The following is a 46,878-nucleotide window of genomic DNA, read 5'->3' on the forward strand; positions in this document are numbered from 1 at the left end:
TCGTGAGATTTGGTGGTCGGGAAACCAACCTTATCTTACCATGAAGAGAGGCTTTTTTGACCCCACGCTAGAAGCTCTATGGAACCCCCGGCATAGCCAGGGGTTTTCAAAGAACATAAGAAAGGACGCATCATTATTTTGAATGCGTCCCTTATCATTTATCTATTTATTTTAATTTAAGTACAACAATATTTACTGAATGTGCAGGCAAAGTAACGATTAAATCATCGGAGGTGATTGATAGTAGTGTTTCATTTGGCACAATCTTTTCATCACCTTTTTTATTAACATTAGGTTGATTAACATCCGCTGCTTCACCAGTTAAGCAAATCAATTTCCCTTCCTTTTCAATTGATAAATCTTTTACAGTCACTTGAGTTGTTTTTTCAAATGGATCTGCATTGACGAGTTTAACATACATATTCTGATCATCTTTTGTAACTGAATGGAAAACCTCACGATTATATGCTTCTAGTTTATAATCGAAAACATGACTTGTCGTTGACCCATCAGTAAATGAACAGCTTAATCGCTCTCCAGTATGGCCGCCATAATTCACGTTTATCGTGTAAGGAACATCAATTGTCATTTGCTCATCTATACTTGAGCGTAGATTACCTACTGCCGTACTCGTTGAGTAGTCACCGAGACGGTAGCCCTCTATTCCTTCTTTATAGACTTTAACACCACTTGCCTTTCCATCATAACCAATCGCATACTCAATCGCTGTTTTATGCTCTTGGGTGACATCTGTTACACCTACACCTACATAGATTCCTTCTAGGCCAGATACTTTTGTCGCATTCACTTCGACATTATAATTCGTCCACTGATCATTCTTAATATATAAGCCATTTAAACCTGAAGTTTGAGCAGGTAAAATTAAACCCTTCTCAGAATCTAACTGGTAACCAACCGAACCAGGAAGTACTTGCCAATCTTCTTTTAATGCCTGAGTAAAATCTTGTTCAAAGATCACCTTTTTCGATATATTATCAATCACTCGAACAGACTTAACATGGATTTCTGCATTTGCCGTTGCAATTTCGATCCCACCTCGGGGTTTTAGCTCTGTTAGTTGGCCGTGGTTATATGCCGAAAATGACGTACTTAATACTTTATTACCAAGATACTTAGCAAATAGTTTCTGAGTGTAATAATTTGGTGTGAACCAAACACTCTCGTCATCAAACCATATTAAATCCGGTGTCCATCGATAGGTTCCATCGGTTAGAACTTTATTAAATAACGGTGCATAAGCTACTAATCTAACAACATCAGCATTATTTTCATAGCCTGTCATGATTGCGGCTTCAGCAACTGCACCTGCTAAAGTATTTTTATCAGTTGAAGCAAATTCACCAACGAAAACCTTTGATGATTCTCTTTCATTCAATGTTCCATCATGATGATAGGCACGGTGATAATAATTATAGCGGTCAACATTATTTAATAAATATTCATTTGAACGGTAATAGTGTTCATCAGCAATCGTATCCATATAGTGAGCTTGCTCTTCATACCAGGTAACTGTTTCCTCAGTAACTGTCTTGCCGTCAGTAAATGAAACAGTCGCTGAACCTTCCATATGTCCACTTAAAAATCTCCAGCCCTCTTGATAAGCATCGTCGTCTGCTTGAGCACCGACAGTAGAGATAATGTGCAACTCATGATCAGGGTAATTTCCTTCCATATATTGATCGATCTTTGTTTTGAAATATTCAAAGTTAGCAAAGAATTCTTCGCCCCAGTTTTCATTACCTATTCCTAAGTAATGTAGGTCAAATGGTGCCTCATGCCCCATTTCTTTCCTCAAATGAGCCCACTCATTGTTTTCAAAGTCACTGCTAATCGCAAAATCAATTAAATCAGTAAAGCTCTTGACATAATAATCTCTTAGATCTCCGCCAGCAGGGTGGACATAATCTGAACGCGCTTGACAAAGGACACCACATGCCATAACTGGTAATGGGGTCGCATTTAGATCTTCAGCTAACTGGAAGTACTCCATATAGCCCAAGCCCATTGTCATCATATAGCCCCAAACATTAAAGTTTTCTTTCCGTAATTCAACCGCTCCAACAGAATCCTTCCATTCGTAAACATTTTCCCAAATGTAAGATCCTTCCGAAATACAGCCACCTGGGAAGCGTAAGAATTTTGGACTTAAGTCGAGTAGAGCCTGAACAAGATCTCTTCTTAACCGATAATTTGGGTTGCCCTTATAGTTTGCATGGGCCGTTTGAGATGTTGGTTCCTCAGAGGCACCCCAAACGTTTCTTGGGATTAATGAAACCATATCAATTGAAATATCACCAATAAAGCTTAAAGCAACTTGTCCCATCGTTGTTTGGTTTGCAATCAGGGAAAGGACTTGGTCGACACCATATTTTTTCCATTGGTCGCCACCTTCAATTTCAACGATGAGTTCCTGACTCACGTTTTTTCCATTCCCATCTTGAAGAACAACTTTTATCACACCTGATTCTTTTGCTTTCGCCCAAATTGTAAAATCATATTTCTCATTTGCAATTAAAGACATAGCCGCTTGATGATTTGAATCCGTAAATCCTTTATTTACAATTGTTGCCCCGCTTGATACCGTTAGATAATGTTTATTAACTTCTGGATCTTCTATGTTGAAAAATTCATTTAAATTTCCAGAGTCTCTTACTTGCACTTTCTCTAAATCCCCAAACCAAGCATGGAGAGGTTGATGGTTACGCCCTGTCGAGCAGCCACATACTCCCGAAGCATGATCAAATGTATCAAATACAAAGGATTCGAATGAGCGATTTTGGATCAACTCTGCATAAATACCACCATCCGCTGCATTATTAATATCCTCATAAAATAAACCATACATTATATCACTGACATCCACGACTTCATCTTGGCCATGAATGGTCAAATAATGTGATGGAACATCTTCAGGGAGGACCGTTACGGTAAAGGATTTTTCCGTATGGTTGTTACCCTTTTCTAGTCTAGCTGTTAATGTTACACCTTTAGGTTCAGATACTTCCCCTAATTTCCCCTGATTTGATAACGTAGTCAAATCACTAGAAGTCCAGTTTAATGAAACTTTATCTCCCATAAGTGAATCTGGCAAAACTATATCTTTAGTCACAACAGTCGTTGGAAAGGATAGATATTTATCTCTTGCCAATTGAACAATTTCTTGATCGGTTAATGATTCACACATGACTTCAATTACTTGATCTTGTGTTAATCCGGCTTGGTAAACTCTAAAGTCTGTTAATGAGCCGTCAAAATCAGGATCAACATCGTATTGTGACTTTCCAATATAGTTTTCTCGATAATAATCTTGATTTGAAAAAGTATTAAACCATTGTTGAAGTTTCTTATATGTACCACTGGAAGTCTGGCTAATTAATCCATCAGCTACTAGCTCACCATTAACATAAATAAGTGGCCCTGCATTACTTAGCGCTCCACCTTCCGTTCCAGTAATAGACATCGCAAGATGCATCCACTCTCCAGAAGGATATGTTTTTCCAGCGTCTGCAACGAGATCTTCATCTAAAAAGCAAACACCTCTTAATTGGCGGGTTAGAAATAAATAAGGATTCCCAACGCCACTACCAAAATCAAAAATTCTTTCCCAAACATTATGTCCTTTTCTTAAATAAACCCAGGTACTAATCGTTATTCCGGTATGGTCATTCACTTGATCGAGTAAATGATTCGGTAACTTTAAATATGATGTTCCACTTTCTCCACCTGCTAATGTAACAGCATGTCTACCATCAACTACTTCTATAATTGGTTTTTTAATTCCAGCCACAATCGCATCATTGCCACGACCAGAATCATCCTTACCAATATGATTGGCATCATCGAATCGATAATGCACAAGCAAATTATCTTTTAATGCATTTGTTTGATTAAAAGTCATTAATAGTCTCCTTGTCTTTAATGTTTTATTGAATTGGTTAAATAATGCAACTTGTATATATTTACTTTTATTATAAAATAAACATATACTTATAACTATTATAATGTTAGTTATGATTAATGCAACTAATAAAATGATATTTACTAATTAATTTGAAATTCCGTAAAAACAAAGACTTTTTTTGGTTACTGTCTTATACGAACATGTTCTAATTAACCCTAGATTGAATGACCTATACAAATCCTACTAAATCACTTAAGATAAGTTTATCGCGGATTAACTTGCTTTAAGACCTCGTTAAAAAAATACATGATAATTTTAGATGAAGAGTGGAAGTTCACCTTATAAAGATGGTCAAAGGAGGAGAGTAGAATTAGAAATAGATCTTATGGCTTCCAGTTAAAGGGGGATCATCAACAAAAGTCAATCGGCCTGTATGCAATTGGTCATGAAAAGCAAACAAATACAGACTACTTATGGGATGGAAATAACCGTTCTGATGATCATTGTTTCGTTTTTCAATATACACTGAGTGGATCAGGCGCAATCAAAATAGAGGATCACTTGTACCGATTAACTAAAAACCAAGCTTTTTGGATTGAAATCCCTAGCAACCATTGTTATTACTTACCGGATGATTCAACAGAATGGGAGTTTATTTATATTACCTTATTTGGTGAGACAATGGCCCAATTCTATCATCAATTAACAGCAAGCCACGGCCACATTCTGACTTATCCTGAGTATTCTCCCGTGATTCAATTTATTTTTAAATGGATTAATAAAGTTGAACAAGAGCAAGTTAAAAATAGCTATCGCGCATCCGCTCTCGGTTATCAATTTTTAATGATCTTAGGTGAGAGTTTGGAAGAAAATATAGCACAAACTAAAACGGTTCCGAAGCCAATTGAGGATGTTATAGTCTTTATGAAAAGAAATTATGCCCAAGATTTAAGTTTAAACGATTGTGTTGAACAGTCCAGGTTGTCGAAATATCATTTTACTAGACAATTTAAAAAATACGTTGGCATGACACCCATACAATACTTAACGACACTGCGTATTCAGAAAGCGATTGAATTACTGTTAAATGATAGTTCCCCCATTGAAACAATTGCTGAAAAGGTTGGTTATCAAAATGGCAATTATTTTGCTAAAGTTTTTAAAAAACAAACAGGAAAGTCACCAACAGCTTATCGCCAAATGCAATTATCAATGCCTGTCGATCATTGGTTTATAGATTAAATCAGCAATATATTACCCTTTTAATTTTTTTTTGCGATTGAATCATGCGCTCATCTCGATAGAATAGAAAATAAGAAGAGGTAAAGGAGATGAGTTTTATGGCTAAGATTACTTTCTTAGGTGCAGGAAGTACAGTCTTTGCAAAAAATGTCTTAGGTGACTGTATGACTGTTGGCGCCTTGCAAGACTTTGAATTTGCTCTTTTTGATATTGATGAAGAACGGTTAACCGATTCAGAATTGATGTTAAATCATTTGAAGGAAAATCTAAATTCTACAGTTGAAATTAAGAGTTACCGTGACAGGAAAGAGGCATTGCGTGATGCTAAATATGTAATCAATGCGATTCAGGTTGGTGGATATGACCCCTGTACGATTACTGACTTTGATATTCCAAAAAAATATGGTCTGCGCCAAACCATTGCTGATACAGTAGGAATTGGTGGAATCTTTCGGAATTTAAGAACAATTCCAGTCATGCAAGAATTCGCACAAGATATCAAAGAAGTTTGTCCAGATGCTTGGTTTTTAAATTATACAAACCCAATGGCAGTACTGACAGGCGTTATGCTGAATGAGGGAGTTAAGACGGTCGGGCTCTGCCATAGTGTCCAAGTCTGTGCTGATCAATTATTAGAGATGCTGGATCTTCCTAAAGATAATATTCAGTGGGAAATTGCCGGGATTAATCATATGGCCTGGTTACTTGAAATTAGTCGTAATGGTGAAGATTTATATCCGGAAATAAAAAGACGAGCAAGGGAAAAGCAGAAAGAACAACATCACGATAAGGTTCGATTTGAATTGATGGATAAATTCGGCTATTATGTAACTGAATCATCAGAGCATAATGCCGAATATCACCCCTACTTTATTAAGAAAAATTACCCTGAATTAATTGAACAATACAATATTCCACTTGACGAATATCCAAGACGTTGTGTTGAACAAATCGAAGGTTGGAAGAAAATGCGTGATGACATTGTCAATAATCAAGATATAAGGCATAGTCGCTCAAATGAATATGGCTCATACATTATTGAAGCAATGGAAACTAATCAACCGATTAAAATTGGTGGCAATGTTTTAAACACAGGAGGCCTAATCTCGAATCTACCAGAGAAGGCAATTGTTGAAGTACCTTGCTTAGTCGATGCTAGTGGGATTTCACCAACCTATATAGGCGATCTACCGGAGCAATTAGCGGCCTTGAATCGAACAAATATTAATACACAACTGTTAACGATTGAAGCAGCAAAGACAAAAAAGAGAGAGAAAATTTATCAGGCAGCCTTACTCGATCCTCATACAGCAGCTGAATTATCGATCAACGATATTATTTCATTGTGTGATGACTTAATTACAGCACATGGTGACTGGTTACCTGAATACCACTAATATATACTCCCCCTAAGATTAACAAAAACATCGGATCTTAGGGGGATTTGTAAATGATGATCTTTCTAATTGACCACCAAACAGTAAAACTTAATTATAATGACATATCAAGTACCATACGGCCGTTAATTTCTCCTTCTTCCATCTCTGTAAAAATAGTATCAATTTCATCAAGTTTTCTAGTCTGTACAACTGGAACAACTTTACCTTCTGCCCCAAACTGAAAAGCCTCTTCAAGGTCTTTTCTTGTTCCAACTAGTGATCCAATCACTTGAATACCATCTAAAACTGTTTTAATTATTTCTAATTCCATTGTTTCTGGTGGTAATCCAACATTGACAACTTTTGCTGTTGGACGGACCGATTCAACTGCTTGACGAAAGGCAACTTTTGAAACAGCGGTAACAACAGCTGCATGTGCACCACCAACTTCATGTTGAATCCATTCAGTTGGATCTTGGTCTTTTGAATTAAAGATTAAATCAGCACCTGACTCTTTCGCTAAAATTAATTTATCATCATTTATATCAACAGCAATAACCTTTGCATTAAATACCTTTTTGGCATATTGAATCGCTAAATTCCCAAGACCACCAACACCATAAATAACAATCCATTCTCCAGGGTGAATATCCGCTTCTTTTATTGCTTTATATGTCGTAACACCCGCACAAGTAATACTTGTTGCCTGTCTTAAATCTAAATCTGCTGGTACTTTAACCGCATAGTCAGCAGTAACAATACATTGTTCTGCCATGGCTCCATTAACTGAAAAACCTGCATTCTTCGCTTGACGGCAATATGTTTCCTTGCCGGTTAAACAATAATCACAATGACCACACCCTTCAAAGAACCAAGCGATACTCACTCGGTCACCGACAGTTAGACTGGTAACATCATCAGCAATTTCCCTTACAATACCAACGCCTTCATGACCTAGAATACGACCGGGTACCGAGCCGAAGTCTCCTTTAGCAACATGTAAATCGGTATGACAAACCCCACAGTAAAGAACATCAACTAAGGCTTCTCCTTGTCGTAGAGCTCTTAATTCGACCTCTTTAACTTCAACTAACTTATCTTTTGAATCCGATACTACAACCGCTCTCATCAAATATCCCTCCAAAAAAAGTTAATATGATTGGTCATTCACAAAGATAATCATAGTCTTTTTATTCTCATATTGCTTTTATATGCCCCGTTTTAAACTTTTATTCAAAAAACACCCAATAAGAAATTAATCTTATTGGGTGTTTTAATCAAATCACTCATTAACGGATAGTCTTTAATGCACTACTCCATTTAAGCAGTTGATCTAGCATTTCATTGGTATTGTCGGCATGATAATCCGCTGGTTTAAAAACAGAAAGATTTTCAAAATCACTCATCAATGAAAATGTTACAGCTGTTCTGACGTCAGCCACTTGTAATTCACCTAAAATTAAACGTAAATTTTCATGAGCACGTGTTCCACCTAAACTTCCATAACCAACAAATCCTGCTGCCTTATTATTCAATTCGGGGTTTAGATAGTCTAGAGCATTTTTTAAAGCCCCACCAATAGCATGATTATATTCAGGTGTAACAAAAATATAACCATCAAATGAGGCCATTTTTTCTTTCCAAGCATTGATCGTTGCCTCAACAAGTGCTTGATCATCACCAGTAACCTTAGCTCCTAACATTGGTAATGGGTAATCGATTAAATCGACAATTTCATAATTAGCATCCCCACGATTTTTAGCAAATTCATTGATCCACTTAGCAACTGCTTCACCATTTCTACCTTCTCTAACACTACCTAGAATAATACCTATGTTTAACATGAATTCTACCTCCTAATAAAATCACCTTGGTTTCAAGATAATTTTATTATATCTCGAATTCAAACTATTGTCTAGGTATTTGCCTAATAAATATTCATTGATTTGCCAGGATAGTCAAAGAACTGAAAGTCGGTCGCTGTTTTGAGGGGTGTTCTATGAATTGATAAAGTGAAACTTCAATCAGTGAGGGGGCTACAGGACCTAGATCAGGCAGGCCTTCTCACAGGACGTGGTGGGTTTAGTCTGCCTTCCCCCCATTCCCTCTGATTGGGACTGGGACAACAAAAAAAGTCCCTAACCTTGCAAGCGGGACTTTGTTAGTAACTATCTGTCTGTGTCTAATATTACAATAATGGATGATCGTCTGGTAAATACCCTTCTACTTGATAGACTTCTTCCGCTTCAATAAACTGCTCATTAGTTATGATTGAATGTTGTTTATATTGCTGAAGTAGCTTGCCTTGATCAGCGGGAATCTGTCTCTCATAGTGTGTCCAGATATCTTTAATTATTTTTTCAGTTTGATCAAGAATTCGCAATCGATCTTCAGCATCTAAAACACTGACCTTAATCGAAGGTTTCAATAGCGGAATAAAATCAACATCAACACGGTCCATCTTATTATAAATTGTTAGCATCGGGATATGATCAGCTTCTAATTCTTTTAACAAATTTACGACTGTTTCCTGTTGTTGTTCGTAATCAGGGTGGGATGCGTCAACAACATGATAAATCAAATCAGCCTCTGTGACTTCTTCTAGCGTTGAGCGAAAGGCTGCAATAAGTTCTGTCGGTAAATCCTGCATAAAGCCGACTGTATCAGTAATAATCGACATCAACCCTGATGGAAGTCTGAGCTTTCTCGACATCGGATCAAGTGTAGCAAACAGTTGGTCTTCTTCAAAACTGTCACTATGTGTCAATCGATTAAACAAGGTTGACTTCCCAGCATTTGTATAACCGACAATCGCTATTTTAAAGGTATGATTTAATCGTCTTCTCTTTCGGTATTGATCACGCTGTTTAACTACGGTGGTTAGTTTTCTTTTTATTTCATTAATTCGCCGGTTAATATGGCGCCGATCTGATTCTAATTTCGTTTCACCTGGACCACGCGTTCCAATTCCCCCACCTAATCGTGACAAAGCAAGCCCTTGACCATGTAAGCGAGGTAGGAGATATTGGTATTGAGCTAACTCTACTTGTAGTTTCCCCTCATTAGATGTTGCTCGGTTGGCGAAAATATCTAAGATTAATTGACCTCGATCAATAACGGATCGACCAGTTTGATTTTGTAAATTACGCATTTGAGATGCTGACAGTTCATCGTTTGCGATGATTAATTGAATTTCTTCATCCTCAATCCGTTGATTGATTTCAGCTATTTTCCCAGCTCCTAAATATGTGGCAGGATGGGGTTGATCACGTTTTTGTGTGATGACTTCAATTACTTGGCCTTTGGCTGTTTCGGTTAAAGATTTAATTTCATCCAATGAATAATGAAAACGGATATCATCATCATTCTTTTTTTGAACAGCGATAATTAGTACATTTTCTTTCATGTCGTTTCCTCATTTCTAAAAAATTGCTTTATATGAGCAAGATCTATTATTCGTTGTCATTCGGAATATCATCAGCAGTCAATAAAATATATGCTTTTGTATCATATATCTTTTGTTTTACTAATCGAATCGATTGATTACGAATAGATTTCTCTATAATATTACGTACATAGCGAGCATTGCTGAATTGGCTTCTTTCCTTCCCTTGTCTTTCCTTTATTAATAATTGATATAATTTGTTTTCAGCCTGCTTAGTTAAATGATAATCTCGGTTCTTAACCATTTTCTTAGCAATTTCAAGTAATTGAGCGGGTTGATAATCAGGAAAGTCAATAATAAATGGAAAGCGAGATCGAAGACCTGGATTTGTTTGTAGAAAGTCATTCATTTGTTCAGGGTAACCAGCAAGAATAAGAATAAATGTTTGGCGATGATTCTCCATATGAGTGACAAGCATATCAATCGCTTCCCTACCAAAATCTTTATCTCCTCCACGAGCTAAAGCATAAGCCTCATCAATAAATAGAATGCCACCTTGTGCACGTTTAATCAAAGCTCTTGTTTTATGTGCTGTTTGCCCAATATATTCACCGACTAAATCAGCCCGATCTGCCTCGATGACGTGTTGATGTGTTAGAATCCCTAATTGAGCAAACCATTTAGCCAAAGCCCGAGCAACCGTTGTCTTTCCCGTGCCTGGATTCCCTTTAAAGAGCATGTGAAAAGATTGAGGATCTGTTTTTAATCCGACATCTTCTCGCCGTTTATTCATCTCAATCAAAGCATATATTTCAATCATTTTATCACGAATAATGTCCATTCCAATAAAATGTTTAAGTGCATGATGAACAGACTCAAATGGATCTTGCTCTTCAACAACTTCTACAGGCTTCATTTGATGATCATTTAAAATGATATTTATCTGATTCGCTCTTGATGCCATTTATTCGCTCACACTCCTTCTTTATATAAGTATACGCAAGATGGAGCGATTTTTTACTGATCTCTTAGCAATTTGAAATTTTTCTTTCTACCATTGTAACATAATTGAAGATCCTCCTTATACCACGTGAGGAAACCAATGATCGAAAGTTTATCAGACCTGGCTATTTCTTGGATCATAAATAAAACAGGTGTAGAAAGATATGTTGTTCTACACCTGTTCTATATTAAGCTGTCTAAGCAAGTTTTTTTAGTCTATTCTTGTTCAATAGTGACATTTTTGGCTGGAGAAAACGTAGAGATAGCATGTTTGAAGATAAGTTGTTGCTTTCCATCTGTCTCTACTAATACCGTAAAATTATCGAATCCCTTAATTAGACCACGTAATTGAAATCCATTCGTCAAAATAACAGTTACTTGAATATAATCTTTTCTTAGGGCATTTAAATACTGATCTTGAATATTAATTGATTGAGCCATAATCTTTTCCTCCTCTTTTCTATCTCTAGTTAGTTTAATTCTAGATATCTTTTAAAATTCCTGCTAAATCCATATAAATCTTTTCAAAAACTTGCGCTTTATTATCAGGACTAATCTGATACCATTTGACATCCATTTTGTTTTTAAACCAAGTGTATTGACGTTTGGCGTATCGTCTAGAATTGCGCTTTAATAATTCAATTGCCCTTGTTAAATCATATTCCCCTTCAAAATAAGGAATAAATTCTTTATAGCCAATCGCTTTCATCGACTGCGCATTCGCTAATCCTTGATCATAAAAGAATTGTACTTCGTTCAGAAGACCTTCCTCTAGCATTAGATCAACACGCTGATTAATTCTATCATATAATAAGGACCGCTCCATTTCCAAACCAATTCGTACTGAACGATAAGGTGATTCTTTTTGTTGCGAGGCTAGGTGTTCAGTCATTGTTTGTCCTGTTCGGTCATATATTTCTATCGCTCGAATCACACGCCTTACGTTATTTGGATGAATGCTCTTTGCTTGGGTCGGATCAACTTGTAATAGACGTTGATAAACATGATCGATTCCATGTTTCTCTATTTCCGCTTCAATTTTATCTTGATAGATTGGATCACGCTTTTGTTCAGAAAATTGATAGCCAGTTAATACAGCATCAATATAAAGACCCGTTCCACCTACTATTATCGGCAATTTATTTCGTTTGTTGATCTCTTCAATATGTTTTTGTACAGATGTTTGGAATTCAGAAACAGAAAAAGGCTCATCTGCTTCTTTAATATCAATCATATGATGTGGAATCGCTTTTTTCTCTTCCTCAGTCACTTTAGCTGTACCAATATCCATTCCTTTATAAATTTGCATCGAATCACCGCTAATGATCTCACCATTAAAGCGTTTAGCCAACTCCATTCCTAAACTTGTTTTTCCAACTGCTGTTGGTCCAACAATAGCGACTACTTTATCCTTCATTTATTTAGCTCCTATCTACATCACCCGTTTAAACATTTTTTCCATTTCATAACTTGAAAAGTGAATAATAATAGGTCTCCCGTGTGGACAAGTAAAAGGATCTTGCGTTGTCCGTAATTCTTCTAACAAACTGAACATATCATCCTTATTTAAATGATGGTTTGCTTTAATTGAACGTTTACAAGCCATTAAAATAGCCGCTTTTTCCCGTAATTTGCTCAGATTAATTTTTCCATCTTTAATCACTTGCTCAACCATATCACGAATAACCTCTTCTTCGAAACCATTTGGAAACCAATTTGGATGTGCTCTAATTAAATAAGTTGTTTGACCAAAATGCTCAAAGAATAAACCAACTTCTCTTAATTGCTCTTGGTACTGTTCGATGATCAAAGCCTCTTGATTTGAAAAGTCAAAGGTAAGTGGCACTAGTAGTTCTTGTAATTCATTTTCAACCTGACCAAACTTATCCCGGAAGTATTCATATTTAATGCGTTCTTGGGCGGCATGCTGGTCAATCAAGTATAAACCTTGTTCATTCTCAGCTATAATATAAGTTCCGTGGTGTTGACCAATTGGGTACATCGTTGGTACACGTTCAACATGTCTTGGGACATTTATTTCTTCTTGAGCTGGCTCGATTGGTTCTTTTATTTCATTAGAATCATCTGTTTGATAATTGGGTTTATCTTCATTTGTTTGACTTGGTTCAGTATTCTCCATAGGATCACTAGTAGGTTGATCTACCTCTTGATGTACTTGTTTACTAATCGTTGGAGCAATTATATCCCGATCCTTTTTATGTTCAAATTGAAAGCTCTCTTGCACCGTTGCTTCTTTTTTCATTTTGGGTACTTGAACATTTGGAATTAATGTTTCTTTTCGAAAGGCTTCTTTAATTGTCGCTTCAACAGCTTGGTAGAGTTCTTTTTCTTTACTGAATCGAACTTCAAGTTTAGCTGGGTGTACGTTCACGTCAACTAAAATGGGATCCATTTTTATTTGTAAAACAACGATCGGACTTCGACCAATTGGTAACAGCGTATGGTAGCCATTTAAAATAGCTTTGTTTAAGGGTATACTTCTAACAAAACGACCATTAATAATAGTTGACATAAAATGACGTGATGCACGGGCAACTTCAGGTTTTGCTATATAGCCTGTGATTGAATAATCCAGGGTTTGACAATCAACTTTTATCATCTTTTTCGCAACGGATACACCGTATATTTGTGCTATAATTTGAATCAAATCACCGCGTCCATTAGATTGAAATAATTGTCGATCATTATGAAAAAGCTCAAAGCGTATATCTGGGTGTGAAAGACTTAGTCGATTAATCGCATCAGTAATGTGACCAAGTTCAGTATGAATTGTTTTCATGTGTTTTAGACGGGCTGGTGTATTAAAAAATAGATGTTCAACTGTAATTTCAGTCCCTTGGCGAGTATCTGCTAAATCTCGATCAACAATCCGGCCACCTTCCAGCTTTAAAAGTGTACCAGCGTTATTCCCGGTAGAAGTCTTTATGGTTAATTGGCTTACTGCAGCCACTGATGCTAATGCTTCACCACGGAAACCGAGTGTTTTTACATGGAAAAGATCATTTTCTGTTTGAATTTTACTTGTTGCATGACGTAAAAAGGCACGTTCTGCATCATCTGCTTCCATTCCAGTCCCATTATCCGTAATTTTAATCTTTCGTAAGCCGGCTTCTTCTATTTCTACCTTAATCATCGTACTCCCTGCATCGATACTATTTTCCACTAGTTCTTTCACAACCGAAGCCGGCCGTTCAACAACTTCACCAGCTGCAATTTTATTAGCTAAGGTATCTGGTATCGTCTGAATCTTCACAGTTTATCCCTCCTTATTCAGTTCTTGTTGAAGACGATAAAGTTCATTCATTGCTTCCATTGGTGTTAGTTCCAATAAATTAAGTGATTTTAACTTTTGTTCAACGACTGATGGCTTTGGTGGGGATTGTTTTTCTGATGTTTCACTAACAAAAAAACTCAATTGATCCGTTTCATTCTCATCAACATTTGCTTGCAGTTCAACCTGATCTGTCTGTTTTTGTTCCAACTCATTTAAAATAACACTTGCGCGCTCAATAAGTTGACCTGGTAGCTCTGCTAATTTCGCAACATGAATACCATAGCTTTTATCTGCTGGTCCTGCTTGAATTTGATGTAGAAATACAACTTCTCCTTGATGCTCTTCAGCACGAACATGGATATTATTTAAACGGTCTAATTGTTCAGCTAAGCTTGTTAATTCATGATAATGGGTTGAAAATAAAGTTTTTGCTCCGACTCGATCATGAATATACTCAATAATAGCTTGGGCAAGCGCCATTCCATCATAAGTGCTTGTCCCTCGGCCAATTTCATCCAATAGAATTAAGCTTTTATCTGTCGCTTGTGTTAAGGCATGCTTTGTTTCTAACATTTCAACCATAAAGGTACTTTGACCGGAAACTAAATCATCTGACGCACCTATACGAGTGAATATTTTATCAAAGATCGGTAACTTTGCCTGTTCTGCTGGAACAAAACAACCAATTTGAGCCATAATCACGATTAATGCGACCTGTCTCATATAGGTACTCTTACCAGACATGTTTGGCCCTGTAATTAACAAAATCTGTTTCGTTTGATCTAGATGAACATCATTTGGAACATACATCGCATCTTTCATGACCCTCTCAACTACTGGATGACGTCCTTTCATAATCTCAACTTCACCATTTGTTGTTAATACTGGTCTAGAATAGCCCTGCTTTTCACTAATTGTTGCAAAACTCTGTAAAACATCCATTCGACTAATTTGATCTGCTAATCCTTGTAAACGGGAAATATAGGTTAATACTTGTTGGCGAAGTTTTAAAAAAAGCTGATATTCTAAATCAATACTTTTCTCTTCTGCGGTTAAAATTAAATTTTCTTTCTCCTTTAATTCCGGAGTAATATAGCGTTCTGCATTAGATAAGGTTTGTTTACGTTCATATTTCCCTTCTGGTAGTAAATGTAGATTCGCTTTAGTTACCTCAATATAATAACCAAATATACGATTATAACCTATTTTCAATGATTTAATCCCAGTTTCTTCTCTTTCTTTCTTTTCTAATTCAGCAATCCACTGTTTACCATTTCGTGAGGCATCACGAAGTTGATCAAGTTCTTCGTTAAATTGATCACGAATTATATTCCCTTCTTTGATTGTCATTGGTGGATCATCCGTTAGACTTGCTTCAAGCAAATCCTTTAAATCATTTAAAGGGTCCAACCCTTCACCAAGTTGAACTAATAGTGGTTCCTTAAAAGTTGAAAGAATTTCTTTTAACTGCGGAACCTTAGTTAAGGAAATTCTCAACTGTAATAAATCTCTGGCATTTACATTGCCAAAGGCTACTCGACCACATAAACGTTCTAAATCGTAAATCGATTTAAGTTGTTCTCGTAAATCTTCTCGTTTAATATAATCATCCATAAAACCTTCAACAAATTGATACCTTTTTTCTAATTCAATGCGATTCAATAATGGGCGTTCAAGCCACTTTTTAAGTTTACGTGCCCCCATAGCTGTCACTGTTTGATCAAGAACCCATAATAAACTACCTTGCTTTCCTTTTTTAATAATCGTTTCAGTTAGCTCAAGGTTACGTTTTGAATACATATCTAATCCAAGATAATGATTGAGTTCGATCATTTGTAAGGGTTGTAAGTGTTCAAGTGCTCTTTGTTGTGTTCTTTGTAAATAATTAACTAGCTGTCCAAAGCTTCGTTTAATTTTATCATTATCAATATGCTCAATTAGCTGGGTGAATGAGTCGGATAAATCTGTTTCTTCAGAATAAGATAGGGTAACAGATAAACGATCGATTAATTGCTGTTTCTGGCTCTCCGGCAAATTATTAGCAATGACAATTTCACGAACGGGTCGGTTATATAATTCGCTTAATACATGGTCCCAACCCGTTGTTACAAGTGCGCCACTTGTTTCTCCAGTTGATAAATCAATATATATGAGTCCATAGATATCGTGGTTAAATGCTGTGAGACTAGCTAAATAATTATTTTCCTTTTCATCCAGCATGACCCCATCCATGACCGTTCCCGGTGTGATCAGCTGAACAACCTCACGTCTAACGACCCCTTTAGCAGTCTTTGGATCCTCAACTTGTTCACAAATGGCTACTTTAAATCCTTTTTCAACAAGGTTTTTTATGTAATTTGTTGCAGAATGATGAGGGACTCCACACATCGGAATCCGTTCGGTACTACCGCCATCACGGCTAGTTAAAGTAATCTCTAGTTCTCGAGAAGCTCTTATTGCATCGTCAAAAAATAGTTCATAAAAATCTCCTAATCTAAAAAAAAGAAAACTATCTTGATATTCTGCTTTAATCTTCAAATATTGTTCAATCATTGGCGTAAATTTACTCATCATCTATCTCCTTAACACTTTGCTTAATGCTAGAATATAATGCTATTAAACATTTAATCAAGTGAATTCATTCTTTTTATTATAACACAATGACCCGTTTCCATAAAAATCATAGCAATAAATTGAAAATTTTAAAGCGCACAGAATTTCTGTACGCTTTAAATTTAATCTGTAGATTCTGGCTCTAAATTAATCAACTCTTCTTCGGTTAGTTGATCAACCCAATCATCATCATCAGTTCCACCTGTTGGATCGACACGAACTGATACCTTGGTATCCCCTATCACTTCTACTAAGAATTCACGTTCAACTTCTGTTTGAATTTTTTGTTTTGCCTGATCAATTGTACATGACGTTGAATTGGGTTGTTGGAGAACTTTTGCATAGACATCAACTTTATTACCAACTGTTTGTTTATCTTTAACTGATAATTTAATTTGATCACTATAATTTACTCGTTCAGTGACTACCTCCGTTTTTGTATGATCATTATATGAATACCATACATTAATATCATAACTACCGTTTACTTCAACAAACTCTTCTCCCTTTCGTTTGGCATTATATAAGTGATTAATAATCCAGCAGCCTAAGATGCTGGAAGGTTGATGAGTTGGATTGACAACATGTTTATCCTCTGTGAACTTACGACCTTTACCAATTACAGCTTTTGTAATGATTTCCCGATAATCTTGATCAAGAAATGACATATTTTCATAACCTCCATTCTTAATATTCAGCTTATGCAACATCGCTAGGCGAAGTGACATTCACCATCTAATTCATCCTATGCATGTGCCTATTTTCTGCTACTAATAAAAATACTTTTTGAGAATCAGATCGTGGTTTTAGCTCAACATGGAGGTAGAAACAAAATTTTGATCATTTGGTTTTCCCCTAACAGCAATGAAAGTTGAAGCTGTGGGACTGGGACTTCAGTTACTCGTCCCACCAAAAATATTCATCTAGGGAAGGCGTTCATCCAGAGTGTAAATCACAGAGTGACTACTCTAAACCATTTAAATCGTGATAAATCTATTTAAATGATCATGAGATCAAAAAGGAATCCAGTGTCTTGAACTGCCCCCTGTCAATTAGACAGGGAGCAAATCATCTACTGAATTCCCTTTTTATTTTTAGCCAGGCTTTGTCCCGGCCTCTTCTTAATTATTTAATTTCCTAAACTTTATAAAGTGAGCCTATACAGTTGGGGCGGTCTCCTATCCACTGAGTATTAGATGAACAAATCAGACCTTTACAGACTGTTGATCTCACACTTATCATTTGATATTCTACCTGATATCATGGGTCAAGATCTCACAGCCACTTAATCTGCTGCAAAAATTATTCAATTGATTTAAATTTTGTATCGACTTTTTTATCAATATTATCGATTAATAATTGGAGCATATCATTAACTACAACTTGGGAAGATTTAAATTCTTCAACAATTGGTATTGCATCAATTTCGGCTTGGATCGCATCAATTTGTGCATCGACGTGCTTGACAGCTTCAACTTTTCCATAAGCCTGTAAATTGACCGCTTGCTTTTGAAGCCCCTTCATTTGATCAATCAAATCCTTAACCTTTTGATTATCATTTAATCGTGCTTCTAATGCTTTAAAACGTTCAACCTCTTCTAATTCATCCAAACGGTTTGTGATTTCATCTACTTTACTAAGTATTTCCTCTCTTGAATAAGTCACAGCTTATTACACCTCTACCGTATTCTCTACAAATTCGCCATCCAATGACCACGTTTTTGCCTTAGTTATTTTAACCGGAACGATTTTTCCAATTACAGATTTTGGTGCTTTAAAGTTTACTAATTTATTTCGCTCAGTATAACCTGAAAGTACATCAGGATCTTTCTTACTTTCGCCTTCGACCAGAACATCGACAATCTGTCCTTCATATGCTTTCATTGACGCTTTTGACTGTTCGTTAACAAGAGCATTAAGACGTTGCAATCGTTCTTTTTTGACTTCCATCGGGATGTTATCCTCCCAGCGTGCTGCTGGAGTCCCTTCTCGAGGTGAGTAGATGAATGTATAGGCAGCTTCAAAACCTACTTCTTTCATTAAAGTCATCGTTTCCTCAAATTGTTCATCTGTTTCATTAGGAAAACCGACAATTATATCAGTTGTTAAAGTTGCATTTGGCATTGCCGCACGGATTTTACGAACTAATTCTAAATAGTCTTCACGTGTATAACGCCGCGCCATCACTCGTAAAACTTCAGAGCTTCCTGATTGAACAGGTAAATGAATATGATCTAATAAATTGCCACCTTTAGCGAGCACCTCAATTAGTCGATCATCAAAATCACGTGGGTGCGAAGTGGTAAATCGAATACGTGGGATATCAATTTTTCTCAACTCATCTAATAAATCACCTAAACCATATTCAAATTCAAAATCTTTCCCATATGCATTAACATTTTGTCCGAGTAAGGTAACTTCTTGATAGCCCTGAGCAGCTAAATGTCTCACTTCTTCGATAATATCTTCTGGTAAACGGCTTCTCTCTTTACCTCTAGTATAAGGAACAATACAATATGTACAGAATTTATCACATCCATACATTATATTTACCCAAGCCTTGATATTTCCTTTACGCACTTTTGGTAAGTTTTCAATAATATCGCCTTCTTTTGACCAGACTTCAACAACCATTTCTTTACTAAACATCGCCTCTTTTAAAAGTTGTGGTAAACGATGAATATTATGGGTTCCGAAAATCATATCAACAAAAGGATGCTTTTGAAGAATTCGATTAACTACAGATTCTTCCTGAGACATACAACCGCAAACCCCAATAATTAAATCAGGATTCTCCATCTTAATCGGTTTTAAATGACCAATTTCACCAAAAACTCGATTTTCCGCATTTTCCCGAATCGCACATGTATTTAATAAAATCACATCTGCTTCAGTTGTTTCTTCCGTTGGCTGGTAACCTAAATCAGTTAACAAGCCTGCCATCACTTCACTATCATGCTCATTCATCTGGCAACCATATGTACGGATGAGAAATTTCTTTCCTTGCCCTATTCCTTTCATATCCTCGGGAATAGCATAATCGTAATGAATATCTACATCTTTTTTTAATCGTTTTTTAGCTTTCTTTAAATTAGGTGGTTGATAAGTTGCTTGGAAGTATTTACCGATTAATTCATCAGCATCCATCTTTTTTAAGCGATCTAAATTTGCTTGAGGATCATTTTTTATTTGATTTGTTTCTAGACGTTGTTCTTCGTTCATTAAAGTAACTCCTTTCCTACAATTGCTACTGCATACAGTTTAACATGTTAGCAAACATTTTGGGGAGAAAATAGCTCATTTTTATCGCAGATTAACTGACCGTAACTCTCGATTTTAATTATAGAGTGAAATCTTCAGATAATAAGCCGAGGATTGGCAGTCAGCTAAAGCTCGATTCCTTCATCCAATGCTTGTTTAGGGATGGGGAAAATATCACTGAATAAAGTTTTACTTATCTTTGGTGGGAAAATCTTTTTAAAAAGTTTTCTCTAGCTATTTTTTTTATTATAGATTGAGAGTAATGTTTTTCCATTTGCTCTTGTAATCGGTAATAATCGCTGACAGTGCTTAATCCTTCAATTGTCTCAGTAATTCCATCAAAGTCTGAGCCAAAAATAAGATGATTCTCTGCACCCATGTTAATAAAGTGATCGATATGCTTAAATAGATCTTTAATATGAACGGGCTGATTTGATTTAGTGAACTCGGGGACAAAGGTTAGGCCAATCAACCCATCACGTTCAACGAGAGCTTTAATTTGTTGGTCATCTAAATTACGGCGATGCTGACAGATGGTAAATGCATTGCTATGTGAAGCAATAACATGTTTTGCTTGATCAAGCACATCATAAAAACCATTAATTGACAGATGGGAAACATCAGTCCATATTTGTTTTTGATTCAACACCTGAATGACCTCACGCCCAAAAGCAGTAACTCCTCCCCTTTTTGCACTCATAATGCTATCGGCAACCGCGTTATCATTGTTCCAGGTTAAGCCAACCATTCGAACACCATAATTAATTATTTTAATAAGTTTGTTTAAATCTGTACCAATCGGGTGACAGCCTTCTAAAGTTAAAATCGCTCCTAATTGATCAGGCTGTAACTGATCAAGATCTTGTTTTGATTTAATATGAATGATATCTTGGTTTGGAATAATTAACTGTTCATAAAATATCTCAATCATTTGTAAAGCAACGTCATACTGCTTCTGTTGTGGAAGATAATCAGGAACAAAAATCGCAAAGGCCTGAATTTGAACAGGACTATTCCGCCACTTATTGAGATCAAATTGTAAGCATTCACTACTATTCAAATCATAATTATATCGCCATAATTGATAAAGCAAATCACAATGCGCATCGATGATCATAGAGCTCCTCCTTTAGATAAAGCGAAACTTCAATCAGTGAGGTGTAGATCTATAGGACGTGGCGGTTTTAGTTTACCTTCCCCTATCCTCCACTGATTGGGGTTGGAACTGGGACTGGGACTTCGGTTACTCGTCCCACCGAGGATATTTGTTCTACTACAAGGGGAGGACCAAAAGGCCCTTGAACCTATTGGGCCCTTACTGACAGTTGCACTACGATAAAAAAATCCTGTTTTATGTATCGCACAGAACAGGATAAGATGGGGCTTCTGTCAGTGGACACTCCTTCCACTGACAGGCTTTATTCATCTCGGTTCAACAATCAGCTTAATCGCTGTTCGTTCTTCATTATCAATTTTAATATCTGTAAAAGCGGGGATACAAATCAAATCAACACCACTTGGTGCAACAAAACCTCGCGCGATCGCAACCGCCTTAACAGATTGATTAAGTGCACCTGCACCAATCGCTTGTATTTCTGCCGATCCTCGTTCACGTAATACGTTCGCTAAAGCACCTGCTACTGAATTTGGGTTTGATTTTGCTGAAACTTTTAATACATCCACTTTTGCTACCTCCTATAATTTCATAAGTCCTTACCACTTTTACTATATTCTCGTAAAAAAATGATATGCTAACTTCCGATCAAATTTAGGAAAAAAAAGGGCTGTCTTCAGTAATTAAAATTCGATTAATTTGCTCAGCTTTACCTGTTTTCTGATCAATATCAATAATTACACCACTTAATTGTGCTTTACCTTTTTTAATTGGCTCAAAACGAACTGGTAATTGAGTTAAAAATCTTTTGATTACAGCCTCTCGGTCTGTCCCAATTATCCCGTCATATGGGCCTGTCATGCCAACATCTGTGATATATGCAGTTCCTTGATCAAGAATACGATTATCCGCAGTTTGCACATGTGTATGTGTACCAACTAATGCACTAATTCTACCATCTAAGTACCAGGCTAATGCAAGTTTCTCACTAGAAGCTTCTGCATGAAAATCAACAAAAATTACTTTTGTTCGTTTGCTTGCTTCTTCAATGAGTTGATCAGCTACTTGAAATGGATCATCGATTGCAGGTAGAAAGGTTCGACCTTGTAAATTAATAATTGCAATTTCTACCCCATTAACATTGACATAATCGATTCCCTTTCCAGGCGTACCCGTAGGAAAATTAGCAGGTCGAATCATTTTCTTGGCATCATCAATGAAATCAAAGATTTCTTTCTTATCAAAAGTATGATTGCCCATTGTTAGGAAGTCTGCCCCATAATCCAAAAGCTGTTTATAAATTTTCTCCGTTATTCCTTTTCCAGCAGCTGCATTTTCTCCATTAACAATGGTTAACTGTGGTTGATATTTTTGTTTGAGTTTTGGTAAATAGGTTTGCAGTTGCTCCCTACCCATTGAACCAACAATATCTCCAATAAATAAAATTCTCATCCTGTAACCCCTCAATTTATACAATTTTTATACTCTCATGCACATAGTCATAAAGTATTTGCTTATAGTTTCACACAATATCTAATGCTTGTCAAAAGCATACAATGAACCTTCACTTAGTGGAGATCTTCTTGATCCTCATTTATCAGCTAATCATTCCCTTAACATCATCGAAGCGGGAGTCTAATCTGTGCTAAATAGAAAAGAGCGACCGTGTGCTAACGGGCGCCCTCTTTTAATTACTTTACAGAAAATATTGAGTTATTTCGCATACTCAACAGCTCTTGTTTCACGAATAACAGTTACTTTAATATGTCCAGGGAAATTCAATTCATCTTCAATTCGTTTTCGAATCTCTCGCGCAATACGAATAGCTTCTAAATCATCAATTTCATCTGGTTTAACCATGATTCGGACTTCACGACCTGCTTGAATGGCAAATGATTTCTCAACACCTTCAAAGGATTCAGAGATCTCTTCTAATTTCTCAAGTCGTTTGATATAATTCTCTAATGTTTCACTTCTTGCACCTGGTCGAGCAGCGGATAAAGCATCTGCAGCTGCCACTAATACAGCAATTATTGAAGTTGGTTCTTCATCACCATGATGTGAGGCGATCGCATTTATCACTATTTCTTTTTCTTTATACTTGATAGCGAGTTCTTTCCCAATCTCAACATGACTTCCTTCCACTTCATGGTCAATTGCTTTACCAATATCATGAAGTAGACCTGCACGCTTGGCTAATGTAACATCTTGTCCAAGTTCTGCCGCGAGCAACCCAGATAAGTGGGCAACTTCTATTGAGTGATTTAATACGTTCTGACCATAGCTTGTACGATATTTTAAGCGACCAAGAATTTTAATTAAATCAGGATGTAAACCGTGAACACCTACTTCAAAAGTAGTCTCTTCACCAACTTCTCGAATATATTCGTCGACCTCACGCCTTGATTTTTCAACCATCTCTTCAATTCGTGCTGGATGAATTCTTCCGTCCTGAACTAATTTTTCTAAGGCGAGTCGGGCTATTTCACGTCGGATCGGATCAAAACCTGATAAAATAACAGCTTCAGGAGTATCATCAATAATTAAGTCAATTCCTGTTAATGTTTCTAAAGTCCGAATATTACGTCCTTCTCGTCCAATTATTCGACCTTTCATTTCATCATTAGGAAGGTTTACTACGGATACAGTTGTTTCAGCAACATGATCTGCTGCACAACGTTGCATAGCATAAGATAAGATATCCTTGGCTTTTTTATCTGCTACTTCTTTTGCTCGGTTTTCTGCCTCTTTAATGATAAGTGCTGATTCATAATTAACTTCTTTTTGAACTCGTTCTAAAATAATTTGCTTTGCTTGCTCCGATGTATAACCAGAAATGCGCTCCAGTTCAGCTTGCTGCTTTTCCAACAAAGCTTCTACTTTGCCTTCCATTTCTTCAATTTGTTGTTGTTTTTCTGTTAGTAAAGTCTCCTTCTTTTCTTGCATCCATTCACGTTTATCCAACGTTTCATCTTTACGATCAAGGTTTTCTTCTTTTTGCAGAAGTCTATTTTCTTGTTTTTGTAATTCAGCACGTCGTTCTCGAAGCTCTTCATCAGCCTGCTGACGAAGTTTATGATTTTCATCTTTAGCTTCTAGTAGGGCCTCTTTCTTTGCTACTTCAGCGTTTCGATGCCCTTCTGAAACGATTTGTTTCGCTAATTCTTCAGCACTAGAAATCTTTTTCTCTGCAATCGATTTACGAATCAGATAGCCAACAACAATACCGACGATTAGGATAGCTAAACTGGAGATGATAAAAATGATTACATCCACGTTACCCATGGTTTCACCTCCTCTTGCTATTCATTTTTAACTCATTTTAAGTCGGCATGTACTTTGTATTACCTATTTCAAATGCGTCATTAATTTTTCAGTATAATTAAAATAATTATACAATATCAATTTTAATGGTGTAAATAGGCAATGTCAAGAAAACTAAAGAGACTATTTAAAAATTGTTTAATCATGACCCAAAAGAAAGAATAAAAGACTGTTCTAAACTGCAGTTGCAAAAATAGACCAGTCTTATGATTTGATATTATTCTTCCGGAATTAATTCATCAATTACGGCTTCTTCAGAATCTTGCTCAAAACCATCTAAATGATAATGTTTTCTTACCGCTTGGTTAATCTCATCAATCAAATTTGGGTTTTCTCTAAGAAATGCTTTAGAATTTTCCCGGCCTTGACCAAGACGCTCTCCTTGATAAGAGTACCAAGCACCACTTTTTTCAACAATATCTAGTTCAGAGGCAATATCAAGTAGTTCGCCTTCTTTTGAGATTCCTTCACCATACATAATATCAACTTCCGCTTGTTTAAATGGTGGAGCAACCTTATTTTTAACAACCTTAATTCTCGTACGGTTCCCGACGATTTCGTTCCCTTGCTTAATCGCCTCCGCTCGTCTAACTTCTAATCGAATTGATGAGTAGAATTTTAACGCACGACCTCCTGGTGTTACTTCCGGATTACCAAACATAATACCTACTTTTTCACGGATCTGGTTAATAAAGATAGCTGTTGTTTGGGATTTATTGATTGCTCCGGAAAGCTTACGTAATGCTTGTGACATTAATCGCGCCTGTAAACCGACATGTGAGTCTCCCATATCTCCTTCAATTTCTGCTTTAGGAACAAGAGCCGCAACAGAGTCGATAACAATAATATCTACAGCGCCACTTCTAACTAGAGCCTCAGCAATTTCTAAAGCTTGTTCCCCAGTATCTGGTTGTGAGAGTAATAGTTCATCTGTGTTTACTCCTAAATTTCTAGCATAGACTGGGTCTAAAGCATGTTCTGCATCAATAAATGCGGCGGTACCTCCTAGTTTCTGTGCTTCCGCAATCGCATGCAATGAAACGGTTGTCTTACCTGATGATTCTGGTCCGTAAATTTCAATAACCCGCCCCCGCGGATAGCCACCAATACCTAGAGCTACATCTAATGTTAATGAGCCACTTGAAACAGTTGCAATTTTCCGCTCAGCTTGCTCACCTAATTTCATAATTGAACCTTTTCCAAATTGTCTCTCTATCGATTTCAACGCCTGATCTAAGGCTTTTTCACGATCACTCATCCAAACTCCTCCTCAATACTCAATTAAACATATCATAACCCTTTTCATTAAAATATACAAGGAAAAAAGCGAATAAACGTTCTTATATTTTGACAATGTTATTGAGTCCCTTTTTATAAAATAAATCTGATTTCTCCAAATACTAAGTCTATTAACAAGATTATTTTAGTTTTTCATAAAGTAATTCTAGACCTTTTTTTACTGTACGATTCCGAATCATTTCACGGTTTTGTGGAAAATCAAATACTTTCATTTGATAGTCATGACTTGATAAATATAAACAAATATAAACCCTACCAACTGATTTATTTTCAAGTTTATCAGGTCCTGCCACACCGGTAAAACTAATCCCATACGTTGTATTAAATTTTTCTTTTGCTTGTTTAGCCATCTGATAAGCTGTTTGTTCACTTACAACGCCATATTGATCAATCGTAGCTCGGCTAATTCCTAAAACATTTTCTTTCGCATCTGGGGTATAACTCACAATACCACCTTTAAAAACTTGACTTGCACCTGAAATAGAGACAATAGCATCTGCGAACCGTCCACCAGTTAAGCTCTCTGCACTTGCAATGGATTGGCCTTTCTCTTTCAATAATTGAACAACAACCTCACTCAAGGTTTGATCGTCAGAGCCATAAATATATTGACCAACAATTGCTTCTATTTCCTTCTCCTTCTGTTCAATTAGATATTGGGCTCTATCAGTAGAGTCTGCCATGGCCGTCAAACGTAAAGCTACTTCGCCATCTGATGCCAAAGGTGCAATGGTTGGATTGGTTTGAGCAGTAATTAGTGACTTTAATTTCATTTCAAGCTGAGATTCACCAATCCCCACACAACGTAACATTTTAGAAACAATCACATCATGTAAGGTATATAAATTCTCAAAATAAGGTAAAACAGTCTCAATCATCATTTGTTTCATTTCACTTGGTACGCCAGGCAATAAAACAAAATGAGCATCTTGATAAGGCACAATCATACCAGGTGCTGTACCAATCAAATTTGGTATAATTTGAGCACCATTAATAATCTTTGCTTGCTTAAAGTTATTTTCGGCCATCACTCGATTTGAACGTCTAAAGTAATCTTTTATCTCCCTCAAAACCTGTTCATTTTCAACCAAATCCTGTTTTACAAGCTTTGCTACAACCTCCCGTGTGATATCATCATCTGTTGGTCCAAGGCCGCCAGTAATTATAATAAGCTGGGAACGACTAAGAGCATGTCTAAATACAGCTTCCATTCGTTTTTCATTATCGCCAACGGTATGGTGATAATAGACGCTAATTCCCCTAGTAGCAAGTTGTTGCGAAATCCATTGACCATTGGTATTAGCTATTTGACCAAGTAACAATTCGGTACCAACTGCGATAATTTCGGCTTTTATCATTGTCATTACTTAGACTCCTTCATTACATGCCAGTTTTTAACAAAATAATCAACCCCGGAGATAACAGTTAAAATTAGGGCAATATAAAGACAAATTGAACCAAGAGGCCAACCCAGATAGGAGAATGGGAAATTGTGTAATAATAAAAGAATCACTGATATTAATTGAAAAGTCGTTTTCCATTTCCCCATATTCCCTGCCGCTAATACGATTCCCTCACCTGCAGCAACAAGTCTTAAACCTGTAACAGCAAACTCTCGTGAAAGTATGATGATCACTATCCAGGCAGGGACTAATTTGAGCTCAATTAACAATACAAATGCAGCAGTTACTAGTAGTTTGTCAGCCATTGGATCTAAAAATTTACCTAAATTCGTAACTAATTTATATTTCCTTGCATAATGACCATCTAGCCAGTCTGTTCCAGATGCAAGCATAAATATTAAAGCTGCTACAAAGTGGGTAATAGGTAGTGTAGTAGACCCGATCACCCACTCTCCCCAATCTAATGGGAGTGTTAGAATTAAAATAAAAATAGGAATGAGTAAAATTCTTGATATAGTAATTCGATTTGGTATATTCATTAAAAAACTTCCTTTCAAATTATAAATTGGTAAACCCCACCCATCACTTGATGAGCGGGGTTTATTTAATCGTTTATTCTGGGTCTTCATTAATATATATCCATAATTCCTGTACCGCGGTTGCAGACATTTCTTCTGCTAATTCTATCTTTGTGTCATTAATGGATATTGAGATATCTCCGGGATTTCCAAATCTCAAATAAACATAATCATCCTTTGAAATATCAAATGTGACAGGTGATTCACTAGATTGAAGCGTAGCATAAAATAATTGCTCACTCTCATCATTTTCAACTTCCAACCAGTTACTTCCCGATGACTCAATGAGCAATTCCAATGAATCCTCATTTGTATTCAACTGATATTTAGAGATGTTATTTTCAAATGAAACAAATTCTAACTCAAATTCGTCCTCTTCGATAGGATCTTCAGTTGAATCATTTTCATCTTCATCTTCTGTATCTGTAGCTTCTTGGTCAACATCCTCACCATCATCTTCCGGCGGTAGAGATACTTCATCTCCCGCTGATTGATCTGTTTGTACCTCATTGGCTGGTCCCTGATCTTGTCGATTATTTTGATCTAAAGCAAATCGATAAATAAAGAATAGCACACCTAATATAAGAACAATGACAACAATTGTAGGGAGTAATGCGGCAAACGGTGATGATTTTGTCGATGTTGTCTTTCGTCTTGTTCGCTGCATTTGTGAATAATCAATTTCACTGTCAGACACAGGAATTTCATCTTGATATTCCGCAAAAAGCTCGTTTACATCCACCCCAACCACATTAGCATATTCCTTAATAAACGCACGAGCATAAAAGCTCCCAGGTATAAGAGAAAAATTGTTTTCTTCAATGGCTTTCAAGTGCCTAGTTTGGATTTTTGTCATTTTTTGAATATCTTCTAAAGATAGCCCTTTTTCTAGGCGGGCTTCTTTTAATTTCTCGCCAATTTGCATCTATAACACCATCCGTTTACTTAATTCAATACCAAAACATCATCTTTTAAGCTAACTCTATCATAAATGATTTTAGCTTTTTATAAAAGAGATAAGGTCAATATTTCAACTTTTTTATACTTTTACAAGTCTAGTAGCTTTTTATAATTAAAACACACTATTATTAGACTCTCACAATGAGAAAAAAGTTACAATATTTTTAACGAATTTCACAATGACCTAACTGAAGATAAAAATAAACCATCAAGTTAGGGAAAATACCATGATTTCTACTATAGGTGAATACTTTCGACCTAATCAATCCTGGTCCAGGTGAATAAAGGGTGGATAAACGTTGGAACTGGGACTGGAACGGTGGTTACTCGTCCCGCCCCGAAATCATTTCCGGTTACTCATCCCAACGTATTATTTGCGATTAATCGTCCCAGCAAAAACATTTGTTTATAGCGCAAGGGAATAACCTAAAGACCCTTGAACCAATTGAGCCTTACTATTAGTTGATCTCCCACTTACCATGCTTACTTTCCTTAGAATGCTTGAAGTGGGTATCTTACTGACAGTTGAACTGCAATAAATGGATTCAAGTAACAAGGAATAATCATTTTAATTATTCTTGCGTCGGTTTAACTTGAAATACAGCCACATTATCATCTTTAATCCAATTATTTAAAAAGTCATTCGCTTCTTCGAGTGTTAAAGACTCTAATGTCGGTAATAAATTAAAGAAATCTAGATCAAGCATTTGATAATGACTCACTTGATTAGCAATGTCAGATACACGATTCATACTTCTTAATAGTTGACCGATCATCTTTCTTTTCATCCGCTCAAAATCTTCATTAACTAATTGATAATCCTTAAATGAAGATAATTGCTCTTTCACTTTTTGGGCAAATAGATCTGGATTTTCAGTATTTCCTCCCACAAGTGAAAAGGTAAATTGTTTCTGACGTTCGGTTTCAAAGCCTAAATTCCCATCAATTAAATCAAGATCATATAGTTCTTGATAGTAGATACCAGAGCGGGAATAAAAGTGATCTAACAACATATCTGCAAGAAGATCTTCCTTAATAAATGACTCCTTATCAGTTTGGGGCACTTCCTTAATTCCTACCATACATTTTGGTACAGCAACGGGCATCTCAATCGATACATTTTTCTCATAAACATGAGCTGGCTCTGTTAGATAATGTCTTTCAATAGGTGGCATTTGCTCAAAAGTTTTACTAGCCTGATTAGTTGTAATCACTTCTAACAATTCCATTGGGTCAAAGTTTCCAACCAATACTAAGACCATATTAGAAGGATGATAAAAGGTTTCATAACAAGTATACAAATCTTCTTTAGTGATTTGATTAATTGAATCAACCGTACCAGCTATATCAATACGGACTGGATGTTTCTCATACATCGCACCGATGATTCCAAAGAAGGCTCTCCAATCTGGTTGATCATCATACATTTGAATTTCTTGAGCAATAATTCCCTTCTCTTTTTCGACCGACTGATCTGAAAAGTAAGGCGTTTGTACAAAGTCTAATAATATTTTTGTGTTTTCGATAATATCTGAAGTTGCTGAAAATAAATAGGCGGTCTTCGTGAAAGATGTAAAGGCATTGGCAGAAGCACCTATTTTAGTGAAATCTTGAAATACATCTCTATCCTCTTTCTCAAATAATTTGTGTTCAAGAAAATGAGCGATCCCATCTGGCACAGTAATTAGATCTTGTTGATTAATTGGTACAAATGTTTGGTCAATAGAACCATAATTCGTTGTAAATACACCATAAGTTTGGGCCATTTCAGTCTTAGGAACTAAAACGACTTGAAGGCCATTAGGTAAAACATCTCGATAAACCGTCTCTTCTATTTGTTCATAATAGGTTTTATTCATCCATTTGACCTCCTTTAGCAGTTAAAAAGTAAACCGTATCTAATTCTAACTTATTTGCAATCTTAATAATCTCATCTTTCTCCACTTGATTAATTTCTTCTATAAATGTTCTAACCGAACGATTTGAATTAGCTATTCTCTGGTTGTATAACACTTCGATCATGCCAAAAGGATCATCAAGTGTTTCCTTATATTGATTAATAATTAATCGTTTTGCCTCCGAGATTTGGTCTTCGGTAAACTCCCCTTTTCTCATCGCATCCATCTGTTCTAAAATAATCGTCTTCGCTTGTTCAAAGTCTTGTGGGGCAATTCCACTAAACACAAATAATAAACCTTTATGACTTTCGAATTGGGAAGCAGCATAATACGCCAAACTATTCTTTTCTCGCACATTGATAAATAATTTGGAACTTGGAAAACCACCAAAAATAGCATTGAATACTTGAAGCGCAGGATAATCGGGGTCAGCAAATTTTGTATGTGTCCGATAACCTAAATGTAACTTTCCTTGTTGGACATCTTGTTCTTCAATAACTTCCTTTGAACGTTTAACCAAGGGATCTTCTGTTAAATGATCCTGTTCTTGAATCTTTTTTAAATTACGATCAAATAAGGAACCAACCAATTGGTTTATATCAATTGATTCAAAATCTCCCATAATATAGATGTCAAGGGGATCCTCTTCAATCATTTCTAGATAATATTGGTATAGATTTTCTTCAGAAATCCCATCAAGATCTTCTGGATAACCATGAATGTGGAGATGGTAAGGTTCATCTTTACACATTTCATCAATCATTCTTGTGTTTGCATAATGCATTTTATCATCATCGAGAGCAGTAATCTTTTGCTTTAATGTTTGTTTCTCTTTAGCTACAATATTAGCATCGAATTTTCCATTTTCTTGTTTCGGATTAAATATTGTCTCACTAAAAAATTTAAGTGCCGCTTGTAAGACATTCTCGTCTGTTGATAAGTAAGCTTGATTAGCTATTGACATTCGAGCTGTTAAAATATGCTGTTCTCCTTTTTTGCTACCGTCTATAGAGAATGTCGCCCCATATAAATCATCTAAAGCACGACGAAAAGCATTAGCAGTTGGATATCGCTCTGTCCCTTGTTGGAGGACAAACGGTAATAAAGCACGTTTAGTTATCGACTCTCGTGATAATTGTGAGCGGAATTTAGCAATTATATGGATCGTTTTGAATTTTTTATTTTCAACTATATGTAATTTATAGCCTTTTTTTTCAACTGTTCGTTCATTTAAATCAATCATTTAATACCTCCTAAGAATAAATAAACAAGATATTTTTATTATATCCATCTTTCTCTCGCTCATTATAGTTTACCTTAAAAACTGGAAGGAAACAATTGCCACGTTTATCATAATGTATTTTACCTAAAAGTGAAGCTACACCCAGCGGGCTTTCTTTTTCCACTGCGTATTAAATGAATCAATCAAGCTGTTACTGTCAGTTGATCTCTCGCTTACACTTCTTAGTTTCCTTCGAATATATGAAGGAGGAGTCTTACTGACTGCTACACTGCGATAAAGATTAACTATAGAATAATCCGAACGATTTATCAAAAATCTGTTCGGATTATGTCTAGTTAAGGAAAGCTATATTCAATGATGATTTATTCTCAATTTAGTGGATCTTAACCTTTACTGGACCTTAAGCCTTCTCTTATTAGCCTTAGTTTCCCATAAAGTTAAAACAGAGCATCATACAGCTAATTCGGACAAGTTAAAATCAATTATTTGTCACTGACTTATCAATTTTATTCATTTCTTACTTTCGATTCTCAATCAGATCATTTTAATTATATAAAGTAAATCTTCGCTAAGTGGGGCTCCCCTCTCCCCACTTAGTATGAGTTGAACGAATCTGGCTTTTACTGACTGTTGCTTCCTCTACTACCATCCGATCGTTCTTTCAAATGATTGAAATAAAGGTCTTACAGTCAGTTAATCCCCTGAAAAATTATACTTTGTCAAGTTACCCAGTTTATTTCAGTCGATCTAGTTTAGTTTAACGGCTACCTTTAATATATGGAACACCATTAGCCTTTGGTGCATCTGCTCGTCCAATAAAACCTGCAAGTGCTAAAATCGTTAACACATAAGGTGCGATGACAAGATAAACATTCGGTACATTGGCTAAGAAAGGAACGGTTCCACCAATTACACTTAAACTTTGAGCAAAGCCAAAGAATAAGGCTGCACCAAGTGCACCAATCGGATGCCATTTCCCGAAAATAACTGCAGCAATTGACATAAATCCTTGTCCAACGATAGTTGATCCAGAGAAATTAAAGGTAATCGTTTGAGCGTAGATTGCTCCACCCATACCCGCTAATATACCTGATAAAATAACTGCAATATAGCGTATCTTAGTTACATTAATTCCATTTGTGTCTGCTGCCATCGGATGTTCTCCAACTGCACGTAATCTCAGACCAAACGGAGTCTTATAAATAACAAACCATGCTATGATTGCAACCACAATTGCAATATATGATGTGTAATAAATACCTTTAAAGAAGATATCTCCGATAATTGGAATATCTGATAGAAAAGGGACTGACTGTGTATAAAAAGGCTGGGTGATCATATCTGTTTGACCTTTACCATAAAATTCTCGAGTTAAAAAGACACCTAAACCAACAGCCATTAAGTTTATTGCTACACCACTAACGGTTTGATCCGCACGAAAAGAAATAGAAGCTACTGCGTGCATAATTGAGAACAATCCACCAATGATTGTACCCACTAATATCGATAACCATGGCGTTAATGCCCCTAATGTTTCCGCATAAGCCAAGTTAAAAACAATACTTGAAAAAGCTCCTATTACCATAAGCCCTTCAAGTCCAATATTAATCACTCCTGATCGTTCACTAAATACACCACCTAAGGCAGTAAATATTAATGGAGCAGAATAAAACATCATGATAGGAATAATAATACCTAACAAATCAACGATATACATTTAATTCTCCTCCTTTTTCAGGCGAAGTAGTACCCAGCGGATAATATAGCTTGATGCAATAAAGAATATAATCGAAGCAATAACGATTTCAACTAGTTCTGATGGAACACCAGCAACAGTCGGCATTCTCAATGCCCCCATTTTTAACGAACCGAATAGAATCGCAGAGAAAAAGGATCCCATTGCAGTATTAGCTCCTAACAACGCAACAGCAATTCCGTCAAAACCGAGGTTGGTAAAACTACCATGAACATGCATATGTCCAAATGTCCCTAATCCTTCCATTGCACCAGCCAAACCTGCAAAAACACCTGAAATCATCATTGATTTTATGATGTTTTTCTTAACATTCATTCCTGCGTAATTTGCTGCATGGCGGTTGAAACCAACTGATCTTAATTCATAACCGGTTGTTGTTTTTTCTAAAATAAACCACATAGCAATGACAGCAACTATAGCGATAATAAAACCCCAGTGAATTTGTGAATAACCCATTTTTTCATATAACCAAGTTGTTCTCAACGAAGCTGTTTCTGCAATAACCTCAGATTTATCCCCATTATTTGATAAATAGTTTCTGATGATATAATTACAAGTATGTAAAGCAATATAATTCATCATAATCGAGATAACAACTTCATGAACACCTCGTAGGGCTTTTAATATTCCAGGAACTGATGCCCACAAAGCTCCGGCAACAGCAGCAGCTAATAATGCTAGTGGAATATGAAGAACAGCAGGTAAATCAAAAGAGATTCCAACCCACACAGAAGCTAACCAACCAACGAGTACTTGGCCTTCAGCACCAATATTAAATAGACCCGTTCGAAAGGCAAATGCAATCCCTATACCTGTTAACATTAATGGTGTTATCTGTCTGACTGTTTCACCTATTGCGTAAGAGTTACCAAATGCACCACTTATTAAAGCACTGTAACCTGCAATCGGATTATAACCAAAAATCAACATAATTATAGCTCCAGCTAAGAATCCTAAAAGAACTGAGATAAGTGGAACTAAAAGATTAAAAAGTCGATTAGAGAACATTAAATGTCACCCTCCTTTTCAGGCTGACTACCTGACATTAATAAACCGAGTTCTTGCTCTGTTGTTTCAGAAGGTTTAACATCTGCGACAATCTTACCATCAAACATAATGACAATGCGGTCACTGACATTCATAATTTCATCTAATTCAAATGATAAGAGTAAAACAGCCCGACCTTGATCACGCTCCCTAATTAAGCGTTTATGAATATTTTCAATTGCCCCTACATCTAATCCACGTGTGGGTTGTGCAGCAATTAATAAATCAGGTGATCGATCAACTTCACGTGCAATAATTGCTTTTTGTTGATTACCTCCGGATAATGCGCGCGCTTTTGTTCGCGGGCTTGGTGTCCTTACATCATAATCCTGAATTAATTTCTTGCCATATTCATAAATCTTATTAAATGACATAATTTTATTTTTTGAAAAGGGTTTTTGATAATAAGTTTGTAACACCATATTTTCAGCAATTGGGAAATCAAGAACAAGGCCATATTTATGACGATCTTGTGGGATATGACCAACACCAGCCTCGGTAATTTTCCTTGTAGATAGGTGTGTTATTTCCTGTTGGTTCAATAAAATCTGACCACTTTCAACCTTACGTAGACCTGTAAGTGCTTCGATCAATTCTGACTGTCCGTTTCCGTCAATACCTGCAATACCAACAATCTCTCCAGATCTAACCGATAGATTCAAGCCCTTGACCATTAGTGCACGTCGGCTATCTTTTACTTTTAAATCTTTAATTGTTAGCACTTCTTCTTTTGGTTCAGCTTCAGTTTTTTCAATTTTAAATTCAACTTTACGTCCAACCATCAAAGCGGCGAGTTCATCTGCTGTTGTTTCGTTCACATTCACAGTAGCAATCCCTTCACCTTTTCTGATAACGGTACAACGATCACAAACATCCATAATTTCTTTTAATTTATGAGTAATCAAAATAATTGAAATGCCTTCATTAATTAAGGAACATAAAATTTTCATTAATTCTGTAATTTCTTGCGGTGTGAGGACGGCAGTTGGTTCATCTAAAATTAAAACGTCTGCACCCCGATATAGTGTTTTTAGTATTTCAGCTCTTTGTTGCATACCAACTGAAATATCACTGATTTTTGCTTTTGGATCAACACTTAAACCATATTTCCGGGACAGTTCAGCTACTTCCCGTTCAACTTTATCAATATCAATAACACCTTTTTTCGTAGGTTCTACGCCTAACATTATATTTTGTGCAACAGTAAAGTTCTCAACAAGCATGAAATGTTGGTGTACCATACCAATCCCAAGTCGATTCGCAACATTGGGGTCCGTAACCTTTACTGGCTCACCTTTAATTCGAATTTCTCCTTTTTCCGGTTGATATAATCCGAACAAAACATTCATTAATGTCGATTTACCTGCCCCATTTTCACCTAAAAGTGCATGTATCTCACCTTTTTTTACTTGTAAATTTATATTATTATTCGCAACAATACCAGGGAATTCTTTACGGATGTCTAGCATCTCAACCACATAATTTCCCAAGCCATTCACTCCGATCCGGATAGTAATAAATCATTAAATGAAGGGGGGAGAGTTACTGCCCTTCATTTAAAGATTTTATTAAATCAGTTTATTAACTAGCTTTTTTTCAAGCGAAGACTTACGGTTGTTAACCGATAGAAAAAGGCTAGAACAACTAGTGTCTAGTGTACTAGCCTTTCATTTAATTTATAGTGCTTCAAGGAAATCTGCTAATTCATCATCTGTTTGCGGGACTACGATGTCGCCATCTAAAATTTTAACCATCCATTCATCAACGGCTTGAGACATTTCGTCTGTAAAAGCTTCTTCATTTGTATCAGCAACACCAATTGCGTCATCCTCAAGACCGAAAACTAGCCGTTCTCCACCAGGGAACTCTCCATTCATTGCCATTACAGCGATATCACTAACGGCAATATCTACTCGCTTAATCATTGAAGTCAATGTAACATTAGAGTCACCAATTTGACCTTCTTCATACTGATCACGGTCAACACCAATTACCCAAACACCTGCATCTGGATCATTCTTAACTCTATCTTTTGCTTCAGTAAATACACCATTACCTGTCTCACCAGAAGCGTGGTAAATGATATCTACTCCAGAGCTATACATTGTAGAAGCAATAGCACGTCCACGACTTGGATCTGCAAAAGATTCAGCATAATCTATATTTACTTCTATTTCTGGGTTAACCGATTTAACCCCTGCTACAAAACCTGTTTCAAACCGTTTGATTAAAACGCTATCTACTCCACCAACAAAACCGACTTGATTTGTTTCTGTTGCTAAAGCGGCTACCACTCCAACTAAAAACGAACCTTGTTCTTCTGAAAAGTTAATACTTACAACATTATCTCCTTCAACAACATCATCAACAATACCAAAATAAGTATCAGGGAAGTTTTTAGCAACTTCTTCAACTGCTGCTTTTAACTCATAACCAATTCCGTAAATTAAATTGTAATCTTGTTGAACAAGACCATTTAAGTTTGGTAAATAGTCAGAGCCACTATCAGATTGAGCATAATCAAAGCCTGTCCCACGCTCTAATCCGTATGTTTCAGCAAATGCCTGAATACCTTCCCAAGACGATTGGTTGAAGGATTTATCATCTATCCCACCAATATCAGTTACCATTGCTACAGAAAAGTCTGTAGTTTCTCCTGTTGAGTTATCTATTTCGTCGCTCCCTGCATCTTCTGATGGATCATCTTGATCAGAGGAACCACAAGCACCTAATACTAAAGCTGTACTAAGGAACAAGGCTAATATAAGCAATAATTTCTTTTTCACTTTAAAACCCCCAAAAGTATTTTGTTGACCGATTATTGATTAGATGAACTAGAGTGGTAGTCTTAATAAAATGTATTACATTCTCTTTCTCACAACATGGAATTGAAAGGCATCACTTCTAAAATAGTTTTCTGAATAGAGTATCGGTTGATGATCTTCTGTATAGTGTACTTGTTTCAATAATAATAAAGCTTGATCCGGGCCACAGTTTAAAATAGGAGATATTTTTTCATGATAACCAATTGGTTCAACATAGGCATGTGCATATTCAATGCGCTTCCCAGTGTAATCATGAATTAATTCAAATATTGAATCTTGACCATGGATGTGGCCGATCGGAATTACTGCATTGTCTACCTTGTCTATACAGTAGACAACCGGTTCCCCATCTGCAGTCCTCACCCGTTCAATTCGGGCTATTGTTTGGACGTCCAACGAGTTAAAGTTGCTTAAATCCATTTCAGTCGGCTCCACAATCTCTACTGCTACATACTGTGTTCCAGGTACCTTACCTGCTTTTTTTATCATTTCAGATACACTACCTAATTCTTCAATACCGGATGAATAGATCGGTTTTGGATTTACAAATACGCCAACGCCCAATCTTCTTGTCACAATACGCTCTTCAACCAATTGGTCAAGAATTGCATTCATCAATTGTTGTGAGACTTGATATTTTTTGGCTAGTTCATAAAGAGGATATAGCTTTTCATTCGGTAAAAAAAGACCTTCTTCAATATCATTCCGAATATGATTAAGCCCTTCTTTAAATCGATTATAATCATTTATCGACATTTAAAATCCTCCAGTAATAAAATCAATTGACTTGGTCATTAACAATATAACATTTTACTATAAATAAATAAATAGCCATTATGACATATTTCGTAAAAAAATGACTTGTTGCAAAAGTCCAATTATTTAGAATAATTTGTCCCTTCTGCTGAGGAATCATTCAAAGTAAGTATGAAAATATGATTCAGAATACCAAAAATAGATGGGTAATAAAACAAAGCGTTATTCAATGGGTTCGAATCCCATTGAATAACGCTGCTTTGCACATGGAAAATCTTTATCGAAGATATACTACTTGTAAGTCCCCCACTTCAATCATTTCAGGAAAACCATTGGATTCTATAGCTAGGGTCAAAAGTCAGTAAAAGCCCGATTCATCATCCCACACTCAGTGGGATAGAACCATCCCAACTGGCTAAGATTTGACTTTATTCTTACAATATATATATCAACATGATTTTTAGTTTTGTTACTTGCAATGTTGAAATAAGTCACATATGAAAAATAACTATTTTTTAGATAACGGCGCTTTCCAAAGATTAACAATACTCTATTTTTAACTAAGTTAAGTCGACTGAGCAAAATACTCTTTATCGGCTTTGATGGCATCGTTCAAATCAATTCAAATTGGAATCAAACGTCATTGTCCGGATACTCTGTGATCAGTACCTTTCTAGGCTTTGAACCTTCGTAAGGACCAACTATTCCGCGATCTTCCATCATATCAATTAATCTTGCCGCCCTTGTATAACCAATTCGGAAACGTCGTTGGAGCATCGATACACTAGCTCTTTGCATTTCAACAATCATTTCCACAGCCTCATCAAATAATTCATCATCCGGCTGGTCAGATGTTTGTTCAATTTCATCAGGAATCATTTCTGTTTGATATACTGCCTTTTGTTGTCCAATACAATGATCAACAACATTTTCAACCTCATCATCAGATAAATAAGCACCCTGAATCCGAACTGGCTTAGATGAGCCAACTGGCATAAAGAGCATATCACCACGGCCTAACAACTTATCCGCTCCACCCGTATCTAAAATTGTCCTTGAATCGGTTTGTGACGACACACTAAAGGCAATCCGTGATGGGATATTTGCCTTGATTACCCCTGTAATCACATCAACTGAAGGACGTTGGGTTGCGATAATTAAATGAATTCCTGCCGCTCTGGCCATCTGAGCAAGCCGGGTAATGGCATCCTCAACATCTTTTGATGCAACCATCATTAAATCTGCCAACTCATCAATTAAGACAACAATATAAGGTAATGTCGGTTGGCGATCCTCAAGATCGACCGTTTCATTGTATTTATTGATGTAATTATTATAACCTTCAATATTTCTACTTCCGCTATCTGAAAAAAGATCGTAGCGACGCTCCATTTCAGCAACAACCTTTTGCAAGGCTTGGGCGGCTTTCTTTGGATCCGTAACAACGGGAGCTAATAAATGAGGAATCCCATTATAAATATTCAACTCAACTTTCTTAGGATCAACCATCATCATCTTGACTTCATGTGGTTTTGCACGCATAAGAATGCTCGTAATAATTCCATTGATACAAACACTTTTTCCACTTCCTGTTGCACCTGCAATCAGTAAATGTGGCATTTTATTTAATTCCGCCACAATGGCATCCCCAGAAATATCACGACCAAGAACAAAAGATAATTTGGATCCTTCTTGATCTTTGATTGTTTCAAATACTTCATACATTGAAACCATAGATATTTCGTGATTTGGCACTTCAATACCCACGGCTGATTTCCCTGGAATTGGCGCTTCGATACGAATATCTTTTGCTGCTAAGGCTAATGCAATATCATCATGTAGACTGACTATCTTACTCACCTTAACCCCCGGTTCAGGATAAACTTCGTATTTTGTCACCGCTGGACCAATATGTACTTTAGCTACTTTTGCCTTTACCGAAAAACTACTAAATGTAGTCTCAAGCTTACGAACTGTATTTTGAATTTCCTTTCGATTTTGTTGATGTTTCTTATTCTTGGGCTGATCAAATAAATCAATTGAGGGTAATTGATAATCAGTATTTTCCAATTCGGTCATAGGGGCAACTTCAATTGTATCTAAATCCTGTTCAGAATGACTATCGTGATTCTGTTTATCCAATTCCTCTTCCACATTTGAATCCATAGTCTCTGAATAAGCAACTTCCGTAAAAGCCTCGATTACAGGCTCTTTATTTGGTTCAGACTCTATTAATTCTACTGGTTGAATAGAATCTGTCTTTGCTTCTCTTTTCTGCCTAGATTGATTCTTTTGACGTTTTTTTCGCTTTTTGAAAAATGATTTCACCCGGGTTTTTTGTTGTTTGAAAAACTTATCAAGTGACAAATCGATAACAAATATCGTTCCTATCAACAGCATAAAAATAGCTAAAAACAGGGCGCCCGTTGTTGAAAAGAGAACATAGGAAAAGGCGTAAATAATTGCACCGATCATTCCCCCACCCAAAACACTTGCACTAACAGCCCCATTAAGATAATCGATATAATGTCGCCATGTCATTCGGATAATTGAATAGTCCTCAATATTTACTAAATCTTGTTGATATTGATCAATATGACTAACCAATAGTAGTCCAAGAAAAATCAACAACAATCCAAAAGTCCTTCTAGTCCAAAGCTGTGGTGTTTTTCTTTTTACAATTAAGTAAATCCCAATGATCAATAAGGCTATGGAAGCTAGCATATACCAGAAGCCAAATAAAAATCTTAAACTATTCTCTAACCATGATGTAATTAAACCATCACTTATTGAGCCTGCACCACTGCCAAAAATAGCAAGTAGGACAAATAGAATACCATATAGTTCATATTTAAACTGGACACTTATTTTATTTTTTTTCTTTTTCTGCTTTCTTTTTTTACCTGCCATAAAAAAACTCCTTACAAATAACTGTCGATTACCTTATTATAACATACTATAGCTTGTTCTTCTTCTCCTATTATAAATGAGACTGGATTCAATCCTACCGAAAATCATTTCTTTAAGATCATTATCATATTTGTCAAACAGAAACGTTCTTTCCATCTACGAGAGATGACGGTGAGCCTATGCTCCTCAAATATTGGATTTAAAATCCAAATGAAAAGAGCACAATATCAATTTTGATATTGCACTCACTATTTATCGTTGATTAATTAAGTGAAGGCTCACTTCACGAGAGTAAGTCTCGAATTAATTGCTCCTCTGCCTCACTCACATTTACAAGTGGAAGTCGAACATGACCAACATCAATCCCCTTCATTCGTAGAGCAGCTTTAACGGGGGCTGGTGACGGCGCCATAAATAGCCCTTGCATAATCGGCAATAACTTCCGATGTAATCTAGCAGCACCTTTTACATCACCAGAATCAAATTTAATTAACATATTTTTAAACTCATTTCCAATAATGTGTGAAGCAACAGATACAACTCCTGCCCCGCCTATAGATTTCATTGGCAAGGTAAGACTATCATCACCACTGTATACTGTGAAATCATCATCAGTTTCTTCTATAATTTTTGCAATGTTGTCTAAGTTTCCACTAGACTCCTTAACTGAAACAATATTATCAATTTTAGATAACTCAATAATCGTTTCTACATTCAGATGAACCATCGTTCGTCCTGGTATATTGTAAAGCATGATCGGTAATTTTGTTGCCTCTGCAATTGCAGTAAAATGTTGATATAAGCCAGCTTGGTTGGGTTTATTGTAATAGGGGGTAACGAGTAAAAGTGCATCCACCCCTATTTCCTCGGCAGCTTTTGTTAGTTGAATTGAATCAACAGTATTATTAGATCCTGTTCCAGCAATGATTGGATATTTCCCATCAGCAACTTTTACTGCATGTTTAAATAGTGATATCTTTTCTTCATAAGTTAAAGTTGGTGACTCACCAGTCGTTCCTGCTATCACTAAACCATCCGAACCATTATCAATTAAATAATGCATCAGATCCGTCACTTTTTCGTAATCAATTTGATTATTTTCATCAAAGGGCGTAACCATCGCTGTTAGTAATTGACCAAAATTCATATAAATATGCCCTCCTTTAATTATTTGTCTCAATCATTTGATCATTCAATTCAAATGCTTGGTGAAGGGCATTAATCGCTGTAAATAAATCTTTTTCATTAATTAACACCCATATAGTTGTATGACTATCCGCAGATTGCAATATTTCAATTCCTTCATTGACTAGACTTTGAACCATTTTCGCTGTTACACCCGGAACACCCGTCATACCAGCACCAACGATTGAAACTTTTGCACAATTATGAATAAGTCTTGGTTGATAATTTAATTTTCTTAATATCTTTTCAGCTTTTTCACTTAGTAACTCAGGGATTGTATACATAACACCTGATGGAAAAATATTAATAAAGTCAACTGAAATACTTGCCTCTGCCATTGCCTCAAATATCTGAGCAGGTAATAAACCAGCAGGCTCTTGGCTTACAATTTTCACCTGAGTAATCCCCGACATGTGAGCAATACCTGTAATGAGTCGATCTGGAATATTGACCTCGATATCATTATCCGTCGATCCAGTAACTAATGTTCCTAGTCCCGTTCCATTACTTGGCCTTACTCGAATCGGTATTTTTGCTTTCATCGCAATTTCAACTGCGCGTGGATGAACAACCTTTGCACCTTGATAAGCTAAATTACATATATCAGTATAGCTAGCAATCTCCAGTGTACGTGCATCTTTTACAACTCTTGGGTCAGCTGTCATGATCCCATCTACATCTGTAAAAATATCAATAAATTTAGCATCAAGTGCAGCACCAAGTGCAGCGGCTGATGTATCGCTACCACCACGCCCTAATGTTGTTGTCTCATGTGTAGCCGTTTCTCCTTGAAAACCTGCAACTACCGCGACATCATTCACAAGTAATTCGTCCTTCAACCTATCCGTTTCGATTGCTTTAATTTTTGCAGCTGTAAAATCATCTGTTGTCATAAGTCCTGCTTGTGCCCCAGTTAAAGCAATCGCATGCAAACCTTCTTGTTTTAATTCATTAGATAAGACGACCGCTGAGATAATTTCACCACAAGACAATAATAAATCCTGTTCCCGCTTCGATTGCTTCCCATTTGGATAATTGACTAAGGCTAACAAAGAATCTGTTGCATACGGAGAAGGGGCACGTCCAATTGCTGAAACAACAACTACTACTTTATAACCTTCTCGTTTTGAAGCTTGAATATGTTTAATTGCATGTTTTCTTGTGGTCGCATCTGCTAGTGATGTCCCCCCAAATTTTTGAATTAAAACATCCATTTACTTCACCTCAATATTAAAGCCAATTGTTTTTCACCAGAGATTCGGCGATTTGAACTGAGTTCCAAGCTGCTCCCTTTAACAAATTATCTGATACAACCCACATATGATAACCTTTATGATCGTCTAAGTCTTTTCTGATTCTACCAACGAAAACATCAGACTTCCCAGCTGCATCTAATGGTGTTGGGTATTCTTGTTTTTGTGGATTATCCTTTAACACAATACCCGGTGCATGCTTCAATGTTGCTTGAATACTTGAAACAGATGTGTCCTCTTCGACCTCAAAGTAAACACTTTCCGCATGAGATGTAAAGAAAGGCAATCTTACACAAGTTGCTGCAACTGATAATTCTGCATGATGTAGAATTTTCTTCGTCTCATTGATCATTTTCATTTCTTCAAATGTATAACCATTATCTTGAAAAACATCAATTTGTGGTAATGCATTAAATGCAATTGGGTAATGGTTGGATTCACTCTTAACAGGTAATAATTCTGCATGTAAATCTTCTCCAGCCAAGAAAGCTTGAGCTTGATCTTTGAGCTCTTCAACCGCCTCTGCTCCTGCCCCAGAAACAGCTTGATAGGTAGAGACAATCACCCGATTAAGCCCATATTTATCTTGAATCGGTTTTAAAGCAGTAACCATTTGAATTGTAGAACAATTTGGATTTGCAATAATACCATTATGAGCTTGAATATCTGTTTCATTAACTTCAGGAATAACGAGTGGAACTGATTCATCCATTCGATACGCACTCGTATTATCTATAACAACTGCACCTCTTTTTACAGCCTCAGGTGCCAATACTTTTGATATCGATCCACCTGCAGAGAATAAGGCAATATCAACGCCTTCAAAGCTCTCAGGTTTAGCTTCTTCAACAATGATAATCTCATCATTGAATTTGATCTTCGTTCCAGCTGACCGTGATGATGATAAAAGTTTCAATTGTTTAATTGGAAAGTTCTTCATTTCTAAAGTCTCTATTATTTTTTGGCCAACGGCTCCTGTTGCACCTAATACAGCGACATTATATGTTTTTGTATTTGACATAAAAAAAACCCCTCTCCACAAGCATATTAAATAGTAATATCTATTTTAACATATTCTTATGTCAAAGAGGGGGAAGTTTATCGTTAAATTAGAAAAAAATCTATTTTAATAAGTCGTAATGACTGGCTGTAATTGTTTAAATGATAAAGCATTCTCTATCGTTTCAGGTAATAAATCCATTTTTGATATTAGTGAATTTGGTTTACCTACTGGATTATCTTGACCAAAAGGAACAAAGAAAATTCCTTTTGTTGCAATTAGTTTCATTAAGTTAACTCCGTTTAAACCTAATGCATCATTTGTTGAAAGAGCTAAAACAATTGGTGCTTGATTACGCATCGTTGCTTTAGTTGCCATTAAAATTGGAGTATCTGTAACAGCATTTGCTAGCTTACTCATTGTATTACCTGTTAATGGTGCGATAACCATACAATCTACAGGATCCTTTGGACCAAATGTTTCTGCCTCTTCAATTGTAGTAACTGGATGGCTTCCTGTTATATCACTTATCTTTTTTAAATGGTCTTCTGCTTTACCAAATCTTGTATTTACCTTTTGAAAACTATATGAAACAACAGGACGTACACCTGCACCTGCTGCAACTAATTTCTCTATTATCGGAAAAACCTCTTCATACGTGCAATGTGAACCAGTGAGACCAAAACCTATTTTCTTTCCCTTTAACATAACCGATCCCCTCCGTACATATTATTGATGATCAATAATTAATTGATCAATGACATTGGCGAGTATTTCACCAGCTGTTTTAGGAGCAACTTTCGCTGGTAATCCCAATGCATGAATTGTATTTAACCCTCGCTTTTTGGCATGAGCAAAGTTTACACCACCTGGTTTTGATGCTAGATCAATAATTAATGCATCCGATTGAAGTGTATTTAATTGTTCTTTATCAAGCACCATAACAGGTATTGTATTAATCAATAAATGACACTTTTTAGTATATGAAGTTAGTTCACTTAGGTGAAATCCATTGTATCCGAGCGTGTGAGCTTTGGCGATATCTCGTGTTTTCCTTACACCTGTAGACACATGAGCACCAAGCTTTGTAAATTTATCGGCAACGGTTAAGCCCACTCGGCCTAATCCTAGCACAACAACGTTTGCATCATGTAAAGTCGTTTTCATATGTTGAAGAGCTAACAAAATTGCCCCTTCTGCTGTTGGAACTGAATTATAAATAGCTACATCATCCCGTTCCATTAGTGGGATAAAAGTTAACTTTTGATTCGCTAATTTCTCAGATAAATATGGTGTTGTTATTCCCGAAAAAATAAGTGCCTTACTTTTAATTCGCTCAAACCAGTCATCCGGTAAGAAGAGGGATCTATTTGAAAAAGTCGACTTCACCTGACCATTACTTTCGACACCGGTAATAGGTAAAATAACGACGTCAAGTGTTTCAGGTGAGACTTCATCTAAATCAGTATATTTTACACCTAAAAATCCTTGATCTAACAAGTCATACCCAATCAATTGGATCTGATAATTTGTGTTGCTGATTAGCTTTTTTATCAATTCTAAATAGCGGGCATCACCACCTATGATCGCCAGCTGTTTTTTTAACATCATACGCTTCACCTCTAGCTGAAATTTTTAGTCCCTTTTTTTGCTTTTCTTCGTGTGATACACGATGATTACACAGTTAGTAATTTCACTTTATCTTATGCGTTTGGCATAAGTCAGTGCAGGTCATTTAAGCAAATAGGTTTATACACATTTGAAAACATGTTTAATGAAGTTCAAACAGTCAGTTAAAGACGAGAAGTTAACAACTCCGTTCTTTTATATTTCGATATTTAAATGATTTTTAAAAGTATATCTTCACTTGATCTGGAGCCTATAGCCAGGTAATCTAAGCTGAAAATAATCAAAATTGTCAAATTGGGGATTTAATTTTTGAAGAATGATTGATTAACAGAACGAGGAAATATACCTAATGACAACAACAGAATAGTGAATGAAAAGCTTAGTCAAAAATATAAAATCTTTATCTAGTTCTTCTTACGCACAGCATTCAAGCTTTGTGAAACAAAAGTGATCAAAGATATAATAATCCACCTAGCGTTTTGAACTGCACCCTGTCAAGTAGACAGTGAAAAAAACAAAAGATTTATGCCGCAGCCTGGTGCCGATATTCTAACGGTGCTAGGCTGTTTAATCTCTCTTGGTATCGTTCTTCATTATAA

The 46,878-nt window shown here is 36.2% G+C and carries 35 protein-coding genes; 2 read left to right on the forward strand and 33 right to left on the reverse strand.

Annotation, left to right across the window (positions count from 1 at the left end; translation table 11 throughout):
- Nucleotides 1-166 precede the first annotated feature (166 nt).
- Entirely contained in the window at nucleotides 167-3,919 is a 3,753-nt protein-coding gene (locus KQI76_RS07655; protein ID WP_216399741.1) for an alpha-L-arabinofuranosidase C-terminal domain-containing protein, read from the reverse strand.
- 441 nt (nucleotides 3,920-4,360) lie between these two features.
- Here KQI76_RS07655 and KQI76_RS07660 point away from each other — a divergent pair, with 441 nt between their 5' ends.
- Together KQI76_RS07660 and melA are read left to right on the forward strand one after the other, a co-directional pair.
- Nucleotides 4,361-5,164: an AraC family transcriptional regulator gene (locus tag KQI76_RS07660; RefSeq protein ID WP_371817667.1), complete on the forward strand. Its 804-nt coding sequence runs from the start codon at nucleotides 4,361-4,363 to the stop codon at nucleotides 5,162-5,164.
- 98 nt (nucleotides 5,165-5,262) lie between these two features.
- Nucleotides 5,263-6,561 (forward strand): alpha-glucosidase/alpha-galactosidase, encoded by a 1,299-nt coding sequence (melA, locus tag KQI76_RS07665; protein WP_216399743.1) that lies wholly within the window; start codon nucleotides 5,263-5,265, stop codon nucleotides 6,559-6,561.
- 94 nt (nucleotides 6,562-6,655) lie between these two features.
- Here melA and adhP read toward each other — a convergent pair whose 3' ends face one another.
- The 32 genes from adhP to dpaA form a co-directional block, all read right to left on the reverse strand.
- On the reverse strand, nucleotides 6,656-7,672 hold the full coding sequence (gene adhP / locus KQI76_RS07670) for an alcohol dehydrogenase AdhP (protein WP_216399744.1): 1,017 nt from the start codon (nucleotides 7,670-7,672) through the stop codon (nucleotides 6,656-6,658).
- Nucleotides 7,673-7,832: 160 nt separating this feature from the next.
- Nucleotides 7,833-8,387: an NADPH-dependent FMN reductase gene (locus KQI76_RS07675; protein WP_216399745.1), complete on the reverse strand. Its 555-nt coding sequence runs from the start codon at nucleotides 8,385-8,387 to the stop codon at nucleotides 7,833-7,835.
- Between the two features lie 344 nt (nucleotides 8,388-8,731).
- Entirely contained in the window at nucleotides 8,732-9,949 is a 1,218-nt protein-coding gene (gene hflX, locus KQI76_RS07680; RefSeq protein ID WP_216399746.1) for a GTPase HflX, read from the reverse strand.
- Between the two features lie 46 nt (nucleotides 9,950-9,995).
- Nucleotides 9,996-10,892: an AAA family ATPase gene (locus KQI76_RS07685; protein WP_216399747.1), complete on the reverse strand. Its 897-nt coding sequence runs from the start codon at nucleotides 10,890-10,892 to the stop codon at nucleotides 9,996-9,998.
- A gap of 254 nt (nucleotides 10,893-11,146) precedes the next feature.
- Entirely contained in the window at nucleotides 11,147-11,371 is a 225-nt protein-coding gene (hfq, locus tag KQI76_RS07690; protein ID WP_216399748.1) for an RNA chaperone Hfq, read from the reverse strand.
- Nucleotides 11,372-11,411: 40 nt separating this feature from the next.
- Nucleotides 11,412-12,347: a tRNA (adenosine(37)-N6)-dimethylallyltransferase MiaA gene (gene miaA / locus KQI76_RS07695; RefSeq protein ID WP_216399749.1), complete on the reverse strand. Its 936-nt coding sequence runs from the start codon at nucleotides 12,345-12,347 to the stop codon at nucleotides 11,412-11,414.
- Nucleotides 12,348-12,362: 15 nt separating this feature from the next.
- Complete coding sequence (gene mutL, locus KQI76_RS07700) at nucleotides 12,363-14,204, reverse strand: DNA mismatch repair endonuclease MutL (protein WP_216399750.1); 1,842 nt, start codon at nucleotides 14,202-14,204, stop codon at nucleotides 12,363-12,365.
- 3 nt (nucleotides 14,205-14,207) lie between these two features.
- Complete coding sequence (mutS, locus tag KQI76_RS07705) at nucleotides 14,208-16,796, reverse strand: DNA mismatch repair protein MutS (protein WP_216399751.1); 2,589 nt, start codon at nucleotides 16,794-16,796, stop codon at nucleotides 14,208-14,210.
- 164 nt (nucleotides 16,797-16,960) lie between these two features.
- Complete coding sequence (gene cotE / locus KQI76_RS07710; RefSeq protein WP_216399752.1) at nucleotides 16,961-17,506, reverse strand: outer spore coat protein CotE; 546 nt, start codon at nucleotides 17,504-17,506, stop codon at nucleotides 16,961-16,963.
- A gap of 634 nt (nucleotides 17,507-18,140) precedes the next feature.
- Entirely contained in the window at nucleotides 18,141-18,503 is a 363-nt protein-coding gene (locus KQI76_RS07715) for a YlbF/YmcA family competence regulator (RefSeq protein WP_216399753.1), read from the reverse strand.
- Nucleotides 18,504-18,509: 6 nt separating this feature from the next.
- Nucleotides 18,510-20,060 (reverse strand): tRNA (N6-isopentenyl adenosine(37)-C2)-methylthiotransferase MiaB, encoded by a 1,551-nt coding sequence (gene miaB, locus KQI76_RS07720; RefSeq protein WP_216399754.1) that lies wholly within the window; start codon nucleotides 20,058-20,060, stop codon nucleotides 18,510-18,512.
- Between the two features lie 232 nt (nucleotides 20,061-20,292).
- Entirely contained in the window at nucleotides 20,293-21,216 is a 924-nt protein-coding gene (locus tag KQI76_RS07725) for a dipeptidase (RefSeq protein ID WP_216399755.1), read from the reverse strand.
- Between the two features lie 305 nt (nucleotides 21,217-21,521).
- A complete protein-coding gene (locus KQI76_RS07730; RefSeq protein ID WP_091497296.1) occupies nucleotides 21,522-21,782 on the reverse strand; it encodes a stage V sporulation protein S in 261 nt (86 codons plus the stop codon).
- 85 nt (nucleotides 21,783-21,867) lie between these two features.
- On the reverse strand, nucleotides 21,868-22,665 hold the full coding sequence (locus KQI76_RS07735) for a TIGR00282 family metallophosphoesterase (protein WP_216399756.1): 798 nt from the start codon (nucleotides 22,663-22,665) through the stop codon (nucleotides 21,868-21,870).
- 261 nt (nucleotides 22,666-22,926) lie between these two features.
- On the reverse strand, nucleotides 22,927-24,498 hold the full coding sequence (gene rny / locus KQI76_RS07740; protein WP_216399757.1) for a ribonuclease Y: 1,572 nt from the start codon (nucleotides 24,496-24,498) through the stop codon (nucleotides 22,927-22,929).
- A gap of 256 nt (nucleotides 24,499-24,754) precedes the next feature.
- Complete coding sequence (recA, locus tag KQI76_RS07745) at nucleotides 24,755-25,795, reverse strand: recombinase RecA (protein WP_216399758.1); 1,041 nt, start codon at nucleotides 25,793-25,795, stop codon at nucleotides 24,755-24,757.
- Nucleotides 25,796-25,955: 160 nt separating this feature from the next.
- Nucleotides 25,956-27,200, reverse strand: coding sequence for a competence/damage-inducible protein A (locus tag KQI76_RS07750; protein WP_216399759.1), 1,245 nt, complete (start codon nucleotides 27,198-27,200; stop codon nucleotides 25,956-25,958).
- Nucleotides 27,200-27,778 (reverse strand): CDP-diacylglycerol--glycerol-3-phosphate 3-phosphatidyltransferase, encoded by a 579-nt coding sequence (gene pgsA, locus KQI76_RS07755; RefSeq protein ID WP_216399760.1) that lies wholly within the window; start codon nucleotides 27,776-27,778, stop codon nucleotides 27,200-27,202. Before pgsA ends, KQI76_RS07750 begins: the two co-directional genes overlap by 1 nt.
- A 73-nt stretch (nucleotides 27,779-27,851) precedes the next feature.
- Entirely contained in the window at nucleotides 27,852-28,742 is an 891-nt protein-coding gene (locus KQI76_RS07760; protein ID WP_216399761.1) for a helix-turn-helix domain-containing protein, read from the reverse strand.
- A 607-nt stretch (nucleotides 28,743-29,349) separates the two neighbouring features.
- Nucleotides 29,350-30,636: an EF-P 5-aminopentanol modification-associated protein YfmH gene (gene yfmH, locus KQI76_RS07765; protein WP_216399762.1), complete on the reverse strand. Its 1,287-nt coding sequence runs from the start codon at nucleotides 30,634-30,636 to the stop codon at nucleotides 29,350-29,352.
- Nucleotides 30,629-31,918 carry an EF-P 5-aminopentanol modification-associated protein YfmF gene (yfmF, locus tag KQI76_RS07770; RefSeq protein ID WP_216399763.1) on the reverse strand — a complete coding sequence of 430 codons (1,290 nt, stop codon included), beginning with the start codon at nucleotides 31,916-31,918 and terminating at the stop codon, nucleotides 30,629-30,631. The genes yfmH and yfmF overlap by 8 nt, the downstream gene beginning before the upstream one ends.
- 757 nt (nucleotides 31,919-32,675) lie before the next feature.
- Complete coding sequence (locus tag KQI76_RS07775) at nucleotides 32,676-33,635, reverse strand: ABC transporter permease (protein ID WP_216399764.1); 960 nt, start codon at nucleotides 33,633-33,635, stop codon at nucleotides 32,676-32,678.
- Nucleotides 33,636-34,682, reverse strand: coding sequence for an ABC transporter permease (locus KQI76_RS07780; protein WP_216399765.1), 1,047 nt, complete (start codon nucleotides 34,680-34,682; stop codon nucleotides 33,636-33,638).
- Nucleotides 34,682-36,190, reverse strand: a complete 1,509-nt coding sequence (locus KQI76_RS07785) for an ABC transporter ATP-binding protein (protein ID WP_216399774.1) — start codon at nucleotides 36,188-36,190, stop codon at nucleotides 34,682-34,684. The genes KQI76_RS07780 and KQI76_RS07785 overlap by 1 nt, the downstream gene beginning before the upstream one ends.
- Nucleotides 36,191-36,397: 207 nt before the next feature.
- Nucleotides 36,398-37,507: a BMP family lipoprotein gene (locus tag KQI76_RS07790; RefSeq protein WP_216399766.1), complete on the reverse strand. Its 1,110-nt coding sequence runs from the start codon at nucleotides 37,505-37,507 to the stop codon at nucleotides 36,398-36,400.
- Nucleotides 37,508-37,582: 75 nt separating this feature from the next.
- The gene (locus tag KQI76_RS07795; protein ID WP_216399767.1) at nucleotides 37,583-38,302 is read right to left on the reverse strand and encodes a GntR family transcriptional regulator; all 720 of its coding nucleotides are present in this window, start codon (nucleotides 38,300-38,302) and stop codon (nucleotides 37,583-37,585) included.
- A gap of 633 nt (nucleotides 38,303-38,935) precedes the next feature.
- On the reverse strand, nucleotides 38,936-41,212 hold the full coding sequence (locus KQI76_RS07800; RefSeq protein WP_216399768.1) for an FtsK/SpoIIIE family DNA translocase: 2,277 nt from the start codon (nucleotides 41,210-41,212) through the stop codon (nucleotides 38,936-38,938).
- 283 nt (nucleotides 41,213-41,495) lie between these two features.
- Complete coding sequence (gene dapA / locus KQI76_RS07805) at nucleotides 41,496-42,359, reverse strand: 4-hydroxy-tetrahydrodipicolinate synthase (protein ID WP_216399769.1); 864 nt, start codon at nucleotides 42,357-42,359, stop codon at nucleotides 41,496-41,498.
- A gap of 16 nt (nucleotides 42,360-42,375) precedes the next feature.
- The gene (dapG, locus tag KQI76_RS07810) at nucleotides 42,376-43,611 is read right to left on the reverse strand and encodes an aspartate kinase (RefSeq protein WP_216399770.1); all 1,236 of its coding nucleotides are present in this window, start codon (nucleotides 43,609-43,611) and stop codon (nucleotides 42,376-42,378) included.
- Between the two features lie 16 nt (nucleotides 43,612-43,627).
- Nucleotides 43,628-44,671: an aspartate-semialdehyde dehydrogenase gene (locus tag KQI76_RS07815; protein WP_216399771.1), complete on the reverse strand. Its 1,044-nt coding sequence runs from the start codon at nucleotides 44,669-44,671 to the stop codon at nucleotides 43,628-43,630.
- Between the two features lie 105 nt (nucleotides 44,672-44,776).
- Complete coding sequence (locus tag KQI76_RS07820; protein WP_216399772.1) at nucleotides 44,777-45,358, reverse strand: dipicolinate synthase subunit B; 582 nt, start codon at nucleotides 45,356-45,358, stop codon at nucleotides 44,777-44,779.
- Between the two features lie 21 nt (nucleotides 45,359-45,379).
- Nucleotides 45,380-46,258: a dipicolinic acid synthetase subunit A gene (gene dpaA / locus KQI76_RS07825; protein ID WP_253288868.1), complete on the reverse strand. Its 879-nt coding sequence runs from the start codon at nucleotides 46,256-46,258 to the stop codon at nucleotides 45,380-45,382.
- Nucleotides 46,259-46,878: the final 620 nt, after the last annotated feature.

Source organism: Amphibacillus sp. MSJ-3 (genome assembly GCF_018919165.1).
In the GTDB taxonomy this organism is placed as follows: domain Bacteria; phylum Bacillota; class Bacilli; order Bacillales; family Amphibacillaceae; genus Amphibacillus.

What these genes read in the sequence shown, in the direction of transcription:
- KQI76_RS07655 (WP_216399741.1), bottom strand. Translation starts at nt 3,919, where the DNA reads ATGACTTTTAATCAAACAAATGCATTAAAAGATAATTTGCTTGTGCAT.
- melA (WP_216399743.1), top strand. Translation starts at nt 5,263, where the DNA reads ATGGCTAAGATTACTTTCTTAGGTGCAGGAAGTACAGTCTTTGCAAAA.
- adhP (WP_216399744.1), bottom strand. Translation starts at nt 7,672, where the DNA reads ATGAGAGCGGTTGTAGTATCGGATTCAAAAGATAAGTTAGTTGAAGTT.
- KQI76_RS07675 (WP_216399745.1), bottom strand. Translation starts at nt 8,387, where the DNA reads ATGTTAAACATAGGTATTATTCTAGGTAGTGTTAGAGAAGGTAGAAAT.
- hflX (WP_216399746.1), bottom strand. Translation starts at nt 9,949, where the DNA reads ATGAAAGAAAATGTACTAATTATCGCTGTTCAAAAAAAGAATGATGAT.
- KQI76_RS07685 (WP_216399747.1), bottom strand. Translation starts at nt 10,892, where the DNA reads ATGGCATCAAGAGCGAATCAGATAAATATCATTTTAAATGATCATCAA.
- hfq (WP_216399748.1), bottom strand. Translation starts at nt 11,371, where the DNA reads ATGGCTCAATCAATTAATATTCAAGATCAGTATTTAAATGCCCTAAGA.
- miaA (WP_216399749.1), bottom strand. Translation starts at nt 12,347, where the DNA reads ATGAAGGATAAAGTAGTCGCTATTGTTGGACCAACAGCAGTTGGAAAA.
- mutS (WP_216399751.1), bottom strand. Translation starts at nt 16,796, where the DNA reads ATGAGTAAATTTACGCCAATGATTGAACAATATTTGAAGATTAAAGCA.
- cotE (WP_216399752.1), bottom strand. Translation starts at nt 17,506, where the DNA reads ATGTCATTTCTTGATCAAGATTATCGGGAAATCATTACAAAAGCTGTA.
- miaB (WP_216399754.1), bottom strand. Translation starts at nt 20,060, where the DNA reads ATGAACGAAGAACAACGTCTAGAAACAAATCAAATAAAAAATGATCCT.
- KQI76_RS07725 (WP_216399755.1), bottom strand. Translation starts at nt 21,216, where the DNA reads ATGATCATCGATGCGCATTGTGATTTGCTTTATCAATTATGGCGATAT.
- KQI76_RS07735 (WP_216399756.1), bottom strand. Translation starts at nt 22,665, where the DNA reads ATGAGAATTTTATTTATTGGAGATATTGTTGGTTCAATGGGTAGGGAG.
- rny (WP_216399757.1), bottom strand. Translation starts at nt 24,498, where the DNA reads ATGGGTAACGTGGATGTAATCATTTTTATCATCTCCAGTTTAGCTATC.
- recA (WP_216399758.1), bottom strand. Translation starts at nt 25,795, where the DNA reads ATGAGTGATCGTGAAAAAGCCTTAGATCAGGCGTTGAAATCGATAGAG.
- KQI76_RS07750 (WP_216399759.1), bottom strand. Translation starts at nt 27,200, where the DNA reads ATGACAATGATAAAAGCCGAAATTATCGCAGTTGGTACCGAATTGTTA.
- pgsA (WP_216399760.1), bottom strand. Translation starts at nt 27,778, where the DNA reads ATGAATATACCAAATCGAATTACTATATCAAGAATTTTACTCATTCCT.
- KQI76_RS07760 (WP_216399761.1), bottom strand. Translation starts at nt 28,742, where the DNA reads ATGCAAATTGGCGAGAAATTAAAAGAAGCCCGCCTAGAAAAAGGGCTA.
- yfmH (WP_216399762.1), bottom strand. Translation starts at nt 30,636, where the DNA reads ATGAATAAAACCTATTATGAACAAATAGAAGAGACGGTTTATCGAGAT.
- yfmF (WP_216399763.1), bottom strand. Translation starts at nt 31,918, where the DNA reads ATGATTGATTTAAATGAACGAACAGTTGAAAAAAAAGGCTATAAATTA.
- KQI76_RS07775 (WP_216399764.1), bottom strand. Translation starts at nt 33,635, where the DNA reads ATGTATATCGTTGATTTGTTAGGTATTATTATTCCTATCATGATGTTT.
- KQI76_RS07780 (WP_216399765.1), bottom strand. Translation starts at nt 34,682, where the DNA reads ATGTTCTCTAATCGACTTTTTAATCTTTTAGTTCCACTTATCTCAGTT.
- KQI76_RS07785 (WP_216399774.1), bottom strand. Translation starts at nt 36,190, where the DNA reads ATGCTAGACATCCGTAAAGAATTCCCTGGTATTGTTGCGAATAATAAT.
- KQI76_RS07795 (WP_216399767.1), bottom strand. Translation starts at nt 38,302, where the DNA reads ATGTCGATAAATGATTATAATCGATTTAAAGAAGGGCTTAATCATATT.
- KQI76_RS07800 (WP_216399768.1), bottom strand. Translation starts at nt 41,212, where the DNA reads ATGGCAGGTAAAAAAAGAAAGCAGAAAAAGAAAAAAAATAAAATAAGT.
- dapA (WP_216399769.1), bottom strand. Translation starts at nt 42,359, where the DNA reads ATGAATTTTGGTCAATTACTAACAGCGATGGTTACGCCCTTTGATGAA.
- dapG (WP_216399770.1), bottom strand. Translation starts at nt 43,611, where the DNA reads ATGGATGTTTTAATTCAAAAATTTGGGGGGACATCACTAGCAGATGCG.
- KQI76_RS07815 (WP_216399771.1), bottom strand. Translation starts at nt 44,671, where the DNA reads ATGTCAAATACAAAAACATATAATGTCGCTGTATTAGGTGCAACAGGA.
- KQI76_RS07820 (WP_216399772.1), bottom strand. Translation starts at nt 45,358, where the DNA reads ATGTTAAAGGGAAAGAAAATAGGTTTTGGTCTCACTGGTTCACATTGC.
- dpaA (WP_253288868.1), bottom strand. Translation starts at nt 46,258, where the DNA reads ATGTTAAAAAAACAGCTGGCGATCATAGGTGGTGATGCCCGCTATTTA.